Raw genomic sequence first — 55,418 nt, forward strand, 5'->3', positions numbered from 1 at the left:
TCTTCACGTAGTGCACCTGGAAGAAGCGGTCGTGGCGGTGCACCGGCATGTTGCGGCCGAAGAAGTCGGCCAGCCGGCCCAACTGCTCGTAGTGCACGTCGGCATCGGCGTAGCGCTGGTCGTAGACCTGGCCGATGTCGATATTGGGGATCGGGGAAGACGCCATGGTCCGCAGCCTCGAGCTCGACAGGGTCTGAACGAAAAGTACCCGAGCGAAGGTCAGGCAAGGCAAAAACAGTCGAAGAAGCGGAGTTTACATTCCGTAAATGAGCATTCTGAGACTGTTTTTAACGCAGCATCACCGAGCGCAGGCACTTTTCTAGGGTTTTATCTGCTTGAGCTCGTTCAGCAGGCCCAACAACTGCTGCAGCTTCTCCTCGCCGAACTGCGCCTGGATCCGCTGGTAGTTGCTCTCCATGCCGTCGCTCATGGACACGAAGCACTGCTGCCCCACCTCGGTCAGCCCGACATAGACGCGGCGCTGGTCCTGCGGCGACTTCCAGCGGCGGACGATGCCGTCGCGCTCCATGCGCACCAGCACCCCGGTCATGCTCGGCTTGAGGATGCAGGCCTGGTGGGCCAGCTGGTGGCTCTCCATCTCGCCGTTCTGCCGCAGGATGCGGATCACCCGCCACTGCTGTTCGGTCAACCCGTGCTGGTTGAGCAGCGGGCGGAAGAATCCCATGGCCGCCTCGCGTGCCTGCAAGAGGGTCAGGGTCAGGGAAGGTCTGGGCGCTGCCATGTGTGCTCCGGATGAACGCGATGGCGGATTTAAGCAACAACCGATGGCGCGACGCAAACCCTGCCAGCCGCCCCGCGCGCTTTGTCACACCCGGTCAAGCCCGTGGCAGGAATGGACAATCCGCCGGCCGCGCCGGGGTTTCTAATGGCTCAACGATCGAATCGTCCTTTGGTAGGGCTTGATCATCGTTAATATATTAATTATAAAGTTAGCATGTTAACGAAATGACTTCGGGTGCCGCTTCCCACCGTCAGCGCGCACCTTCTTTTATCCGGGGATGACCCCACTGCTTCAGGAGTGAACCCATGCGTCGCGCAACCAGCGAAGTCGCTACCGGCACCCTGTTCGGCGTCGCGCTGAACTACCAGGGCCTGCTCGAAAGCCGACTGGCCGAGTTCGACCAACCCCCTTACCAGAAGCCACCGGTCAAGCCGGTGCTGTTCATCAAGACCTCCAACACCCGCAATGGCGACGGCCAGCCGGTGCCCTACCCGCGTGACGTCGAGCGCCTGCAGCCGGGCCCTGCCCTCGGCGTGGTAATCGGCCGCAACGCCAGCCGCGTCAGCGCCGAGAACGCCATGGCGCATGTCGCCGGCTACCTGGTGGTGAACGAGTTCAGCCTGCCGGAAGACAGCTACTACCGCCCGGCGGTCAAGGCCAAGTGCCGCGACGGCTTCTGCCCCCTGTCCAGCGAAGTGGTGCCGGCCAGCGAGATCGCCGATCCGCACGCCCTGCCCCTGCGCCTCTTCGTCAACGGCGAACTGCGCCAGGAAAACACCACTGCCAACCTGGTGCGCAGCATTCCCCAGCTGATCGCCGAGATCAGCGAGTTCATGACCCTGCACGAAGGCGACGTGCTGATCACCGGCACCCCCGAGGGCCGCGTCGACGTGCGCCCCGGCGATGAAGTGGTGGTGGAGATCGAAGGCCTCGGCCGGCTCACCAGCACCCTGGTCGCGGAATAAGGAGACGTAGATGAAACACGCACGCATCCGCCATCAGGGCGACATCCACGCCGTCACGGTCGAGGCCGGCAACGCCGTGCGCCTGGCCGACGGCCGCCTGCTCGCGGAAGACGCCGTCGAGTGGCTGCCCCCGGCCACCGGCGCCATGTTCGCCCTGGGCCTGAACTACGCCGACCACGCCGCCGAGCTGGCCTTCAAGGCGCCCACCGAGCCGCTGGCCTTCATCAAGTCGCCGGGCACCTACACCGGCCACAACCAGGTCACCTGGCGCCCCGACAACGTCGCCTACATGCACTACGAGTGCGAGCTGGTGGCGGTGATCGGCAAGCCCGCGCGCAACGTCAAGCGCGAGGACGCCCTGCAGTACCTGGCCGGTTACACCGTTTGCAACGACTACGCCATCCGCGACTACCTGGAGAACTACTACCGGCCCAACCTGCGGGTGAAGAACCGCGACTGCACCACCCCGGTCGGCCCCTGGATCGTCGACGCCGCCGAGGTACCCGACCCGTCGCGCCTCAGGCTGCGCACCTGGATCAACGGTGAGCTGAAGCAGGAAGGCACCACCGCCGACATGATCTTCGACATCCCCTACCTGATCGAATACTTCTCCAGCTTCATGACCCTGCAGCCGGGCGACATGATCGCCACCGGCACGCCGGAAGGCCTGGCCGACGTGGTGCCGGGCGATGAAGTGGTGGTGGAAGTGGAAGGCGTCGGCCGCCTGGTCAACCGCATCGTCAGCGAAGCCGAGTTCTTCGCGTCCCGTAACAACGAGGTTTGAACATGATCAAGCACTGGATCGATGGCCGCGAGGTCGAAAGCAAAGACGTCTTCACCAACTACAACCCCGCCACAGGCGAAGCCATCGGTGAGGTCGCCAGCGGTGGCGCCGAAGAGATCGCCGCTGCAGTCGCCGCCGCCAAGGACGCCTTCCCCAAGTGGGCCAACACCCCGGCCAAGGAGCGCGCCAAGCTGATGCGCAAGCTGGGCGAGCTGATCGACCAGAACGTGCCGCAGCTGGCCGAACTGGAAACCCTGGACACCGGCCTGCCGATCCACCAGACGAAGAACGTGCTGATCCCCCGTGCCTCGCACAACTTCGACTTCTTCGCCGAGGTCTGCACCCGCATGGACGGCCACAGCTACCCGGTGGACGACCAGATGCTCAACTACACCCTCTACCAGCCGGTGGGCGTGTGCGGCCTGGTATCGCCGTGGAACGTGCCGTTCATGACCGCCACCTGGAAGACCGCGCCCTGCCTGGCCCTGGGCAACACCGCGGTGCTGAAGATGAGCGAGCTGTCGCCGCTGACCGCCAACGAGCTGGGCCGCCTGGCCCTGGAAGCCGGCATTCCCAAGGGCGTGCTCAACGTGGTGCAGGGCTACGGCGCCACCGCCGGCGACGCCCTGGTCCGCCACCCGGACGTGCGCGCCATCTCCTTCACCGGCGGCACCGCCACCGGCCGCAAGATCATGCAGACCGCCGGCCTGAAGAAGTACTCCATGGAACTGGGCGGCAAGAGCCCGGTGCTGATCTTCGATGACGCCGACCTCGACCGCGCCCTCGACGCCGCGCTGTTCACCATCTTCTCGCTCAATGGCGAGCGCTGCACCGCCGGCAGCCGCATCTTCATCCAGGAAACCGTCTACGACCGCTTCGTCGCCGAGTTCGCCGCCCGCGCCAAGCGCCTGATCGTCGGTGACCCGCAGGACCCGAAGACCCAGGTTGGCTCGATGATCACCCAGGCCCACTACGACAAGGTCACCGGCTACATCCGCATCGGCATGGAAGAAGGCGCCACCCTACTGGCCGGCGGCCTCGATCGCCCGGCGTGCCTGCCCGCGCACCTGGCCAAGGGGCAGTTCATCCAGCCCACGGTGTTCGCCGACGTCGACAACCGCATGCGCATCGCCCAGGAAGAGATCTTCGGCCCGGTGGTCTGCCTGATCCGCTTCAAGGACGAGGCCGAAGCGCTGCAGCTGGCCAACGACACCGAATACGGCCTGGCCTCCTACATCTGGACCCAGGACATCGGCAAGGCCCACCGCCTGGCCCGTGGCATCGAGGCCGGCATGGTCTTCATCAACAGCCAGAACGTGCGTGACCTGCGCCAGCCCTTCGGCGGCGTCAAGGGCTCGGGCACCGGCCGCGAAGGCGGCGAATACAGCTTCGAAGTGTTCGCCGAGATCAAGAACGTCTGCATTTCCATGGGCAGCCATCACATTCCTCGCTGGGGATTATGAGGCGCCGCGCCCCTTCTCGCCTTCGAGGAAGGGGCGCAGGATAACGATTACCGAGCGTGCACCGACAATCACAATGAACCCTGAAGGCCCGGCGGCGGGCCTTCCACTCGGAGAACGACCATGGGCAAACTCGCTCTGGCTGCCAAGATCACCCACGTTCCATCCATGTACATCAGCGAGCTCGAAGGCCCGCGCAAGGGCTTCCGCAAGGCGGCCATCGACGGCCATATCGAGATCGGCCGGCGCTGCCGCGAGCTGGGCGTGGACACCCTGGTGGTGTTCGACACCCACTGGCTGGTGAACGCCAACTACCACGTCAACTGCGGCAAGCACTTCCAGGGGCTGTACACCAGCAACGAGCTGCCGCACTTCATCGCCAACATGGAATACGGCTTCCCCGGCAACCCCGAGCTGGGCCACCTGCTGGCCGCGGAATGCAACCGCTACGGCGTGGAGACCATGGCCCACGATGCCACCACCCTGGCGCCCGAGTACGGCACCCTGGTGCCCATGCGCTACATGAACACCGACCAGCACTTCAAGGTGATCTCGGTCTCCGCCCTGTGCACCTCCCACTACCTCAACGACAGCGCCCGCCTCGGCTGGGCCATGCGCAAGGCGGTGGAAGAGCACTACGACGGCACCGTGGCCTTCCTCGCCAGCGGCTCGCTGTCCCACCGCTTCGCCCAGAACGGCCAGGCCCCGGAGTTCGCCACCAAGATCTGGAGCCCCTTCCTCGAAACCCTCGACCAGCGCGTGATCCAGATGTGGGAAGGCGCCGAGTGGGAGGAGTTCTGCGGCATGCTCCCCGAGTACGCGGCCAAGGGCCACGGCGAAGGCTTCATGCACGACACCGCGATGCTGCTCGGCGCCCTCGGCTGGTCGAAGTACGACGGCCACGCCGAAGTCATCACCCCCTACTTCGCCGCCTCCGGAACCGGCCAGCTCAACGCCGTGTTCCCGGTCACCCCGCAGGACGGCTCGACCATCCCGCAACCGCAAGCCTCCAACCCGGCCGGCGTCGCTTCCGCCAGCCGCCTGTAGCACCCGTGGCGGTGGGCCCCACGCCCGCCGCCACGCCCCTGAACGCCACGCCAGCCGGTGGCGGATGCGCAACCGCCATCCGCACCAGAGGAGGACCGCATGCCCCATTTCATCGCTGAATACACCGACAACATCGAACGCGAGGCCGACCTGCCTGGCCTGTTCGAGAAGGTCCACGCCTGCCTGGGCGACTCCGGCGTCTTCCCCCTCGGCGGCATCCGCAGCCGCGCGGTGCGCCTGGACACCTGGCGCATGGCCGACGGCAAGCATGACTACGCCTTCGTCCACATGAGCCTCAAGGTCGGTGCCGGGCGTGACCTGGAAACCCGCCGCCAGGTCGCCGATGCGCTGTTCGAGGTGATCAAGGCGCACTTCGCCGAACTCCAGGCCTCGCGCCTGCTGGCCCTGTCCTTCGAACTCACCGAGCTGCACCCGGAGCTCAACTACAAGCACAACAACGTCCACGCGTTCCTCAAGGGGCAGGCGGGCTGACCTCCGCCCCACCCCCGCCCCGTCATTGGCAACCCCAAGAAGTACAAGACCATGAGCCAAGCGAAATCCCTGCCCCTGTCCCACGCCAGCGCCAACGCCAACGCCAACGACCTGACCTTCCGTCGCATCGGCTGGCGCCTGATGCCCCTGCTGCTGACCTGCTACCTATTCGCCCACCTGGACCGCATCAACATCGGCTTCGCCAAGCTGCAGATGAGCGCCGACCTGCAGTTCAGCGACACCGTCTACGGCCTCGGCGCCGGCCTGTTCTTCATCGCCTACGCGCTGTTCGGCCTGCCCAGCAACATCGCCCTGGAGCGGGTCGGCCCACGCCGCTGGATCGCCTTCCTCATGGTCACCTGGGGGCTGATGTCCACCGGCATGCTGCTGGTGGAAAGCGCCACCGGCTTCTACACCCTGCGTTTCCTCCTGGGCGTGGCCGAGGCCGGCTTCTTCCCCGGCATCCTGGTCTACCTCAACCGCTGGTTCCCGGCCCAGCGCCGCGGCCAGATGATCGCCCTGTTCGCCATCGCCGTGCCCATGGCCGGCGTCATCGGCGGCCCGCTGTCGGGCAGCATCCTCGACGGCTTCCACGACTTCATGGGCCTTCGCGGCTGGCAATGGATGTTCCTCATCGAAGGCCTGCCGGTGGTGCTGCTCGGCCTGCTGGTGTGGCGCGCCCTGCCCGACGGCTTCGAGCAGGTCGCCTGGCTCGACGCACAGCAGAAGGACAGCCTGCGCCAGCAGATGGCCGGCGAAGAGCGCGGCAAGACCATCACCTCGTTCAGCGGCATCTTCCGCGACCGCAACGTCTGGCTGCTGGTGGCGATCTACTTCGCGGTGATGCTGGCGGTGAACACCATCGCCTTCTGGATGCCCGCGCTGATCCACGGCGCCGGCATCGCCCAGGACCGCAACGTCGGCCTGCTCAGCGCCATCCCCTACCTCGCCGGCTGCTTCTTCATGGTCGCCCTCGGGCGTTCCTCGGACCGCCTGCGCGAGCGCCGCTGGCACCTCTGCGTGCCCCTGCTCATGGCCGCCAGCGGCCTGGTGCTGGCGGGCCTGCTCCCCGACCGCGTGCTGCCGGTGATGGCCGGCCTGCTCATCGCCGGGATGGGCGCCAGCGCCGCCCTGCCGATGTTCTGGCAGCTGCCGCCGGCCTTCCTCTCGGTGCGGGTGCAGGCCGCCGGCATCGCCCTGGTCAGCTCCTTCGGCAGCATCGCCGCCTTCCTCGCGCCCTACCTGATCGGCTGGATGCGCGACACCACCCACAGCGCCAGCCTCGCCCTGTTCCTGCTGGCCTTCCTCATCGCCCTCGGCGGCCTGCTGGTGCTGCGCACCCCGGCCGCCCTGGTCAACCCACGCTAAGAGAGACTCACCATGCTCGACGCCAGCATCATCCAGCAATCCGCCGCCCGCCTCGACGCCGCCGAGCGCTCGCGCCAGCAGGTGCGCCAGTTCTCCCTGGACCACCCCGAGATCACCATCGAAGACGCCTACGCCATCCAGCGCGCCTGGGTGGAGCAGAAGATACGTGACGGCCGCAAGCTGGTGGGCCACAAGATCGGCCTCACCTCCCGCGCCATGCAGGTGTCCTCCAACATCACCGAGCCGGACTACGGCGCGCTGCTGGACGACATGTTCTTCGACGAAGGCAGCGACATCCCCTTCGAGCGCTTCATCGTCCCTCGCGTGGAAGTGGAACTGGCCTTCGTCCTCGGCAAGCCCCTGCGCGGACCGAACTGCACTCTGTTCGACGTGCTCGACGCCACCGAATGGGTGATCCCCGCCCTGGAAATCATCGACGCACGCATCCAGCAGGTGGACCCGGACACCAAGGCCACCCGCAAGGTCTTCGACACCATCTCCGACAACGCCGCCAACGCCGGCGTGGTCATGGGCGGCCGTGCCATCCGCCCCACCGAGCTGGACCTGCGGCGCATCCCGGCGATCCTCTACCGCAACGGCGTGATCGAGGAATCCGGCGTCTCCGCCGCCGTGCTCAACCACCCGGCCAAGGGCGTCGCCTGGCTGGCCAACAAGCTGGCCCCCTACGACATCACCCTGGAAGCCGGGCAAATCATCCTCGGCGGCTCCTTCACCCGCCCGGTGGCCGCCAACCCCGGCGACACCTTCCACGTCGACTACGACCAACTGGGCTCGATTGCCTGTCGGTTTGTTTGAAATCCAGCTGCAAGCGGCAAGCTACAAGCGGCAAGGCGTGCCCTCTTCTTGCGGCTTGCAGCTTGAGACTTGCCGCTCTCCGAAGGAGCACTTCCCATGTCTATTCCCATCAACACCTTCAAACAACGCCTCCTGGCCGGCGACGCACAGATCGGCCTGTGGCTCGGCCTGGCTGATCCTTATTGCGCGGAGCTGGCCGCCAATGCCGGCTTCGACTGGCTGCTGATCGACGGCGAGCACGCGCCCAACGACCTGCGCAGCCTGCTCGGCCAGCTGCAGGCGGTGGCGCCCTACCCGTCGCAGCCGATCATCCGCCCGCCCATCGGCGACCCGGTGCTGATCAAGCAGCTGCTGGACATCGGCGCGCAGACCCTGCTGGTGCCCATGGTGGATTCCGCCGCCCAGGCGGCAGAGTTGGTGCGCGCCATGCGCTACCCGCCGTCCGGCATCCGTGGCGTCGGCAGCGCCCTGGCCCGCGCCTCGCGCTGGAACAGCGTGCCCGGCTACCTGGACCAGGCCGACGAGCAGATGTGCCTGCTGGTGCAGATCGAGAATCTCGACGGCCTCGCCGCGCTCGATGCCATCGCCGCCACCGAGGGCGTCGACGGCGTGTTCATCGGCCCGGCTGACCTTTCCGCCGCCATGGGCCATCGCGGCAATCCCGGGCATCCCGAGGTGCAGGCCGCCATCGAGGACGCCATCGCCCGCATCCGTCGCGCCGGCAAGGCTGCCGGCATCCTCAGCGCCGACGAGACCCTGGCCCGCCGCTACCTGGAACTGGGCTGCGCCTTCGTCGCCGTCGGCGTCGACACCAGCCTGCTGATGAAGTCCCTGCAGGCCCTCGCCGGCCGCTTCAAGGGCACTCCCGCCCCGCAATCCAGCGCCGGCAGCGTCTACTGAGCCGAACACCCTCAACCTCTTACAGCCCGCCCCGGCCCTGTTCGCAGGCCCAGGAACGGGCATGGACCGTCCGAAACAAGGCAGACCGATGAAACTCAACGACCTCAACCTGCTGCGCGAACAGGCCTACGTGAACGGCCAATGGATCGAAGCCGACGACGAAGGCCGCTTCAGCGTGACCAACCCGGCCAACGGCGAGCTGATCGCCGAAGTCGCCTCCCTCGGCCGTGCCGAAACCGCCCGCGCCATCGACGCCGCCCAGGCCGCCCTGCCCGCCTGGCGCGCCCGCACCGCCAAGGAGCGCAGCAGCATCCTGCGCACATGGTACGAACTGATCATGGCCAACCAGGACGACCTGGCCCGCCTGCTCAGCTGGGAACAGGGCAAGCCCTTGGCCGAAAGCCGCGGCGAGATCGCCTACGGCGCCAGCTTCATCGAATGGTTCGCCGAGGAGGCCAAGCGCGTGTACGGCGACGTCATCCCCCACGACAAGCCCGGCCGCCGCCTGGTGGTGATCAAGCAGGCCATAGGCGTGGTCGCCGCCATCACCCCCTGGAACTTCCCCAACGCCATGATCACCCGCAAGGTCGGCCCGGCCCTCGCCGCCGGCTGCACCGTGGTGCTCAAACCCGCTTCGGAGACGCCCCTGTCCGCCCTGGCCCTGGCCGAACTGGGCGAGCGCGCCGGCCTTCCCGCCGGGGTGCTCAACATCGTCACCGGCACCCGCTCGCGGGAGATCGGCGGCGAGCTCACCGGCAACCCGAAGGTGCAGAAGCTCTCCTTCACCGGCTCCACCGGCATCGGCAAGCTGCTGATGGCGCAATGTGCCGAAACCATCAAGAAGGTCAGCCTGGAACTGGGCGGCAACGCCCCCTTCATCGTCTTCGACGACGCCGACCTCGACGCCGCCGTGCAGGGCGCCCTGGGTTCCAAGTTCCGCAACAGCGGGCAGACCTGCGTCTGCACCAACCGCCTGCTGGTGCAGAGCGGCGTGCACGACGAGTTCGCCCGGCGCCTGGTGGCGGCGGTCAATGCCCTCAAGATCGCCCCGGCGGACGAGGACGGCGCCCAGCAGGGCCCGCTGATCAACGCCAAGGCCGTGGAGAAGATCGAGGAACACATCGCCGACGCCCTCGCCAAGGGCGCCACCGTTCTCGCCGGCGGCAAGCGCCACGCCCTGGGCGGCAGCTTCTTCGAGCCCACGGTGCTGGGGGATGTGACCGCCGAGATGCTGGTGGCCCGCGACGAAACCTTCGGCCCCCTGGCGCCGATCTTCCGCTTCGACACCGAGGAACAGGCCATCGCCCTGGCCAACGACACCGAGTTCGGCCTCGCCTCCTACCTCTACACCCGCGACCTCGGCCGCGCCTGGCGCGTCAGCGAAGCCCTGGAATACGGCATGGTCGGCGTCAACGAAGGCCTCATCTCCACCGAAGTCGCCCCCTTCGGCGGCATCAAGCAATCCGGCCTCGGCCGCGAAGGCTCGAAGTACGGCATTGACGACTACATCGAACAGAAATACATGTGCCTCGGCATCGGCTGAAGCCCCCTGGTGGGCTGAAGCCCACCCTACGGGAATGCCCCACCCCACCCGGCAGCACCCCGTGGGAGCGAATTCATTCGCGAAGCTTTTCGCGGTTGAAACCGCTCCCACAGCCCCCCCAAACACCGCGCAATCCTGTAGGGGCGAATTCATTCGCCAAGCGGCGCGCAGCGCTACCGTAGCTTCGCGAGCAGAGCTCGCTCCTACGATCGTGCAATTGGGAAGGGGTACAGCAACGCCCAGCCCCGCTGCGTTGGGCTTCGTGCCTCAGCCCAACCTACACAGCTCATCGCCTCAAGGCTTGATGCCCTTCAGCTCCTGCAACAGCTCCAGCAGTTCCTGCAGCTTTTCCTCGCCCAGTTGTGCCTGGATGGATTGGTAGCCCCGCTCCATCTCCTGGCTCATGGACTGGAAGCAGGCCTCACCCTGTTCGGTGAGGGCCAGGAGGATGCGCCGCTGGTCTTCGGCGACCTTGCGCCGACGGACCATGCCGTCGCGCTCCAGGCGGGCGAGCACGCCGCTCATGCTGGGTTTGAGGATGCAGGCCAGGCGCGCCAGCTTGTGGCTTTCCATCTCGCCTTGCTGGCGGAGGATGCGGATGACCCGCCACTGCTGCTCGGTGAGCCCGTGGAGGTTGAGCTGGGGGCGGAAGAAACGCATGGCCGACTCACGGGCCTGCAACAGGGTGAGGGTCAGGGAAGCACGGGTATTGGGCATGGGTTGGGCAGTGTCGTAAATTAGTTCACAGTTTAACGAATTTCGCTTTCCGCGTCATGGCGAACGGCTCGTCTTGAGTTTCGCCCAGAAGGCGTCCAGGGCCGTTTTCTGCTCCTGGTTGAGCCGCTCGAGCACGTACAGGCGCCGGCGTTCGTCGCTTTTCAGCACCTGCATGGGGCGCTCCTTGGCCAGCTCCGCCAGCTCGGGGGTATCGGCGGCCAGGGGCGAGTAGAACTGGCTGGCGCGGGCATCGGCCAGGGCGTTGCGTGGCTCCAGCAGGTAGTCGATGAAGCGGTAGGCCAGGTCCGGATGCTTGGCATTGGCGGGGATCGCCAGGCTGTCGATGAAGACCATCGCCCCCTCGTCGGGAATCCGGTAGCTGAGCGCCGGGTTGCGCGCGGAGGCGGTCAGCGCATGGCCGACCCAGGCCATGGCCACGCACAGGCGGCCGTCGGCCAGGGCATCGATGTAGGTGTCGTTGTCCAGGTGCCGCGCCATGCGGGCGATGCCCAGCAAGGGCTGCAGATTGCGCTCGACCTGCCGCGCGCCATAGCTCGACAGGCTGCGGCCCCGGTAGTTGAACCAGAGCGAGGCCGTCTCTTCCGGCGCGTCCAGCAGGCCGATGCCGCAACCGGCCAGCCGCGCGGCCTGGCGCTCGTCGAACAGCAGCCCCCAGCTGTTGGGCAAGGGCCCGCCATAGCTGGCTTCGGCCAGCTTCGGGTTGACCACCAGCCCCACCGAGCCCCAGAGGTAGGGCACCGCATAGCGGTTGGCCGAATCGATGCCGGCGAGCATCGCCAGCAGGCCTACGTCGACGCTGGCGTAATGGCTGAGGCGCCCCGTGTCCAGGGGCGCCAGCTGGCCGTTGTGGATCAGCCGCGAGAGCTGGAAGTGCGACGGCACGACGATGTCGAAGGCCTGCTCGCGGCCCAGGGCGGCGTCCAGTTCCTCGGCGGCGGTCATGGTCTGGTATTCGACCCGGATGCCGGTCTGTTTCTGGAAGTCCGCCAGCACCTGCGGCTCGATGTAGTTCTTCCAGTTGAGGACCCGCAACACCTCGTCGGCCCGGGCTTCCAGGGCCAGCAACAGCATCGCCAGGCAGGCCAGCAGTCTCATCGCGCAACTCCTTGCAGGGAATGGGGCCGGCACCTGCCGGGTGCGCCATTAGGAGCGAGGCGACGCCCGCCCGTCATGTTCGAGGCTGCCAGCTTCTTGCTTGCCCGTGCCGGATTCGCCCAAGCGTGACCCCGTGCCCATTCGCCGCCCGGAAAAACCCGCGCCCGGGTCATTGCGGCCGGTCATTAACCTGTTCATGATCGAGCGATAAAAATACCTATAGGTCGCTCCCATGAACGCACTGCTGCGCACGCAGACCCACCTCGGCCTCACCCTCGCCATGCAGGCGCTGCAGGCCGCCCTGGATGCCGCCGCCGAGCATGGCGCCCGGGTCAGCATCCAGGTGGTGGACGCCGCCGGCCTGCCGATCCACAGCGCGCACATGGACGGCGCCCCCGACCCCAGTCGCGCCATCGCCCTGAACAAGGCCGTCACCGCCGCCGGCTTCGGCATCGCCACCCATGCCTGGCAAGAGCGCCTCGACGGCTGCTCCGCCGCCGTGCGCCAGGGCCTGCCCCTGCAACCGGGCATGGCCCTGTTCGGTGGCGGCGAGCCCTTCCACCACCAGGGCCAGGTGATCGGCGCCATCGGCATTTCCGGTGCCTCGGAACGGCTCGACGGGCTCTGCGCCCGCGCGGCCGTGGAGCGCGTCGCAGAGCTGCTGGCGCCAGGTTGACCCGGCGCCTGTCACCCCGGGTCAAGGTGACGGGCAGTGAGGGACAAGACCGCAAGGGGCCGCACGCCCCTTAATAGTCGCCAGCAGAACGCATTCCACCCACCGTTTCAGGCTGCAGTCATGATCAATATCGAGACACCCACCTACTACACGGCCACCAAGAAGTACGACCTCTCCTTCCCCTCCCTGGAGGCGGACCTGGACGCAGACGTCGTCGTGATCGGCGGAGGGTTCTCCGGGATCAACACCGCGCTGGAACTGGCGGAACAGGGCATCACCAATATCGTCGTGCTGGAGGCCCGCTACCTGGGCTTCGGCGGCACCGGCCGCAACGGCGGGCAGATCATGGCCGGCATCGGCCACGACCTGGAGAAGATCCGCAACGACGTGGGCGAGGACGGCCTGCGGCAGATCTTCGAAATCAGCGACCTGGGCGCCGACATCATCAAGGGCCGCATCGCCAAGTACGGCATCGACGCCGACTTCTGCCACGGCTACGGCTACATGGGCTTCAACGGCCGCCAGGAGAAGACCCTGCGCGCCTGGGAGAAGGAGTTCAAATCCCTCGGTTCGCCCCACGAGATCCGCTTCCTCGGCGGCTCCGAGGTGAAGCAGATCATCGGCTCCGACGCCTACAGCAGCGCCCTGCTGCACATGGGCGGCGGCCACGTGCACTCCCTCAACCTGCTGCTGGGCGAGGCCAAGGCCCTGGCCAGCCACGGGGTGAAGATCTTCGAATACAGCCCGGCGCTGGAAGTGACCTACGGCGAGCGCATCACCGTGCGCACCGGCAAGGGCTCGGTACGCGCCGGCAAGCTGCTCTGGGCCTGCGACAGCTTCCTCAACAAGCTGGAGCCGGAGCTGCACAAGACCACCATCAACACCTACGCCTTCCAGATGATGACCGAGCCGCTCCCGGACGAGCTGATCCAGCGCATCAGCCCCATTCGCGGGGCCTACAGCGACATCCGCCCGGTCATCGACTACTACCGCGTGACCAACGAGAACCGCCTGCTGTTCGGTGCGGCGACGCCCTTCGTCGAGCACATCCCCGGCGATCTCAAGGCCTGGAACCGCAACCTGATGCTGAAGATCTTCCCCTACCTCAAGGATGTGAAGATCGACCTCGCCTGGGGCGGCCCCATGGCCTGCAGCCCCAACCTGTTCCCGCAGGTCGGCACCCTGCCCGGCCGCCCCAACGCTTACTTCGTGCAGGGCTACTCCGGTTTCGGCGTCACCCCCAGCCACATCATCTGCAAGGTGCTGGCCGAAGGCATGAGCGAAGGCTCGTCGCGCTACGACCTGATCAGCTCGGTGCGGCGCATCAAGGTGGTCGGCAAGGACCATATTCGCCCGCTGCTGCTGACCGCCGGCAAGAGCTGGCACCAGGTTTCCGGCTACTGGAACGGCCGCCGTTGACTGTGATCGGCGCGTCGGCGGTACGGCGTTGAGATCGGCCTTGGAATGCTCTAGCTCGCTCGTGCCGGAAGCGATGCAACGTAACGAGCACACATTCGTCACTCCCGTTAACCCGGGAATCCACCCATCAAATATCCATCACTCGCAGGAGAACTGCCATGTCCCTCACTCCCATCAAGACCGGTATCACCCTCGCTGAACTGGATGCCTGGGGCACCGTCGCCGACCTGGGTTCGGAAATCCTCGAAGGCGAGGTCAAGGCCTTCGGCAAGATGACCGCCGGCGCCCCCACCGACCCGGTCAGCGCGGCCTATTTCGGCACCACCGGCGGCAAGTTCCGCATGGTCTACCCGTTCAACGAGCAGGCCACCGTGGTCACCGGCGAGGTGATCCTCACCGACGAATCCACCGGCCAGACCACACGCTTCAAGGCTGGTGACAGCTGGTACGTCGCCAAGGGCACCCCGGTGCTCTGGGAAGTCCCCGGCGAGAGCTTCGTCAAGCACTACTACGCGGTGGCCTGACCTCTCCAGGTGCCTGCCCCCCGGGGCAGGTTCGCGCCACTGGCAACCTCTGCGGCGATGGTCTGCACTGCCCTCACCGCCCACACGAGGGTTCCTCCATGACGCCATCCCCCGTCGAATTCGCCAGGCATTGCCTGAGCACCTTCACCCACTTCGTCCCCGCCTCCCTCGGTGCCTTCTACCTGATCGACGATCAGTTGCAGGCCCGCGACTTCCAGCTGCTGGGCATGCACCCGCAGATGCACGACGCCTACCTGCGCCACTACCGCCACCTAGACCCGCTGCAACCCGGCGCCTGCCTGGCCACCGGCCTGCCGGTGGTGCCCCTGCAAGCCGGCCAGGCCCGCCAGGACGAGGCGCAGAACCGCGAATACCAGGGGTTCCTGCGCGCCCATGAGGTGATAGACGTCGTTGAAGTCATCGCCCAGGCCGGCGAGCGCCCCGTGGCCGGGCTGTCCCTGTTGCGTTGCAGCGGCATGCCGGCGTTCTCGGAAGAGGAGCTGGCCAGCCTGGCTGCCCTGCAGGGGATGATGGAAGCCGGGGTGCAGGCCCTGGTGCCCGCCGCCGAGCCGAAGCTGCAGGGCCTCACCCCGCGTGAACGGGAGATCGCCCTGCTGCTGCGCGAAGGCATCGGCAACAAGCAGCTCGCCCGCCACCTGGGCGTCGGCCTGCCTACGGTGAAGACCCACCTGCTCAACCTGTTCCGCAAGGTCGGCGCCAGCAGCCGCACCGAACTGGTGGCGATGCTGTTCCTCTGACGGCGCCCCTCAGCGCCCCGACTGCTGCACCAGGGTGGCGGGCACGGCGCCCGCCGGGGGCTCGCCCAGCTCGGTGCCCAGCAGGTGATTGACGAAGAGGTGGAACAGCTCCGACTGGCTGGAGATGCCCAGCTTGCTGTAGAGGTGCTTGCGGTGGTTCTTCACCGTGCCCTCGGCGATCTCCAGATGCAGGGAGATGGACAGGCTGGAATGCCCCCGCAGGATCAGCCCGACTATGGCCTGCTCGCGCGCGGTCAGGCGATCGGTGGCGAAGCCGGAGAAGGCCGCCGCCAGGTGCTCGGCGATGCTGCGCTCGGGCCGTGCCCCCAGCGGCTGGGCGGCGACCTTGGCGTAATGGCGCTGGAGAAAGGCTTCCAGCGCCGGCTGGCAGAGCCGCAGCGCGGCCACGTCCTGCGCCGAGAACACCGGCGAGCCGTTGCAGCGCATCAGCGAATAGGCCGCATAGGTGCCGCCGGGCAAGGGCGAAAGAAACACGATCTCCTCCGCCAGGCTGCCCGACGCCAGGGAAATGCACGGGTGCACGTCCGGCGAATTGAAATACTCACCCTCGAAGAAGGCATCCGGCGCCAGCTCCGCCATGCGGTACAGGCCGGCAGGCCGACCATGGGCGCAGGCGGTGTAGACCGGGTCCAGCAGGTAGGTGCCGTTGACGTAGCGCTGCATCGCGCCGGGCTCGGGGATGCCGTGCAGGTTGTCATGCAGCAGCGCGGGGCTGCCACCGGCGGGGTAGACGAAGATGCAGCTCTGGTCGAAGGGCGCCAGGGCCTGCAACGCCGCGTCCAGGCGCTCGGCGAAGGCCGCCGTCTCCACGCTGGCGATCAGCTCGGGGCTGTGTGCGTGCCAGGCTTCCAGCACCTGCCAGCCCTGGGAATGGGAGAGTCCTGCTGCGTGCGCCATGCTTCACCTTCTTGTTGTCCGGCCGCCCCGCCCAGGTGCAGAAATGGGCCTTGGGGCGCGCGTTTCAGGGGTGTTTTCAAGAAAGCATTTTGCTTGCCACAACGCCCTCCACGCCAGCGCTTTTCAGCACCCCGGCAAACCCTGGCCGGGGCGCCTGTAGGGGCGAATTCATTCGCCCAGCGGTGCGCAGCACCGGCCCACCAACCGGAGCCACGCCGGGCGCCCCTGATAACCCCGCTCCTTGCACGCCCCCAATGAAATGCCCGAGACAGTCACCTGCATCGGGCTCGTCCGGCTGCGTTCCCTGCTACACGGACGAAAAGCCGTTATCGACGAACAGATGGGCGCCGCTGACGAAGGAGGCATCGTCGGAGGCGAGGAACAGCGCGGCCCGCGCCACCTCCTCCGGCTCGCACAGGCGGCCCTGCTGGGCGGCGATGTCCGCCTCGCTGGCGTTGACGCCCATGGCTTGCAGGTCATGCAGCTCACGCATGCCGTGGGCGGTGCGGATAAAGCCCGGCGCCACTGCGTTGCAACGGATACCGCGGTCGCGGAACTCGACGGCGATGGCCCGGGCGAACATCTGGCAGGCGCCCTTGGTGGCGTTGTAGACCACCTCCCCCGGCGTGGCGTACTGGGCGGAGATGGACGAGGTGCAGACGATGCTGCCCTTGCCCTTCGCCAGCATCTGCGGCAGCACGGCGCGGGTCATCAGGAACATGCTCTTGACGTTGACCGCCATCAGCCAGTCCCACTCCTCTTCCTGCACCTCCAGGAAGGGCTTCACGATCAGCGTGCCGGCGTGGTTGAACAGCACATCGGCCGGGCCCAGCGCGGCGAGGCTCGCCGCCACCGCCGCCTCCACCTGGTCGGCCTGGGACACATCGGCGCCCAGGCCGATGGCCCGTCCACCCTCGGCTTCGATCTGCGCGGCCAGGGCGCGGGCGGCCTCGGCGTTGCGGTCGATGATGGCGACCGCCGCACCCTCGCGGGCGAACAGCCGGCTGGCCGCCTCGCCGCAGCCGCCGGCGCCCCCGCTGATGATCGCGACCTTGCCGTGCAGGCGTGGTTGGTTGGAAAGCATGGCAACTCCTGGTTCAAGGGTTCTGTGTAGAGGTGGCGGGGCACGAACCGGCCCCGCCACGTGGCGTGCATGGGGTTATCCGTGGGCGGGCTTCAGCGCGGGTGCCCCTCGCGGCCGCCACTGACGGCGAAGGCCTCTTCCGGCGACAGCACCAGGCGGTGACGGCGGTAGAAGGCGAAATAGGCCATGCCGATCAGGTACCAGGCGGCGGCGCCCAGGGCAGCCCATTTGTAGAGCGGGTCGAGGAACTGGTAGATCAGCGTGATGGCCGAGATGCCGATCACCACCAGCGCGCCGAACACGCCGTAGGGGCTGCGATAGGGGCGCGGCAGGTCCGGGTGCAGGCGGCGCAGGCGGATGAAGGCGACGCTCTGCAGGATGTAGGAGATCATCCCGGCGAACACGATCATGCTGACCATGATCCCGCCCATCAGCGCGTTGTTCTCGCGGCCGAAGCTGAACCAGAACACCAGCAGGATGCTCAGCGCCAGCAGCGAGCCGGTCAGCAGCGCGACGTTGGGCGTCTTGTTCACCGGGTGGGTGACCGACAGCGCGGTGGGCAGGTAGCCGGCGCGGGACAGGGAGTAGATGTTGCGCCCGGCGGCGAAGCTGCCCGCCAGGAAGGACGCCGCCAGGCCCAGCACCGCCACGGCCGAGAGCACCTTGCTCGCGGTGTGCCCGAAGATCTCGCGGAAGCCGTCCAGCAGCGGCTCGCCCGAGCTGCTCATGGCGAAGGCGCCACCGCCGATGGAGGCACTGAAGAACAGCACGCCCAAAGCCAGCACGGTGAGGATCAGGATGCCGAACACCAGCGCGCGCGGTACATGGCGACTGGGGTCGTGGGACTCCTCGGCGGTCAGCGGCAGCTGCTCGATGGCGAGGAACATGTACACGCCGAAGGGCAGCGCCAACATGATCCCGGTGAGGCCGAAGGGCAGCCAGGGTCCGTTGCCGCCAGCCACTTCCACCGGCGCGTCGGCGTCACCCGCGGCCAGGTTCAAGGCCTTGGCGGCGAAGTCCACATGGGGGATGGCCGTGGCGAAGAAGAACACCAGCACGCCGATAGCCGCCAGGGTGATCACCACCACCACGCGCATCGACACGCCCAGCCCACGCACCGAAAGCAGCAGCATGCAGGCGTAGCCCACCAGCCACCACAAGGGCTGCCACTCCGGCGCGGTGCCGAAGATCGCCGAAAGGTAGGTGCCCATGAAGAACATGTTGCCGGCGGGCGCCAGGATGAACTCGATGTTCTCCGCCAGCCCGGTGCTGAAGCCGCCCCATGGCCCCAGGGTGGTACGGGCGAAGGAATAGGCGCCGCCGGTGTGGGGCAGCGCGGCAGACATCTCGCCGATGGACGAACACAGCAGCAGGTACATGAAGGCGATGATCACGGTGGCCGCCAGCATGCTGCCGAAGCCCTGGGCCAGGCCCAGGTTCCAGCCGGAATACTGCCCGGCGATCACCGCGCCCACACCCAGCACCAGCAGGGTGAAGAACCCCGCATGGCGCTGCAGCGTGCGCTGCTCGAAATAGCCGGCGGACACATCCTGGTAGCTCACGCCACCGCTGCCCGAGGCAGGCCGCCCCAGTGTGGTGCTCTCGTACATCTCGCCCCTCCCCTTGTTCGGTTTGTTTTGTTGGGTATGGGGCGATGGTCGGGGCAAATGAGGGGGATGGGTATGTCCCTAAAGGGATATGAGGGGAGCAGCTGCAAGCCGCAAGTTGCAAGCTTCAAGTAAGAGCGGCAAGCACAAGCTTCCAGCGGCGACCTCTTGCGGCTTGCAGCTTGAAGCTTGCCGCTGCTGCGACTTGTCGCTGCTCCACCTTCCGGTTGATACCCCCAACCGCCCCATCTGGCGACCATTGAGTCCTCATCAACAAGAACGAGGACCGCTCCATGACCACCCAATCCGACTGGATCACCGTAGGCGCCCTGGCCGAGGGTTTTGCCCCGGAGGCCTTCATCCTGCCCAACCTGGCTGATCTCGACGGCAAGCGCTTCGACCTGCAGTTCGACAACGGCTGGAGCATCGCCCACGTGTTCGCCGATGGGCACCTGGACTGGGCGCTGGCCGACGGGTCCTCCAGCGGTCGTTCGCCCTACCGCGCCACCTCGGTGCGCCCAGGCATCTACCTGGTGGACTTCATCAAGGAAGAACACGGCCAGCTGTGGTCGGTGACCCTGGTGCTGGACACCGCCGCCAGCGCCTTCAGCGCGGTGCTGGGCCGCCTGCCCGATGCTGCTGCCACCCGTGAGGGCCTGTACGGCCGCGCCCTGGCCGGCAAGAGCCTGACCGGCGTCGAGGTGCAGTTCTTCCACGGCACCCTTGACCGCCCCTTCCAGCCGGGTGCCTGCCCCCACGCGCCGACCACCGAGCTGGTGGGCCTGCGCAACCGCTACCGCTACAGCCCCACCGAGGTCTACGAGCACGTCTACCTCAACGAGAACTACTACAGCTGGCAGTGCCTGGCGGGCGTCGAGAAGGGCCTGTGCGACACCGACCGTTGCCACTACCTCAAGATCGCCGACGAGCTGTACCTGTTCGTCTGGCGCGAGAAGATCGTGCCCACCCTCGGCGTGGTGATGATCGACCTCAAGGCCCACCGCAGCGACGGCAAGATCTTCGGCTACGCCGACGGCGACTTCGGCGCCCTCTCCAACTTCCCCGTGTCCTCCCATTGCGACGTGCTCAACCGCACGGTGTATGGCAATGCATAAGCGCACGGTGGTGATCACCGGGGCCGGCACCGGCATCGGTGAAGCCTGCGCCCGGCGCCTGGGGCGCGAAGGCGCCAACCTGGTGCTGATCGGCCGCCGCGCCGAGCCCCTGCAACGGGTCGCCGCCGAGTGCGGCGGCCTGGTGCTGGTGGGCGATGCCGCCAGCAGCGCCGACTGGGCCGGCTTCGTCGCCGCCATCCACGCGCGCTTCGGCGGTATCGACGCCCTGCTCGCCTGTGCCGGAGGCCACGGCCTGGGCAGTGCCACAGACACCAGCGACGACGCCTGGCAGGCGGCCATGCGCGGCAACCTCGACACCGCCTTCCACAGCGCCCGCGCCTGCCTGCCGTCGCTGCTGGAGCGGCGCGGCAGCATCGTCCTGCTGGGCTCCATCGCCTCCCTGGCGGCGGGCCCGGAGGTGTGCGGCTACACCACCGCCAAGCATGCGCTGCTGGGCCTCACCCGTTCGCTGGCGCGGGACTACGGGCCCCAGGGCGTGCGGGTCAACTGCGTATGCCCCGGCTGGGTGCGCACGCCCATGGCCGACGAGGAAATGCAGCCGCTGATGCAGCACCACGGCGAGAGCCTCGACGCCGCCTACGCGCGGGTCACCGCCGAGGTACCCCTGCGCCGCCCGGCCCAGGCGGAGGAGATCGCCGCGCTGTGCCGCTTCCTGATCAGCGACGAGGCCTCCATCCTCACCGGCGCCACCCTGGTGGCCGACGGCGGCTCCAGCATCGTCGACGTGCCCACCCTCGCCTATGCGCGGCTTGGCGGTGCGTCATGAGCCCCGCCTTCGATTTCGCCGGCCGCAGCGTGCTGGTCACCGGCGGCGCTCAGGGCATTGGCCGGGCCATCGTCGAAGGCTTCGCCGCCTGCGGGGCGCGGGTGCTGATCGCCGACCTGCAGCAGGCCCCGGCCGAAACCTTGGCGCAGTCATTGCGCGACGCCGGCCGCGAGGTGCATGCGGCAGCCATCGACCTGGCGGACCGCGACGCCATCCTGCAGCTGCTCGGCGGCCTGCCTCGGCTCGATGTGCTGGTGCACAACGCCGGTTACTTCCCCTTGAGGCCGCTGCAGGAGATCGGCCCGGAGCTGCTCGAACGCACCCTGGCGGTAAACCTCGGCGCGCTGTTCTGGCTCACCCAGGGCGCCCTGCCGCTGTTCCGCCAGCAGGGGCGCGGCTGCGTGCTGGTCACCTCCTCGGTGACCGGGCCACGGGTGGCCTACCCGGGGCTCACCCACTACGCGGCGTCCAAGGCCGGGGTGAACGGTTTCATCCGCAATGCGGCACTGGAGCTGGCCGCCGAGGGCGTGCGCGTCAACGGGGTGGAACCGGGGATGATCCGCACCCCCGCCATGGGCAACCTGGGCGACGGGGAGCATGCCGCCGCCATCGCCCGGGGCGTGCCCCTGGGGCGCCTGGGGGAGCCTGGTGACATCGCCGCCGCCATGCTGTTCCTCGCCTCGGACCAGGCCTCCTACATCACCGGGCAGACCCTGGTGGTGGACGGCGGCGCAACGCTCCCGGAGACCCTCGCGGCCACCGGCGGCTGAATGCCGAAGGCCAGGGCCGGCGGGGGTCGCCGGCCTATCCTGCATCTGTAGGATGGTGACCCCCGCCACCCTTGGCGATACTCGTTCCAGGCCCTGCCTCGTCGTACAGACACCGGCCACCCACTGATGACTGAGAGCCGCTCGCCGGCTCCGACAAAAACAACAAAGTCGCAGACAGGTACCTCCCATGAGCCAGATCGACGAACACCTCATCACCTCCCGCCGTTTCGCCGCCTTCAACGCCTGCGTGCTGGAGCTGCAACGACTGGCCCAGGAACAACCCCTCGCCCGTTTCCATCGCCACGCCCTGCAACGCCTGCAGGCGCTGCTGGCCTTCGACAAGGCCTGGTGGGGGCACGCGGCGATGGTCGCCGACCTGCCGGAGGAGCACAGCTCCCAGGTGTTCGACCTGCCCGCCAGCTACGTGGAGGACTGGCAGTCGATCCGTGAGCAGGACATCACCATCGGCCTGGTGCAGTCGCAACCCGGGCGCTCGGTGATCGTCGACAGCCAGGCCGAAGACACCCCCGCCGGGCTGCGCTGGCTGGGGCGCAAGCACGGCTTCGGTGAATTCCTCTGCGTGATCCACATCGACCCGCAAACCCAGCTCAGCGTGCACCTGACGCTCTACCGCCGCCCGGGCGCGCCGCGCTTCGGCGAGGAGGAGCGCTTCCTCCTCGACCAGGTGATGCCGCACCTGGTGGCCGCCGAGGGCGCCAACCAGATCCGTGCCCTGGTGGCCCTGCGTGAAACCCTGGACGGGCCCAACACCCTGGCGCTGGCCGTGTGCGACCGCCAGCGCACCCTGCACTATGCCGAGCACGGCTTCGTCGAACGCCTGCTGCTGGAGTGGCCACGCTGGAGCGGCCCGCGCCTGCCAGAGGCGGTGGACGCCGCCGGCTACCGGGGCCAGCACCTGCAGCTGGACGCCACCGAAGTCGGCGACCTGCTCCTGCTCAGCGCCCGCCTGCGCCCCGCCCTGGCGCAACTGAGCGCCCGGGAAACCGACGTCGCCGAACGCTTCGGCGGCGGCAGCACCTACAAGGAAATCGCCCGCGACCTGGGCCTGGCGCCGAACACCGTGCGCCATCACATCCGCAGCATCTACGACAAGCTCGGCATCAACGGCAAGGCGGGCATCGCCCACCTGCTGCACCACACCTCGAACTAAACCCAGCTGCTCCCTCCACCTGCCCCGAAGACGGCGGGACGGGGAGCCTTTGCCTGCACCTACCCGCCAGAGGAACCCTGCACATGCACAGCCGCTACACGCTTCCGCTTGCCCTCGCCGCCGCCCTCGCCGCCACCAGCGTCCAGGCCGCCGACCTCAATGCCCGCGACTTCGTCTCGGCGCCGGTGGGCACCGTGCTCGGTGTCGGCTACCTGCCGCTGACCCGCGCCAACGACTACCACGGCGCGGGCCACAGCACCGGCAAGGCCGACCTCGCGGTCAACGCCTTCGCCTGGCGCCAGCTGATCTTCACCGACATCTGCGGCACCCTGTGCACCCCGCAGTTCATCGTCCCCTACGTGGACGTCGACATCCGCGCGCCGGGTGCCGCCAGCCGCAGCAGCGAACGCGGCCTGGGCGACCCTCAGGTGGGCGGCACGCTGTTCTTCATCAACGACCCGCAATCGCGCACCTATAGCGGCCTGCTGACCATGCTCACGGTGCCGGTGGGCGAATACCACGGGCGCAACCCGGACGCCTCCCCCGGTGCCAACCGCTGGGCCCTGCACCTCAACTACAACTACACCCAGGGCGTCGGCGAGAACTGGATCCTGGAGGCCAACCTCGAAGCCCAGGTCTATGGCAAGAACGATGACTACTTCGGCCAGGACCTGGAGCAGAAGCCGCTCTACCGCCTGCAGGCCTTCGCCTCCTACGACTTCACCCCCAGCACCTATGGCGCCCTGCGCCTGATCCACGCCGACGGCGGCGAACTGGAATTCAACGGCCGCACCCTCGACGACACCCACCAGCGCTACACCCAGCTCGGCTTCGAAGTGGGCCACTGGCTGGACCGGCGCAACCAGGTACTGCTGGGCTTGACGCGCAACGTCGCCACCGAGAACGCCTTCGAGCAGAACAACCTGCTGCTGCGCTTCGTCCATGTCTTCTGAGGGCTATGCCATGACCACCGCCGTTTCCGCGGGGCTGCCCCGCACCCGCTTGCTGGCCATCGTGCTGTTCGCCGCCATCGTCCCCTGCGTGCTGATGGCCGCGCCGGCCATCGCCACCCAGTACGCCCTCCAGCTCGGCCTCGGCCCGGCGCAGATCGGCCAGCTGTTCTCCGCCGAGCTGGCCGCCATGAGCCTGGCCACCCTGCCCGCCTACCTCTGGCAGCCACGCCTGGACTGGCGGCTAGTGGCGCGCGGCGCGGCCCTGCTATTCATCGTCGCCAACCTCGCCTCGGCCTGGGCGAGCGCCTTCCACCCGCTGATGGCCCTGCGCGTGGTCAGCGCCCTGGCCGGCGGCACGCTGATGGTGCTGTGCATCGCCAGTGCAGCGCAGAGCCAGGACCGCGACCGCGTGTACGGACTCTGGGTCATGGGCCAGTTGGTGCTCGGTGCCATCGGCCTGTGTCTGCTGCCGCCGCTGTTCGAGCGATTCGGCCTGCAGGCGCTGTACCTAGGCCTGGCCCTGCTGATGCTGCTGTGCCTGCCGTTGGCGGGCAGCTTCCAGGGCGTCACCCCGGCCACCCGCACGCTTGAGCGGGCATCCGGTGGCATCGGCTGGCGTGCGTTGCTGGCACTGTTCGCCGTACTGGCCTTCTACGTCGGCCTCAGCGGCGTGTGGACCTTCATCGGCAGCATCGCCGGCGCCGCGGCCATCGACCCGGCCAGCAGCGGGCGCATCCTCGCCGTCGCCACCCTGCTGGGCATCGCCGGTTCGGCCTGCGCCGCGCTGATCGGCAAGCGCTGGCCGCGCGGGGCGATGCTGCTGCTCGGCTACGCCCTGATGACCGGCGCGGTGCTGCTCCTGCTCGACCAACCGGGCGTTGCGCGCTTCGCCACGGCAGCCCTGGTGTTCAAGTACACCTGGACCTTCGCCCTGCCCTTCATCCTCGCCTGCCTGGCCGACCTGGACCGCGACGGCAGGTTGATGAACACCACCAACCTGCTGATCGGCGGTGGCCTCGCCCTCGGCCCCGCCATCGCCGGCCCGCTGCTGGAAAGCAGCGTCGGCATGCGCGGCGTCCTGCTGCTCAGTGCCACCTGCCTGCTGCTGTCCTTCGCCGCACTCAGCCTCGCCCGCCTGCAAAGCGGCGCGCCGACCCCTTCCCTCGACAACACCGGAGCCAATCCATGAGCCGCCGTACCGCCTTCTTCTCCGATGAACTCTGCTTCTGGCACAGCGCCGGCATGCACGCCCTGACCCTGCCCGTGGGCGGCTGGGTGCAACCGCCGGCCGCCACCGGCTTCGCCGAATCCCCCGAAACCAAGCGCCGGCTGAAAAGCCTGCTGGATGTCTCCGGCCTGTCCCGCCAGTTGCTACAACGCAGTGCGGAGCCGGCCACGGACGAAGACCTGCTGCGGGTCCACCCGGCCCACTACCTGCAACGCTTCAAGGCCCTGAGCGACGCCGGTGGCGGCGAGCTGGGCAGCGAGGCCCCCATCGGCCCGGGCAGCTACGAGATCGCCAAGCTCTCCGCCGGCCTGGCCATCGCAGCGGTCGATTGCGTCATGCGTGGTGAGGCGAACAACGCCTACTCGCTGTCGCGCCCGCCGGGCCACCACTGCCTCGCCGACCAGGCCATGGGCTTCTGCTTCCTCGCCAACATCGCCATCGCCATCGAGGCGGCCCGGGCCCGCCACGGCCTGCGACGGGTGGCGGTGATCGACTGGGACGTGCACCACGGCAACGGCACCCAGTCGATCTACGAGGAAGACGGCGAGGTGCTGACCGTTTCCCTGCACCAGGAGAACTGCTACCCGCCGGGCTACAGCGGCCTGGAGGATCGTGGGCGCGGCGCCGGCCTGGGCAGCAACATCAACATCCCCCTGCCGGCTGGCAGCGGCCACGACGCCTACCTGCAGGCCATGCGCCGCATCGTATTGCCGGCGCTGGAGCGCTTCCGCCCGGAGCTGATCGTGGTCGCCTGCGGCTACGACGCCAACGCCGTGGACCCGCTGGCGCGCATGCTGCTGCACAGCGACTCATTCCGCGGGATGACGGCGCTGCTGCGTGAAGCGGCGGAGGGGTTGTGCGGCGGGCGCCTGGTGCTTGTGCACGAAGGTGGCTACGCGGAAGCCTACGTGCCCTTCTGCGGGCTCGCGGTGATGGAGGAGCTGTCGGGGATGCGTACCGCCGTGGAAGACCCGATGCTGGCCTTCATCCAGCTGCAGCAGCCCGGCGAGGCCTTCGCCGGTTTCCTGCATGACCAGGTGGAGCACCTGGCCACGCAGCTGGGCTAGAAAGGTGAGTGGAGCTGCCGTCAGAAACCGGCGGCGGCTTCCATCAACGCGCCGGCCCGGAAGTCCTTGGGCGAGCGCTCGAAGTGCTTCTTGAACGACCGGCTGAAATGCGCCGAATCGGTAAAGCCCCACTTGTAGGCGATCGAGGTGATGGACTCGCCCCTGAGTATGGGGTTGGCCAGGTCGTCCGCACTGCGCTGCAGGCGCGAGCGCTGGATATAGCGGCAGACGCTGTCGCCCTGCTCCTCGAAAAGCCGGTACAGGTGGCGGACCGAGATATCCAGGCGGTTGGCCAGGGCCAGCGGCGTGAGGTTGGGCTGGGACAGCGACTCGTCGATGATCTTCTGCACATAGCTGCGCAGGTTGGCGCCTTGCAGGGAATCGCAGCTGCCGGCCTCCACGCGGTCCTGGCCCAGCGCCGGCTCCAGCAGGGAGATGAAGGCGTTCTCCAGGGCCTCGATCTCGTCATCGTCCGAACCCGCCTGCTCGCGGCACAGCTGGTCCATCAGCAGGTGCAACATCTTGCCGCTGGCACGGGTCGAGGAAATCTTGCCGAACTTGGCCTGCTTGGACTTGAACGCGCGCTCCACCGCCTCGCGCGGCAGGTGCAGAGAGGCGTGGTCGATCAGGCCGAAGGGGGTGATCTCGCAGGCGCCCACCGAATCCATCAGCAGCAGCTCGCCCGGCGCCAGGTCGATGCTCACGCCGCCCTGCGCCACCCGGGAAAAGCCGCTGCGCTGGCTGATCAGGAAGCAATGGCGGTCGTCATCGCGATCGGCCTTGAGGGAGGAGCGGGAAATAAGCCCGGCATTGGTGCGCAGGTGCGCCATGGTGAGGCCGGAATGGCATTGCGCGGAGATCTCGCCGATGAACAGCGAACGGCTGGTAGCCAGTTGGGTTTCGAACCTGCCGCAGATGTTCTGCAGCGACTTTTGCCAGTCTTCCAGACCGCCACGGGCTTCTTGAGCACGCATACGAACCTCCGGAGTTATCTTGTTTTTGTTGCGAGATTGTTAACATGTTATCTATGCGAGCGCAACAAGGACTCGATGCCGTCTGAAGATGCAGTTTCGGTGCCAGCGGGACAGTACGACGCCCGCTCCTCGCCAATGGGCAACATGCCCGGCTCAAGCGCGGGGGGTGGCCATGTGCACCATCTCTGCCCCGGGCGTGAAGATGTGCATGACCCTGGGCGCCCTCAACCAGGAAACAAAGCATCACCGCCCTTCGGAATCACCTGACACGCGACTCGGCCAGCCGATTTACCAACATCACTAAAATACTTATATTACTTATCGAAAAGTGACAGAGGTATGAATGAGATTCGCTGGACACGGAAGGCCATCAAGCAACTCAGACGAACCGCCAGCATCGACCAGAAAAGAATCTACGACGCCGTCCAGGCGCTGGCTTCCATGCCGGATGTACAAAATGTCAAAGCCCTCGTCCACCATCAGTTCGGCTACCGGCTTCGAGTCGGCAGTTACCGAGTCATTTTCGATTGGGACGGCGCCATCCAGATCGTGAGTATTGAAGAGGTGAAGAAGCGTGATGAGCACACCTACTAACGTGCAGATCATCAATGACGCGAACGGCAAACCCGCCTTCGTCGTCATCCCCTATGCCGACTACATCGCCCAGCAAGGCCAGGACGGCCTGGTCCCCAACGAAGTCGTCGGCCATATGGTCAAGGATGGCCTCACCCCCATCGCAGCCTGGCGCCGACACCTGGGGCTTTCCCAGGCGGAAGTGGCCGCGCGCATCGGTATCAGCCAGCCGGCCTATGCCCAGCAGGAACAGGCCGCCAAACCACGCAAGGCGACCCGCGAGAAGGTCGCCGGCGCCCTCGGCATCGCGCCGCAGCTGCTGGACCTCTGAAACGAAAAGCCCCGGCACTCTGGCCGGGGCTTCTCTGGTGATCTCGTCCTACCTCAGCGGGCCAGTACCGCCAGCACGATGACCAGCAATACGATGCCGCCGGCGATCACCAGGGCCTGGGTGCCCGAGCGTTCCTTGCGGGCGCCCCGGGTCTTCTTCGGGTGGGGGGTGCCCATGCCCGGCTTGAAGCCGGCGGCCCGGGGCCCTTTCAGTTTGTGCGATGCCATGACTCACTCCTTGTTGAATGCCGACATGCCAAGAACCTAACACCCGCCCGCTACCCACTCCAAGCCCCCGTTTGCCGCCGTCGCGCCAGCCTGCATAATCCCGCCTCATGCCCCCAGCCAGGGAACCGCCCCGGATGCCCACCAAAGCCCCGATCACCCGTGCCTACTGCGTCCAGCTGGACGAGGTGCTGTCCATCGCCGAAGCGCGCCGGGCGTTCTTCTCCCTGCCCGAGCCGCGCAGCCGTTTCGACTTCCTCTGCTCCAGCGAGGCCTGCCGCGCGCTGGGCACCAAGGTCACTGCGGCGAACTACGACAAGCAGCCGAACGAGACCTACAAGGCCGCGCACTTCCGCGAGAACCCGCACTCCAGTCACGCGTCCGACTGCGAATGGATGGCCGACGAGGAGGACGAGGACGCCGACGGCAAGCTGCCCGGCGAGAGCGAGGCCGAAGCCCGGCAGCGCCACGCCCGGCGCAAGCTGCATGACTACATCGATGTGTTCGAGCCCCCGGTCGAACGGGCCAGGCCCAACGCCGACAAGCCCGACACGCCAACCGCCCCCGCGCGCAAGCCTGCCGGCACCCCCGAGGAAGCCCCGGCCCCGCGCAACGAGAAGAAATCGGTCAACCAGCGCACCAGCAGCCTGGAGCGCCTGGTGGAGTGCTACCGGCAAGCGCGGCTGGAGCTTGGCGACGACGAGTTCAAGGCCATGCGCCTGCGCGTGGTGGGCGAAGGCGAGATGCCCCTGGGCGCGTACTTCAAGGCGATCAAGTACGCCAAGCTGGGCAACGCCAACCGGGTGCTGCAGGGTGGCGCGCTGCTGGTGGACCGCTACGGCAGCGGCTTCAAGCTGAAGTTCTACGACCGCATCGATAACAAGCCGGTTTTCCTCTACATCTCCAAGGAGCAGATGGACGCCTACCGCTTCAAGGGCTACCTGGATGGCTTGCTGAGGGAAGAGGTCGACTACTTCCGGGTCTTCGCCATGGGTGAGCTGGCGCTGTCCCCCAGTGGCAAGAGCCTGGACCTCAAGGTCGCCGACCTGCGCCAGCTGGTGCTGATCCCGGGAATCAAGAAGGCCCCCGCGACGGAGGCCTGAAGCCGCTCAAAAGCCCGCCAGCACCCGGGCCAGTGCCGGCAGCGCGCCCAGCAGGTGGGCCTGCTGCGCGTCGTCGAGGCGGATGTAGCGACGGAACGCCGGCATGCGGTTGACCACCTCGCTGGCGCCCATGTGTTCCAGCAGCACCCGCCAGTGGCCGTCCTCGCGCTCGATGTGCAGGCGCTTGAAGTCCAGGGGCATCAGCGCGGCCCGCAAGGCCGGGTCACTCTCCAGCGCGGCGATCACGCCAGCCAGCTCGGCCGCCTCCCCGGCGCGCCGGGTGCATGCCAGGCCCTGGCGGCGGATGGCGCCGGTGTGGCGCAGCTCCAGCTTCGCCACACCCTGCCCGCAGGACGGCACCTGCAGGCTGAACTCGGTGAGCACCAAGTGCATCAGCAGTTCCGACTGGGTGCGCTCGCGGGCCTCAACCTGCAGGCCGTCGTCCAGGGTAAAGCGCCCCTGGCCTGGTTCCAGCGCCTCGAAACCGAGGCCGCCGAGGTTGCGCCGCACCAGGGCCAGGGTCGCCCCCGGCCGGTAGCCGGAGGGTGCGCGGGTGTTGCCGAAGAACTCACGCAGTGCGGGAAGCATGGCCGTAACTCTCGCTGGGGTGGATGCCCGGCTCATTGGCGAATTCCTTTTCCAGTACCTCTTCCACCGGCACCGGACGGAACGGGTTGACCTTCTGCACCACCACCGTCCAGAACAGCGCGTAGGCGGCGGTCAGGCCGAGCATCACGGCGAAGGGGCCGTAGATGTCCTTGGGGTTCATGCCCGGCGGGGTGATGAACCACATGCCCAGCAGGATGCCGGCGCTGGAGATGATCTGCGGCAGCGGGAAGAACGGCGACTTGTAGGCACGCGGCAGGTCCGGGCGGCGGATGCGCAGGATCACCACCGAGATCGTCACCAGCAGGTAGGCGGTGCTCCAGGCGCAGACGGCGGCCAGCACCAGGTGGAAGATGTTGTCGGTGTTGCCACCCAGCCAGGCGGCGTGCAGGCAGGGGATCAGCACCGCCACGGCGATGCACAGCAGCGGCGTCTTGTAGCGCGGGTGCAAGTAGGCGAAGACCTTCGGCAGCGCGCCGTCCACTGCCATGCCGTACATGATGCGCGGCACGCCGGCCATCAGGGTGTTGATGGTGGCGGCGCCGGCGAAGAGGAAGCCGATGCCGAGCCAGATCGGGCCGATATCGCCCATCACCTGCTGGGCGAACTGCGGGATGGCCATGGGCGTATCCAGCAGGTGCACACCGGTGGCCTCGTCGAGCAGCACGTTCTCCACCTGGCGCTTCATCGCCGCGCCGTAGATGAACATGCAGGACGCCACGCCGAACAGCCCGAGCGCCATGGCGCGGGGCATGGTCCGCGCGGAGTTGCGCAGGTCCGGCGCCAGGGGTGTGACGAACTCGCAACCGACGAACATGAACATCGCCATGCCCACCAGGGACAGGATGGTCACCATGTCGGTGCCCACCATCGAGGTGCCGAACCAGCCGTCCAGTTGCACGGCGGGCGCGGCGATCAGGCCGGCCACGCCGAACACCATCAGCGTCGTCCACATGCCGAAGGTGAGGATCACCTCGGCCTTGCCGAACACGCTGACGCCGAAGCCGTTGAGGATGCCGAAGACGATGACGAAGCCCACCCCCAGCAGCCAGGAACCGCCGGCCGACTCGGCCAGGGTGTTGAGGTGCTCGAAGTTAACCAGGGCCATGACCCCGGCCAGGATCGTTTCCGCCGTGCCGGCGAACACATGCACGATCAGGTAGGCGGCGATGGTGCCGGTGATGGCGAAGAAGCGCCCCATGCCACAGGCGATGTAGTCGTAGACCGAGCCCGTGGTGGGCAGGATCGACGCCGCCTCGGCGAAGGTGGTGGACTGCGCCAGCATCATCACCATGGCGATCAGCATGGCCACGGCGAAGGCGCTGCCGCCGATGCCGAAGCCCATGGTGGCGGTAAGGATCACCGGGCTGGCCATGATCAGGCCGATGGTGCTGGCCAGCGCGGTGGGGAACCCCACCGAGCCTCGATTCAGGTGTGCGGTGAGCTTGGCGTTGATCGACATCGTCAGGGCCCTCGAATGCATTGTTCTTGTTTATCGTTATCCGGCCGGGTTGGCCGGTGCGGTCGTAGCCGCAGGTTCCCCACCACTGTGCGCCCGCCCTCCCCAGGCGTCTTGCCCCTGCCTGCCGCTGCTCTTGTTGCAGCCTGACATCCCCGCGCGCCGCTGCCTCCAGCCCTGGCCACCCCGGGCAAGCCGGCTGGCAGCCTCGAACAAGACTCGCCCCCACCACGCCCTCGTTAATAGCCGTCGCCGCGCCGGGCGCCTCCGCGCTCCCCCGGCGGCATGCCAACTCACGGGGCCCTGCCCCGGACGTACAACACAGAAGAATACGAGGGAGAGAACCATGAGGAAAACGCTCCGCTTGCAGCCGCTGGCCAGCGCCGTCGCCCTGGGCACCGCGCTGCTGGCCGCCACCCCGACCGCCGGCGCCTACGAGCTCTACGCCGATGACGACAGCCACCTGAACGCCGACTTCCTTGCCGTCTATGGCTGGATGAACAGCCGCAAGAACTACGACGGCACCACCGGCGGCTCCACCTGGACCGAAGGCTTCGTCAAGTACGGACTCAGCGGCGACCAGGGCCTGGCCGGCAACGGCACCGCCTATGGCGCGCTGAACTGGGTCAGCTCCGCCACCTGGCGCGATGGCGACCCGGGCGGCAACACCCTGGGCAACGAGCGCACCACCAAGATCGAGGAGGCCTACCTGGGCTGGCGCTCCGCCAACCTGTTCCCGGCCCTGGGCGACGACGGCGTCGATGTGTCCTTCGGCCGCCAGGTGCTGAAGATCGGCACCGGTTTCCTCATCAACGACGACGGCCCCAACCTCGGCAACGGCCCGGCGGACGGCCACCTCAACCGTGGCGGCGCCTACTACAACGCCGCCCGCCACGCCTTCGACCGCACCGCCGTGCTGCGCCTGGGCGGCAAGGATGGCCTGCACGGCAGCGCCTTCTGGCTGAAGTCCGACAACCGCGCCCAGGCCGAGACCGAGCTGGCCGCCGGCACCCTGGAATACACCGCCGCCCCCGGCACCCTGGGGCTGACCTGGATCCACGGCCTCGACGTCACCGATGAATGGGCCAGCGACTTCCAGCAGCAGCGCGACGGCATGGACATCTACAGCCTGCGCGGCGAAGGCGACGCCGGCATCGAGAACGCCAGCTTCGGCTTCGAATACGCGGTGCAGGACAAGGACGCCGGCAACGAGCGCGCCTGGTACCTGGAAAGCGGCTACACCTTCGCCGACATCGCCTGGGCGCCCAAGCTGACTTACCGCTACAGCCGCTACTCCCAAGGCTGGGACAGCCTCTTCAACGGCTTCGCCAGCGGCTACGGCACCTGGTTCCAGGGCGAGGTGGCCTCCAACTACGCCGGCCCCTTCAACAGCAACACCGGCATCCACCATGTCGGCCTCAAGGCCAAGCCGCTGGAGAACCTGACCCTCGGCGTCCTCTACTTCGACTTCAACACCCTGCAGCGCCGCGACGCCCTCAACCTCGACGCCCGCGAGCTGGACATCTACCTGGAATGGGCGGTGACCGAGCACCTGCTGGTCAGCCCGCTGGTGGGCCTCTACCAGCCCGACCGCGACGCCAGCAACGGCGGCAACCAGGTGGGCGGCGACGGCACCAACGTCTACAGCCAGGTGACCATGGCCGTGGCCTTCTGATCCATCCGCTTTGAAGGGCCGGACCCGGCACGGATCGCCAGGCCGCCCTTCCTTTTCCACCCCCGCACCCCACGCTCTCGCACGCCCGTAGGATGGCGTAGAGCGAAGCGAAACCCATCGACTCCTGGTCCCGTCACACACCGTGATTATCGGCCGCCCCGGCAGCATGGGTTTCGCACAGCTCTACCCATCCTACGAACTGACCCATCCGCTTTGAAGGGCCGGACCCGGCACGGATCGCCAGGCCGCCCTTCCTTTTCCACCCCCGCACCCCACGCTCTCGCACGCCCGTAGGATGGCGTAGAGCGAAGCGAAACCCATCGACTCCTGGTCCCGTCACACACCGTGATTATCGGCCGCCCCGGCAGCATGGGTTTCGCACAGCTCTACCCATCCTACCCAAGCCTTCCCGTCAAATCGCAGGCAAAAAAAACCGCCGATGACCAGAGCGGCGGTAAAGCGTGGAGCACGGAGCAATCAATAACCGACGCCCAGCAAGGGCGACGGGATGACTATCCGCCCTTCCCCTGCGTACGGCTTGTCCGCTGCTGCCAGATCGTTGCGCCTGCGTGACAGGCCGCCTCACTGCACGCTGGATCATGTTCGCGTGGCAGGCAGAGTCAAGCCCTGGCCAAGGTCCAACCCTAAGCTGGGGCACGCCCTACGCGGGCGAACCCTCCCGCTGCCCGAACCAGGAGCCGATCGTGTCCAATGCCCTGATCAACACCCTTCCCAGCGTCGACGCCTTCGTCGACCGCACCCACGCCTCGTTCATCGACGGCCAACAACACCAGCCCGCACAAGGCACCCAGCGCGAGGTGCACAACCCCGCCAGCGGCGCGGCGCTCTCGCGCATCCTGCAGGCCGATGCGCCGCAGGTGGATGCCGTGGTCGCCTCCGCCCACCGCACCTTCCGTTCGGGCGTCTGGAGCAGCCTGGCCCCCGCCGAGCGCGAGCGCGTACTGCTGCGCTTCGCCGACCTGGTGGAAGCCCACGGCGAGGAACTGGCGCAGCTGGAAACCCTCAACCAGGGCAAGTCCATCCACCTCGCCCGCGCGGTGGAGGTCGGCGCCTCGGTCAACTACATGCGCTACATGGCCGGCTGGGCCACCAAGATCGAAGGGCAGACGCTGGACGTGTCCATCCCCGTGCCGGCCCAGGCGCGCTTCAACGCCTACACCCGCCGCGAGCCGGCCGGGGTGATCGCCGGCATCGTGCCGTGGAACTTCCCGATGATGATCGCCCTGTGGAAGGTGATGCCGGCCCTGGCCTGCGGCTGCACCATCATCATCAAGCCGGCGGACGAAACCCCGCTCACCGCCCTGCGCCTGGCCGAGCTGGCGATCCAGGCCGGCATCCCGGCGGGCGCCTTCAACGTGCTGGTCGGCGGTGCCGATGCCGGCGCCGCACTGGTGGCCCACCCGCTGGTGAACAAGGTGTCCTTCACCGGCTCCACCGCCGTGGGCAAGCAGGTGGGCCGGGCGGCGCTGGACAACATGACCCGCTTCACCCTGGAGCTGGGCGGCAAGAACCCCATGCTGGTGCTCGCCGATGCCGATATCGAGCAGGCCGTGGCCGGTGCCATCGGCGGTGGCCTGCTCAACCAGGGCCAGGTCTGCGCCGCCGCCTCGCGCCTCTACGTGCACGCCAGCCGCTACCAGGACTTCGTCGAAGCCCTGACCAGCCAGGTGGCACAACTGAAGGTCGGCGCCGGCATGGACCCGGACGCCCAGGTCAACGCCCTGGTCTCCCGCCGCCAGCAGGCCAGCGTGCTGCGCTACCTGGCCATCGCCCGCGAGGAAGGCGCGCAGTTCTGCACCGGTGGCGGCCAGCCCGACCTGCCCGGCTACTTCGTGCAGCCCACGGTACTGGGCAAGGTCACCCAGGGGATGACCTCGGTGCGCGAGGAAATCTTCGGCCCGGTGCTCTCGGTGCTGCCCTTCAACGATGTCGACCAGGCCGTGGACATGCTCAACGACAGCCGCTACGGGCTCACCGCGAGTATCTGGAGCAACGATCTGGGCCGGGTGATGGACCTGATCCCGCGCATCGAGGCCGGCACCGTCTGGGTCAACAACCACGTCCCGGTGGACCCCAACCTGCCCTTCGGCGGCTACAAGCAGTCCGGCATGGGCCGGGAGTTCGGCAAGGCCGCCATCGAAGGCTTCACCGAGCTGAAGTCGGTGTGCATCACCTACTGATGCATCGCGCCATCGCCCGGCCCGCCGTGGCTCGGGCGATGCACCTCGCCTACCCCCGCAGCAACCAGAACAGCGCGAACACCCAGCGCTGCCAACCAGCGTCGGCCGACTTCAGCACCCCCGTGGCAACGCCGTAACGCCAGGCCCAGTGCAGCGCGCGCTTGAGGTCGCGCAACGGGCTTTGCCGGTTGCGGTAGACGTCGATCGCCAGCAGCCCCATGGCATCGACGTTCCCCGCCTCGGCCGCGCGCACCAGGTGCAGCTCCGCCGCCTCCCAGTCGATGGGGTCGGTGCGCAGCGCCAGCTCGCCGCAGAAACCGTGCATGAACGCCAGCACCCGCGGGTCGCCCTCCTCGGCGAAGCATTCCAGGTAGACCTCGGCGTGGTTCAGCGCCTCCAGCCACAAGCGCTCCGCCGTTTCGGCATCCTCCTCGGCGTCGGCCTGCGCGGCCAGCAACTCCACCAGCGCCTGAGTCGCCGGGCCATGGCCATCCGACGCGGCGGAGCGCCACGACACCCGCGCCGCCTCCGGGTCCGTCGGGCAGCCCAACCCATCGCGGCGGCAAATGCCCAGCAGGTGCAGCCCCTCGGTATGCACCGCCTGGTTGCGCCCGCTCAGGAGCAGCAGCCGCTCCAGCGCGGCGAAAGCCTGTGCACCGTCCACCGGCCCGGCGTCGGCATCCAGCCATAGGCGCGCCTGCAGCAACAACAGCGCATAGACCTCGTCCAGCTGATGATCCAGCGCCTGCGCCCGCTCCACCCAGCCACGCGCCTGCAGCAGCTCGTCCGTGCTGCCGGCCCTCTCGAAAGCCAGCTGCGCCAGCTGCAACCAGGCCGCCGCCGTGGGCTCGGCGGCCCCCTCCAGGCCACAGGCGCGCCGCGCCCACTCCATGGCCTGGGCCGGGTCATCGGCCAGACGGGACAACGCCAGTGCCGCAGCGGGGTCGCCCGCCTGGTAACGGCGCGCCCATTCCCCAGGGGAAACGGGCGGCGGCGCCGGCTCGTCCAGTTCCAGCTCGTGTTCCGGCTCGTGTTCAGGGCCGGGGTCGAGCGCAATGTCGTGCTCATCGGGCCCGCTCGGCAGTGGCTCGGCTTCGGCAGGCGCCTCCAGCTCGGCAAAGGGCACCTGCAACCCGGCGAAATCCTCGAGATGGGCCAGTGCCCGGAACCAGGGGTGGTCCAGCGTATCCAGGCCAAAGGCCCGCACCCACTCGTCGAGGTTCTCGTAATCCAGCACCAGGGTGACGTCATGCAGGTCGACCGTGCCCCCCTGCAACGCCTGCAGGCGCGTGTCGGCGTTCCACTTCCAGAAGCCGATGCGCGAAGCGGTGTTGGCATCGAAGGGGCCGGAAACTGCATCCAGGTCGCCCTGCAGCCACAACGTCTGCAAAGGCCCATCGCTGGCTTCAGCGGCACGCTGCAGGAAGGCCGCCACCGCGTCCAGGCAGAGCCCGATGGCGGGCACGCGATGGTGCTGGGGATGACGGCGGATATAGGCGTCGAACTGCGCCCAGTTGTCCTGCGCCGTTTCCAGCGACAGACGCAGACCATTGCCGGGCGTCTGCACCTCCACCTGCGCCGGCGTGATCGCCGGCACCACCTCGGCACCCGCCAGCAGCAGGCACCAGAGCGGCGACACGTACGCATCCGTCGCCAGGCAACGGGGCTCGATGCCCTCGCCACCCAGGTAGAGCCAGGCGGCGGAAGGCCGTTCCGATTCCATGTGCATCACACGTTCCCGGTACAGCGGGCCCGGCCGATCCATGGCCCGCACAAAGGGGCCAATCATGGCGTGAAGCACGGGTGCTCACCAGCCGTGGCACAGAAGAAATCGCCACGATGCGAAAGCGTCGAGCGTTCGCCTGCAGACGGCGATTCATTTTTCCCGCCACCTGCAATATCCTCCACGCCGTGGCTATGGGCGTCCTTCCTTCTACCTCTGAAACTAGGGTGCCCGCTTCCCACCCGCCCACCTCACGGTGGGCTTTTCATTTCAGGAGCAGATGTGAACGGAATCTTCCTGCGCCGCTGCCGCAAGTTCGCGGTCAGCCCCGGTGAAGGCGGCGCCAGCCTGGCCCAGGTGGCCATGGTGCAAAAGGAAACCGAGCAGCTCGGTTTCGTGCTCTCCGAGGCCCTCGTCGAGCGCCTGCTGACCCTCTCGCCGGAGCAGCTCGCCCGGGAGCTGCGCGACCTGCGCCGCCACCTGGCCCCGATGACCGGCGCACACCGTGAACACCGCCCGCTGTTCCCCGATTTCCCGGCCGGCAGCCTGGCCCTGGACGAGGCGCAGCTGTACCAGCGCGCCGTCCTCCACTACCTGACCCTGCAACGCCTGCGCATGCAGGACCCGAGCCTGCCGGCGCCCCTGCTGCACCACCGCCAGCCGCTGGAGATCGACCTCGGCACCCAGGAAGAATTCGAGCGCCTCTGCACCCGCCTGGCCGCCTCGCGCACCTCGCTATCGGCGGACGACAAGGCCGACCTGCAGTGGTTCGTGCGCCAGTACCGCGACAAGGTGCTGGACCTGCTGCCGGAAGAAATCCCCTTCAAGGAAAACCTCGCGCTGATCGCCGCCTGGCTGCTGCGCTTCGTCCCCGGCGAGCGCGCCGAGCGCTTCGTCTACCAACGCATCGGCACCGCCACCGATGTGTTGCGCCTGGCCGTGGCGCTCTGCGATGGCGATGTCTCCCTGGCCGAGCCCTGCCGCTTCAAGGGCTTCAAGCGTCGCGAACGACGCCGGCTGCTGGCGCTGCTGGAAGCCTGCGGCGGCCCCACCGAAGACATGCGCCGCTGGCCCGAACGCTGGAAGCGCCTCGGCGAAGGCCTGCACCCCGGCGACTACCGCAGCCAATGCCCGCGCACCTGGCAGGCCTTCCAGGTGCTGCGCGAGGGCCTGCCGTTCAGCGGCTTCAATGGCCAGGTGGAGCGGGACCTGGAAACCGGCCGGGTCGAGGCCGCCAGCCAGCGCCTGGCCACCCGCCCCGGTGAGATGGCCCGGCGCCTGGACCACCTGCTGCGCACCAGCCCGCAGCCGGATGCGGTGCTCAAGCAGTTCGCCGAGGTCGCCCAGCAGGTCGCCACACCGGTGCTGCTGCAGGCCCTGGCGCAGTTCGAGCATCGCGGGCACGCGCCCCTGCGCACCTTCTTCCCCAAGGGCGATGCCGCCCGTGCCTGGACGCTCCCGGATCGGCGCGCGCCCATCGCCCCCGAGCACCTGGCCGACGCCATCGCCCTGATCCGCGCCACCCTGGTGGCCCGCTTCGCCAGCCGCCCGCCGCTGGGCCGTTGCTACCTGGCGCCGGAGCTGGCCGACCGGGTGGTGCCCCTGGCCCAGCGTTCGGCCTCGCGCTCGCTGCGCACCCTGGTACGCGGCAGCCGTATGCCGCTGCCCGAGTCGCGCTACATCCGCCTGTTCCTCTGGTGGACCAACGGCCACAGCCGCACCGACATCGACCTGTCGACCGCCTTCTTCGATGGCGACTTCGTCTACCGCGACCTGGTGGCCTACTACAACCTGCGCGGCTACGGCGGCCACCACAGCGGCGACATCGTCGACGCCCCGCAAGGCGCTGCCGAGTTCATCGACCTCGACCTGCAGCTGCTGCGCGACAAGGGCCTGCGCTTCGTGGTGCCCTGCGTCAACAGCTACACCAACCAGCCCTATTGCGACCTGCCGGAATGCTTCGCCGGCTGGATGGCCCGCAGCGACGTGGACTCCGGCGAAGCCTTCGAGGCGCGCACCGTGGAAGACCGCCTCGACCTCTCCGCCAACCAGCAGACCTGCCTGCCCTTCATCATCGACCTGGAGCAGCGCTGCATCCTCTGGACGGATATCGGCCTGGGCGGCTACCCGCGCTGGAACAATGTCGCCAACAACCTCAGCGGCATCTCGCTGATGCTGCGCGCCATGACCAGCCTCGCCGCCCCGGACCTGCACACCCTGTTCGCGCTGCATGCCGAGGCGCGCGGCAGCCGGGTGGACACGCCCGAGCAGGCCGATACGCTGTTCGGCCTGCGCGAGGGCATCACCCCGTTCGACACCGACCGCATCCGCGCCGAGTTCCTCTGAGCCCGGCGCGGGGCCGCGTCAACGCAACGATTCGAACTGCCCCGTGCCCTCGTTCCAGGCGAAGGCCACGCCCGCGCAGCGGTAGCGCTTGCCCACCCGCAACTGGGTGGCGCCCTGCTCCACCGCCAGCTGCACGGTTTCCACATCCTCGCTGCGGCAACCCGGCAGGCTCAGGGTCTGCACGCGCTTGCCGGTCTTCTTCGCATACACCTCGATGGCCGATGCCGGGCCACCGTCCTTGGCCAGCGGCACCTGGAAGTAGAAGCGTTCGGTGGAGGCCGCCTGCAACACCGCCGTGGTCGCCCCCGGCCAGGCTTCGTCGGAGCGCAGCATGGCCACGTGCTTCATGTGGATGGGCAGGCGCTTGCCGGTGCGGTAGTCGGTCCAGGTGCCATTGAGGGTGGCATCGCGCTTGTAGTAGCCCGAGAAGAACACAAGGATGCGCGCAGACGGCAGCCCGCCGGCGTCCAGTTCGTCCATGCCGATGCCGTTGTTGGGCTCGTTGTTGCTGAACACCGGCTTGAGGCGGATCGGCGTGCGGTAGCGGTCATAGAAATACACGCCGCGGATGACGCGGTTCTGCTGGAACGTCACCAGGGTGACCGCCTGCTTGCCGAGGGTACCCTGGTAGACATCCACGGCACCGGCCAGGCCGGGCCCACACAGGACCACGAGCAGCGCCAGGCGCAACCAGGAACGGAACAGGCGGCTCATTGGGCAGCCTCCCCGGCCGCTTCAGCCACCACCCGTTGCCCCGCGTCCAGGCGGTAAAAGCCCGCCTGGAAGGTGCCGGGCCGGAAGCGTTCGCCGCCTTCGGGGCGGTATTCGAAGCGCCCGCGCTGGTGGGCGTCGGGGTACAGCGAGCCGCTGCCGGCCATCTCGGTGAGGCCCGCGTGCAGTGCGTAGCGGCCGGATGCCGAGTCGTACAGGTAGTACTGCACCGTGCCGCTGGTCAGGGCCTTGTCGCTCTCGCGGATGCGCTTGGGCACGAAGGAGAAGTCGACGAAATCGTCATCGTCCAAGTAGGCCAGTTGCAGCGTGTCGGTGCCGAAGAAGTAGGCATCCAGGCCCTCGATCACCTGCCGCGTCGCGCCGCTCGCCTTGTCGGTGACGGTGATGCGGTCGAAGACCGGCACCTCTTCGTTGGCCGCCTTGCGTGCATGCACGCGGAAGCTCATGCCCTGGCTGGTGCCCTGCTGCAACAGGTCGGCCTCGTAGACCGCCCTGGAGCCTTCGCGGAACACCTGCTTGCGCTCCAATTGCAGCACGCGCTCCTCGCGGGTACGCAGGTCGATCCAGCGCCCTTGCAGCACCGGCTGTTCGAGGGCGAAGGGCTGCAGCTCGATCGCCACCGGCGGCAATGGCGTGCCGTCGCGCAGGTTGATCAGCAGCGGTTCGCTGGCGTCATAGGGGGTCTTTTCCAGGGTCAGGTGATCGGCCGCCGCCGAGGTTTCGACGAACCCGGCCATGCCGTCCCAGGCGCTGTCGAACTGGAGGATGACCTCCAGCTGCATATCCCCCGCCGTGCCCCGGTACACCGTGCTGGGCAGCGTATGGGCGCTCGCCGTGGTGGCGAGGAACAGGGCCGCCCAAGGGGGCAGTTGCTTCCATGCTGAAAGGGCCACGCAGTGCTCCTTGCGAAAAAAAGGAGCGCAGCCTAACAAAAAGCCCCCTCGGCGCGTCAGTGCGCGAGGGGGCGGGTGTGACGCCGCGCCATCAGCTCGCGCGGTTTTCCTCGATGGGCTGCGGCGCCTCGCCACGGGTCTTGTACAGCGACAGCAGCACGCCGCCGACCAGCAGGCCCAGGGTCACGCTGAGGGAGATCACCGCCGGGATCTTGCCGATGATGCCCACCAGGAAGATCTTCGTGCCGATGAACACCAGCACCAGGGCCAGGGCGTACTTCAGGTAGGCGAAGCGATGGATCAGCGCCGCCAGGGCGAAGTACAGGGCACGCAGGCCGAGGATGGCGAAGATGTTCGAGGTGTAGACGATGAAGGGATCCTGGGTGATGGCGAAGATCGCCGGCACGCTGTCGATGGCGAACACCAGGTCGGCGCACTCGATCATCACCAGGGCCAGGAACAGCGGCGTGGCCCAGAGCACGGTCTTGCCGGTGGCATCCGCCTGGCGCACGAAGAAACGCTGCCCGTGCAGGCTATCGGTCACGCGCATGCGCCGGCGCAGGAACTTCACCAGCGCGTTGTTCTCCAGGTCCGGGTGGTCATCCACCTTGGAGAACAGCATCTTCACGCCGGTGATGGCCAGGAACACGCCGAACACGTAGAGGATCCAGCTGAACTCGTGGATCAGCGCCGCGCCCAGGCCGATCATCACGGCACGCAGCACGATCACCCCCATGATTCCCCAGAACAGCACCTTGTGCTGGTACTCCCGGGGAATGGCCAGGAAGCTGAAGATCATCGCCATGAGGAACACGTTGTCCATCGACAGCGATTTTTCGATGAGGAAGCCGGTGAGGTAATCCATGCTGGCGTCGCCGCCCTTCTGGAAGAACACCCAGAGGCCGAACAGCAGGCCGGCGGTGATGTAGCCGGCGGAGAGCAGCAGGCTTTCCTTGACGCCGATCTCGCGGTTATCGCGATGCAGCACGCCCAGGTCGAAGGCCAGCAGGGAGAACACCACGGCGAAGAAGACCAGCCACAGCCAGGTGGCGGTGCCGAGGAAGTCGGAAAACAGGAACGTATCTAGGGCGGTCATTGGAGCCCCTCCTTACAGTCGAAGTTGTACAGACTGTGATTCCGACATCGCGGTATTAACCGCCAGAGGGGCCCGGCTTCACGGCGGATAAATTACAGAATCCCGGGGCAGGCGCTCAACGAGCGGGCTTTTGCAAAGTGTTTCCTGCGCCTCACCGCAGCAGCCCCGGCGCCTGCTCGCACAGGTGCGCCCACAGGCGGCTGGCCACCGGGCCGTGGGGGCGGTCCTGGCGCCGGGCCGCCACCAGCTCCTCGGTGCGCCCGGGCAGGTAGCGCCCGACGATGGACAGCAACGCGCCGCTGCGCAGCTCCTCCTCGATCAGAAAACGCGGCAGGTGCCCCCAGCCGAGGCCCTGGAGAATCACCTCCTTCTTCATCGCCTGGTCCGCCACCGTGCACTGGGGCGCGCCCTCCACCACGAAGTGGTCGCTGGGCGGCGAATGCCGCGCGCTGTCACGCATCACGCACTGGGTGAAGCCACGCAACCGTTCCGGGCGTATCGCCCGTGGCAAGGGCGACGGCAACAGGCCGGGCGCCACCACCGGGACGAAGGGCACCTTGCCCAGGTCGATCCACTCGATACGCGGATCGGCCTTGTCGACCCGATGCAGGATCAGGTCCGCCTCGTCGTCCAGCAGCCGCTCCAGCGGGCCGGAAACCGTCTCGAAATGCAGGCTCAGCCGGGTCGCCGGGCAACCGGCGAAGAAGCGCGCCAGCAACCCCAGCAGCGGCGGACGCGGGCACAGGTCGCCGATCACCACGTGCAGCTCGCTCTCCTCGCCCATGGCCAGCTGCTCGGCGTGGTTGCGCAGGCCATCCAGCTCGCGCAACAGCGCCTGGGCCCGGCCATGGAACGAGCGCCCGGCGTCGGTGAGCACCACACGGTAGCCACCGCGGTCGAACAGGCTCAGGCCCAGTTGGCGCTCCAGCCGGGCCACGGCGGCGAACACGGCGGGATGGGAGCGATGCAGCGCGCCAGCCGCCGCCTGGAAGCCGCCGGCACGCACCACGGCGTCGAAGCACTGCAGGTCGTGCAGGGTGAAGTCGTTCATGTCCGTTTTACTGACAGAGAGTTTTCGATCTTTGTAATTTTTTATCGGAATCGCCGCAACTAGGATCGCTCCATGGCTTCCGCCATCCCGGGCCCGATGCCCGGCCACCCAACGGAGCGACACAGATGACCACCCTCGCCCACCTCACCACCCGCGACGGCGCGCGCATCGCCTACCGCCTCGACGGCGCCGCCGAACTGCCCCTGCTGGTGCTCTCCAACTCCATCGGCACCACGCTGCACATGTGGGACGACGACATCGCGGCGCTGTCCCGCCACTTCCGCGTGCTGCGCTTCGACACCCGGGGCCACGGCGAATCCTCGGTGCCCGAGGGCGACTACGCGCTGGAACGCATGGGCCGCGACGTGCTGGAACTGCTCGACGCCCTGGACGTACAACGCGCGCATTTCCTCGGCCTCTCCCTCGGCGGCTTCATCGGCCAGTGGCTGGGCATCCACGCGCCGCAGCGCATCGGCCGGCTGATCCTCGCCAACACTTCGCCCTGGCTCGGCCCGAAGGAACAATGGGACGAACGCATCGCCTCGGTGCTGCACGCCGAGGACCTGACCGAGACGGCCGAAACCTTCCTGCACAACTGGTTCCCCGCGCACCTGCTCGATGCCCATGCGCCGGTGGTGGAACGCTTCCGCGCCATGCTCCTGGCCACCGCGCCCCAAGGCCTGGCCGGCGCCTTCGCCGCCGTGCGCGACGCCGACCTGCGCCCGGACCTCCCCCGCATCCAGGCCCCGACCCTGGTGATCGCCGGCCGTTACGACACCGTCACCGCCGCCAGCCATGGCGAGCAGATCGCCGCCGCCATCCCCGGTGCACATCTGCTGGTCCTGCCCGCCGTGCACCTGTCGAACATCGAATACCCGGAAGCCTTCGCACGGGCGGTGATTGGCTTCCTGGAGGGTTGAAGCGGCGGCAGCACGACTAACGATCGGCATGACAACCGCAACATGGCCTCACGGGCGCAACGCCCCGCGTTTGACAGCCCCCCGACGCTGGCTAACCTCAAACGCCTCCGCCGTTGCCCCCTTCAGCCAGCAGGTATCCATGTCCCGCATTCGAAAGGACCCTCGAACGCGCAACGAACGACCCACCCCATGAACAAGGACGTGTCATGTCTATCGAGCGCACAAAAGTCAGCCAATCCTCCGCCCTCAAAATCACCGAAAACGATGCCCAAGGCGTCTGCCTCGAAGCCTGTCGCCGCTGGGTCAAGGCTGCGCTGGAGGGCACGCTGGTGCCGAGTGAAACCATCTACGACATCATCGGCAGGGACACCATCAAGGAGCTGCTGAAGACCCACCAGACGCGCAACAACAAAAGCGAAAAAAGCATGGAAGACTTCGGCCTGACGGTCACCAAACGGGAGGGCGGCGGCCCCTTCAAGAAATTCACGGGGCTGCGCACCCGGCAGGATGTGATCGACCATGTGCTCACCGTCCCCGGTGCGTACATCTATGTGGTGGACTCGACGGACGGCGGGCACGCGTTCGCCTTCAGCAGCATCAAGAAGGACCAGCTCCTGTTCATGGATCCCAACCTGGGCGAATGGCTGATCGTCGATGAATCACAGCCGTCGATCCGCTCCTGGTGGCATGACTTCTGGGCCGTCTACAAGAGCGAGTACCACAAGGGCGGGCGCGAGTTGTGGCAATACAAGGTCATGACGCTCTGACCCCATGAAATGCGCTTGCGGCGTGCGCGCCGGCCGCCCTCCCCGTGCTAGGGTCTGCACGAAAAGTCGTCGAGCGACGGTCAGGCGAGGCAAAAACGGGTGAGGAAGCGGAGTTTACGAGCTGTAAATGAGCATTCCGAACCCGTTTTTAACGAAGCATCACCGAGCGCAGGCACTTTTCGTACAGAGCCTAGATTTCGCTACCATTCCAGCGATTCCCAGAGAGGCGGCGATGACCACGGATATCCATCAGGGCGGTTGCCTGTGCGGCCAGGTGCGCTTCGAGGTGCAGGGCCCGCTCGAAAACCCGCACACCTGCTCGTGTGAGTTCTGCCAGCGGCACAGCGGTGCGCTGACGGTGGCCTGGGTGGAAGTGCCGCGCGAACGGCTGCGCTGGACCGGCCCCGCCGGTGCCCCGGCGACCTACCGCTCCTCCGACTATTCCAGCCGGGCCTTCTGCGCCCACTGCGGCAGCTCCCTGGGCGCCATCGACGACGAGCCGACCATCGCCCTGCTGGTGGGCTGCCTCGACCACAAGGATTCCCCCGCGCTGATGCCCACCTATGAATCCTTCGAGGATGGGCGCCCCGCCTGGTGGCACGCGGGTGCGCGGCATGGCTGAAGCCAGTGCCGCGACCCCGGGGAGCCTCGCCTCGCTGATCTGGTTCTGGTACGGCGAGGAGGAATACCGCCGGCTGATCCTCCTCGGTGAACTGGGCCCGGCGCTGCAGTTCCTCGCTGGAGACGCCGATTGGCAGCTGGCGAACATCGGCTGCTGCGCCGACTGCGATCTCTGGTCCTCCTACCTCGATCACCTCGTGGCCTTCGTCGAAGGCTTCCCGCCACGGCTCCAGCCCCGGGCACATGGGCAGCTGCAGGCACTGCTGGCCGCCTGCATGACCCTGAGCCACGGCGCCTACGTCAACCTGGAAGGCAACAACTTCGAACACCCGGAATGGGCGCCGCTGCGCACCGCGGCGCAGGAGGCCCTGGCGCTGCTGGGTTGGCAGGAAATCGAGGCCGACATGCCGGCGCTGGTGGAGGACTGCCGCGCGGCCCTGGAGAAATGGCGGTCCTAGCGCCTCTCAAGCCTCTCCATTCGGCCCACGGGATACCGAGCACAGGCGCACCGAGTCAGCCAGCACGTCGATGGCGCGCGGCCTGGGGAAGCTGGCGCGCCAGGCGATGGCCACCTGGCGGAACGGCACCGGCGCGCTGAAGGGGCGGATGGCCACGGAGCCCGGCGAGTAGTGGTGGCCGCTCACCGCCGAGTGGGGCAGCACCGAGACACCGAGCCCGGAGGCGACCATGTGGCGGATGGTTTCCAGGGAGCTGGATTCCACGCGGGCACGCTGGGTGGCCGGGCACACCTCCAGCACCCGCTCGCGGAAGCAGTGGCCCTCCCCCAGGATCAGCAGTTCGGCATCCTCCAGCGCCTCGGCCGAGAGACGCTGCTCGGCCGCCAGCGGGTGGTCGGCGGGTAGCAGCACGCAGAGGGCCTCGTCGTAGAGCACCTTGGTCAGCACGTCGGGTTCGGAGAACGGCAAGGCGATGATGATGGCGTCCAGCTCGCCTTCCCGCAGCCGCTCGCGCAGCACGTGGGTGAAGTTCTCCTCGATGTACAGCGGCATCTGAGGGGCCACGGTGTGCAACTGGGGGATCAGGTGTGGGAGCAGGTAGGGCCCGATGGTGTAGATGGCGCCGACCCGCAGCGGCGAGGACAGCTGGTTGCGCCCGGCATGGGCCATTTCCAGCACGGCGTTGGCCTCGGCCAGCACCTTCTGCGCCTGCTCGATGATGCTTTCGCCGATGGGGGTGAGGTAGACGGCGCCCTTGCTGCGTTCAAAGAGCAGCACGCCGAGGTAGTCCTCCAGGCGCTTCATGCCCACGGAAAGGGTCGGTTGGCTGACGTGGCAACGCTCGGCGGCGCGGCCGAAATGCTGTTCCTGCGCCAGGGCAACGGCGTAGCGCAATTCGGTAAGGGTCATGGGTGGTCCTGCGTGCGAGCCGCTTGCGCGGCCTCCTGGTGAAATCGGGGTGGGGCTTGTACCCGAGAACTCTAAGCAGGGGGCGCGCGTAGGACTTTTAATATTTCCTAATCGCCAGGCTGACCAAATCCTATTATCCGCCCCCTCCCGCGCTCCCTATGGTTCAGGCCGCAACACCCGAACCAGAGACATCAGGAGACGCAAATGTCCAGATTCCAACGCACCGCCCCCGGCCTGCTGGCGGCGGCATGCCTGTTCAATCTTTCCATGGCCGTGGGTGCACCGCTGACCCGCGACAACGGCGCCCCCGTAGGCGACAACCAGAACTCTCAGACAGCCGGGCCGAATGGTTCCGTGCTACTGCAGGACGTGCAGTTGATCCAGAAACTGCAGCGCTTCGACCGCGAACGCATCCCCGAACGGGTGGTGCATGCCCGGGGCACCGGCGCCCACGGCGAGTTCGTCGCCTCGGCGGACATCGCCGACCTGACCATCGCCAAGGTCTTCCGCAACGGCGAGCGCACCCCGGTGTTCGTGCGCTTCTCCTCGGTGGTGCACGGCAACCACTCCCCGGAAACCCTGCGTGACCCGCGCGGCTTCGCCACCAAGTTCTACACCGCCGACGGCAACTGGGACCTGGTGGGCAACAACTTCCCCACCTTCTTCATCCGCGACGCCATCAAGTTCCCGGACATGGTCCACGCCTTCAAGCCGGACCCGCGCACCAACCTGGACGACGACTCGCGCCGCTTCGACTTCTTCTCCCATGTGCCGGAGTCCATCCGCACCCTCACCCTGCTCTACTCCAACGAAGGCACCCCGGCCGGCTACCGCTTCATGGACGGCAACGGCGTGCACGCCTACAAGCTGGTCAACGCCAAGGGCGAGACGCACTACGTGAAGTTCCACTGGAAGACCCTGCAGGGCATCCGCAACCTCGACCCGAAGGAAGTCGAGGCCGTCCAGGGCAAGGACTACAGCCACATGACCACCGACCTGGTGAACGCCATCGCCAAGGGTGACTACCCGAAATGGGACCTGTACATCCAGGTGCTCGAGCCCAAGGACCTGGCGCGCTTCGAGTTCGACCCGCTGGACGCCACCAAGGTCTGGCCCGACGTGCCCGAGCGCAAGATCGGCCAGATGGTGCTGAACCGTAACGTCGACAACTTCTTCCAGGAAACCGAACAGGTCGCCCTCGCGCCCTCCAACCTGGTGCCGGGCATCGAGCCCTCAGAAGACCGCCTGCTGCAGGGCCGCGTGTTCGCCTACGCCGACACCCAGCTCTACCGCGTGGGCACCAACGGCCTGTCGCTGCCGGTGAACAAGCCCCGTGGTGCGGTGAACAACGGCAACCAGGACGGCAGCATGAACGTCGGCCACACCAGCAGCGGCGTGAACTACGAGCCGAGCCGACTGCAGCCCCGCGAAGCCACCGCCAGCGCCCGCTACGTCGAGACGCCCCTGCAGGGCAGCACTCAGCAGCGCGGCATCCAGCGCGAGCAGAACTTCAAGCAGGCCGGTGACCTGTACCGCTCCTACGGCAAGAAGGACCAGCAGGACCTGGTCAACAGCTTCGGCCAGTCCCTCGCCGGTACCGACAGCGAGAGCAAGCACCTGATGCTCGCCTACCTGTACAAGGCCGACAGCGACTACGGCACCCGTGTCGCCAAGGTGGCCGGTGGCGACCTGGCCAAGGTGAAGGCCCTGGCCGCCAAGCTCACCGACTGACCTGCCAACCGCCAAGCGCCGGCCCGCACACGCGGGCCGGCTTCCGGAGGCCCGAGATGAAACACGCACTCCTCGCCCTGCTGCTCTGGGCCGGCCTGGCCCAGGCCGAGCCGTCACCCGACCCGGCCGCCATCCAGGCCGAACTGGCCCAACGCTATTTCGACGCCGCGCGCGAAGGCCGCCTGGACGTCCTCCAGGCCTTCATCAACGCCGGCTACGACCTCGACACCCAGGACGCCCAGGGCTACAGCGCCCTGATCCTCACCGCCTACCACGGCCACGCCGAGGCGGTGGACGCCCTGCTCGCCGCCGGCGCCGATCCCTGCCTGCAGGACGGCCGCGGCAACACCGCCCTGATGGGCGCCATCTTCAAAGCCGAGCTGGGCATCGCCCGCCACCTGATGAACGCCGCCTGCCCCACCGACCAGCGCAACGCCGCCGGGCAGACCGCCGCCATGTACGCCGCGCTGTTCCAGCGCACCCAGCTGCTGGATCAGCTGCGCGAGCAGGGCGCCGACATGGGATTGAAGGACGCCCTCGGCAACGATGCCGACAGCCTCGCGCGGGGGGAGATCCGTACCCGTTGAGGGGGTTGGTGATCACAGAGGCGGCAGCGCTGCGTGCCGCTGGGCGAATGAATTCGCCCCTACAGAGTCCCCCTCAGCCGCCACCCGAGGGTGAGCACGGATGGGCACGGGTGAGCACGGGTGGGCGTAGGGTGGGCTTCAGCCCACCAATTCCCGATGTACCTGACTGCACCCCCTCACCCCCTCACCCCTCCCCACACACGCCTTTCCGGCATATCGACAAGCACGAAAAGTTCGGTTGCGCGGGGCTCTGTAGCGGCGCCCTTACAGGGCTTCCGGGCGCTCCGACAACCGGTCGCTCCGCACGGCCTGCGGGCGATGGGCGGCGCTATGCAGGGCCTGGCGCAGTCGCATACTCACCGGGCCATGCGCACGTGGTACGCATGACACGACCCTAAAAAAGGAACCTTCCAGGGGTGTCGTACCGGCGTCATGCAATGGCTCGCGTGGTTCGGAGTACGGGCAGGGTGCGCCCCTTGTTGAATAGGAGTGTTCAACGATGTCCAGCCTCGACAAAACCCCACCCATGCCTGATGTATTGCCGCCCGAGCAGGAAGACGCCCGAACGGCCAGTGCCCTCCCCCCCATCGCCGAACTGCCCAGGCAAGTGCCCGGCCCGATCATCGTGCCGCCGCTGCGCAGCATCCGCCCCGGTTGCTGGCTGCTCAACTACAAGCCCACTGGTGCGCCACTGGTGTCCTATGACGGCACCCTGCGCGTGGAATCCCACAGCGCCGGCCGCACCGCCAGCGGCGACCTCTACCAGCGCCCGACCATCTTCCTGCCGCTGCCCATCGCCTCGCCGATTCCGCTGCTCGGCAGCCGCCCGGAAACCAGCCTGAAGCCCATCCTCCTGGCCGGGCCCAACCCCGCCTCGGGCATCCCGATCCTGTCGCGCTCGCGCTACCGCTACTACATCCGCGTCACCTCGCTGCCGGAGAACTTCTACCTGGGCAACAGCTTCAACCTCGGCTTCGAGCTGTGGCGCTTCACCGCCCCCAACAGCTGGGCGCTGGACTCCAAGCTGACCACGCAGATGGTGCGCATGGCAGGGCCGGCGGGCTATCCCTCGCCCTCCGACTACGCCGAGGGTGATGTGAAGAACGCCGCCAACGCGGTGATCGGGCGCATGACCATGGGCTGGCTGTCGAGCTACTACCGCCGCTGCACCGTGGAGATCGACACCGTCTCCGGCTCCGAGCAGCCGACCAACAGCGGCCTCGGGCATACCTGGCAAACGGTGATGGACGCCGTGGGCTGGCAGGTGGCGGTGAACCTCAGCGACACCAACGTCGCCGAGGCCAGCGGCAACTCCTGGTCCGACGCCGAGATGCACGCGGCGATGCTGGCGCGGCGGGCGGTGGTCAACCTCGACACCGAGTGGCGCTACCACGTGCTGGCGGTGAAGAACATCGACTCCACCCCGCGCGGGATCATGTACGACAACGGCGGCACCGACTCCAACAACGTGCCCCGCGAGGGCATCGGCATCGCTTCCCACTGGACCATCGCAGCCGGCTGGGGAACGGTCAGTGGCAAGCGCTTCGGCACCGCGGCGGCACCCTACTTCCGCACCGCCGTGCACGAGATCGGCCACGCCATGGGCCTGTACCACAACTCGGCGGACTTCGGCTTCATGTGCACCAGCGACGTGATCGCCGCCGCCGGCACCCCGGCCACGCCCTTCCCCAGCAACATCCAGTGGTCCTTCCACCCGGACAACCTCAAGCAACTGCGCCATTACCCCGACCCCTTCGTGCGCCCCGGTTCGGTGGCCTTCGGCAGCGCCTCCACGGCGATGCCGAGCATCACCCCGACGGACCTCGAAGCCGAGGTGCTGGGCCTGGACCTGGACGTCACCCCGCTGCTCGGCGAAGTGCCCCTGGGCGCGCCGGTGCGAGTCGGCATCGCCCTGGTCAACCGGGGCGACCAGCCGGTGCGGGTACCGGCCAACCTGAGCCTGAAGAGCGACTTCGTCAGCGGCAGCGTCACCGACCCCGCCGGCACCCCGCGCAGCTACCGCACCCTGGTGCACTGCGTCGAGGACCAGCCCTACGCCCTGCTGCAGCCGGGTGAGCGCATCAGCGAATCCATGACCCTGATGCGCGGCGCCGAAGGCGCGCTGTTCGGCGTCCCCGGCGTGCACGAGGTGAAGGTGGAAGTGCACTGGGAGATCGACGGCATGGTCGCCCATGCCGCCGGCAGCGCCACGGTGATGGTCACCGCGGCGGTCGAGGCACGCCACGCCGAAGCCGCCCATCGGGTGCTCTCGACGCCCGACGCGCACCTGGTGCTGGCCATCGGCGGCGACCACCTCACCGAGGGCCTGGACGCCATCCAGGCGGCGCTGGATTCGCCGGTGCTCAAGCCGCACTTCGCCGCCATCGCGGCCAAGCGGCTGGCCAAGCGTTTCCACAAACGCAAGGCCGATCCGAAGAACGCCAGCGCATTGCTTGACTACGATACGGTGATGAGCGACGCCGAACGCAGCAAGCTGACCACCCTCATCAGCGATGCCGGTGGTGTGCTCAAGGACCTCGGCAAGGCGCCGAAGGCCCGAGCCAGGCCCACCAACCTGGCGGCCGGCGCCAAGTAGGGGCGACAGGACCGGTGCGAGGTGCCACCCAGGCACCCCGCACCGGCAACCACCGGAGCACGCGATGAGCAACCTGGAAAACCAACTGCTGGGGCAATGGCGCAAGAGCCAGTCCCCACCCTGCGCCGCCAAGTACGCCAGCAGCCTGCGCTTCGACGCCAACGGCCTGTACAGCGGCACCCCCGACGCCCCCGGCGGCTTCACCTGGTGGGACAGCGGCACCTGGCAGATCGAAAGCCCCGGCCGCGTCACCCTCTCCACCGCCAACGACGCGCTGGTGAGCTACGGCTACAGCCTCGACGCCGACGGCCTCACCTTCACCGACCCCAGCGGCTGCCGCTTCAGCTACCGACGCGAGCATTGAGCGGCGCACCCGTAGGTCGAGTGAAACCCGACATCCCGGCATCACTTTACCCGCGGGTTTCACCCGCCCTACACCCGGACACCCCCCCGCGTGCCCGATAACCCGCCAAAGGGCCGGCGAGCAGCGGCGGCAAAGCCTGCTATGACTTGCACAACACAAGAACAAGAAGGAAGGCCGACCTTGAACGACCATCACGACGTGCTGATCATCGGCGCCGGGCTCTCGGGCATCGGCATGGGCTGCCACCTGGTGCGCGAGGCGCCGCAGATGGACTTCGCCATCATCGAGCGGCGCCAGGCGGTGGGCGGCACCTGGGACCTGTTCCGCTACCCCGGCATCCGCTCGGACGCCGACATGTTCAGCTTCGGCTTCGCCTTCCGCCCCTGGGACCAGCTCAAGACCCTGGCCGACGGCGACACCATCCGCCAGTACATCGAAGACACCGCCCGCGAATATGGCGTCGACAGCAGGATCCGCTTCGGCCAGGCCTGCACCGAGGCCTCCTGGTCCAGCCACGAGCGCCTGTGGACGGTCAAGACCCGTGACGAGGCCAGCGGCGCGCAGCGGGTGTTCACCGGGCGCTTCCTGGTCTCCTGCGTCGGCTACTACGACTACGACCAGGGCTACCAGCCCGACTTCCCCGGCATGCAGCGCTTCCAGGGCCGCCTGATCCACCCGCAGCACTGGCCGGACGACCTCGACTACAGCGGCAAGCGCGTGGTGGTCATCGGCAGCGGCGCCACCGCCGTGACCCTGGTGCCGGCCATGGCCGAACGCGCCGGCCACGTCACCATGCTGCAACGCTCGCCCAGCTACATCATCAGCGTGCCCGGCAAGGACGTGGTCTCCGCCGCCCTGCGCCGCGTGCTGCCCGAGCGCTGGGTCTACGCCATGGCGCGCACGCGCAACATCTGGCTGCAGCGGGTCATCTACAAGGCCGCGCGGCGCTGGCCGGAGAAGGTCCGCGCCTGGCTGCTGGGCAGCGTGAAGAGGCAGCTTGGCGGCAAGGTCGACATGCGCCACTTCACCCCCAGCTACATGCCCTGGGACGAGCGCCTCTGCGCGGTGCCCGATGGCGACCTGTTCGCCGCCCTGCGCCAGGGCCGTGCCTCGGTGGTCACCGACCGCATCGCCACGTTCACCGAGCAAGGCATCGCCCTGGAATCCGGCGCCGAGCTGCCGGCGGACATCATCATCAGCGCCACCGGCCTGCAACTGCGGGCCCTGGGCGGCATCGACCTGGTGGTGGACGGCCAGCGCAAGAGCCTGTCCGACCGCCTCACCTACAAGGGCGTGCTGGCTCAGGGCATCCCCAACATGGGTTCGATCTTCGGCTACACCAACGCGCCCTGGACGCTCAAGGCCGACATCGCCTCCAGCTACCTGTGCCGCCTGTTCAACCACATGGGCAAGCACGAGCTGGAGGTGTGCACACCCCGCGCGCCGGAGGGCGAGATGGAGCCGGGCAGCGTCATGGGCGCCCTGCAGTCGGGCTACGTGCAGCGCGGCGGGGACCTGCTGCCGCGCCAGGGCCGCCACCTGCCCTGGCGGGTGCTCAACCACTACGAGCGCGACCGCGAGATGCTGCTGCGCCAGCCCGTCGCCGACCCGGCCCTGGAGTTCGAGCCCGCCCGCGACCCGGTCGGCGCGCCCCTGGCCGCCAACGCTGGCTAGGCCGGCAACGGCCAATCGGCGAAAATGCGAACCGGTCAGCCACTCCGCCCCCCGCAGCGGCGGCTAGAATGTCGGCCTTTCCCCCACACGGAACCGTCGACATGGAGCGTTACCGCCGCCTCGCCTCCTGGGCTCCCCGCCTTGCCCTGCTCGCCTGCGCCTGCCTCGCTGGCCAGGCCCAGGCCCGCGATCCGCAACCCTGCCCCGCACCGCTGATCGACGCGCTGGCCAAGCAACTGGGCCAGCACGACTGGGCGATGCCCGACACCTACAACGAAGGCCCATTGGTGGCCGCCGCCTGCAAACCCTGGCCGGACGACAAGGCCAAGGCGGTGGTCGCCCTCGCCTACGTCCGCCCGGGCGATGAAGGCATCTCCGCCGGCGAACGCAGCCTGGCCCTGCTGGTGGCCAAGGTGGACGGCAAGAGCGGCGCATTCCTGGAGCGCTACGACTCGACCCTGGACGAAGACGCCGTCACCGAGGTGAGCGCCGGCAGCCTGTGGCTGGACACCGCCCGCTACCACCTGGCGCCGGGCGTGCGCGCCTTTGGCCTGGTGTTCGACAGCACCGCCCGCGGCGCCAGCTGCCCCGACGGCGGCTCGGACGAAGAGCTGACCCTGTTCGCCCCGGACGGCAAGGCCCTGCGCCCGGTGCTCAGGGCCTACCTCAGCGAATGGACCACCATCAAGGGCACCGTCTGCGTCAACGACCCGGACTTCATGACCGAAAGCGCCAAGGTCACCCTCGACATCGCCAAGACCCGCAGCAATGGCTTCGCCGACCTGATCCTCGTCGCCAAGGTCAGCGGTGACTCGGCCGAGGGCGAGAAGGATTTGCGCACCGAGCGCAAGACCCTCAAGTACGACGGCAAGCAGTACCCCCACGAAACCTTCCCGCGCTTCTGGGAACAGCCGGCCAACACCGCGCAGTAACCGGCCCCATCACCCGGGCTGGCGTCCGGGTGATGGTTCTTGGCAGTTCTGCCTGTGGCGTCAAGGACGGGCTTTTCGCTAAGTTCGGCCGGCCCGCGCGCTATCCAGGCCGCGCCACCACCCGCCGAGGAACGCCGTCATGTCAGTAGCCGAAGCCCTCAAGCAACGCATCTCCGTCCGCGCCTTCACCGCCGAGCCCGTCGATGCCGCCACCCTGCGCGAGTTGCTGGACACCGCGCGCTGGTCGCCCTCCGGCGGCAACCTGCAACCCTGGAAGGTCATCGCCGTGAGCGGCACCGCCAAGGCCGCAGTGGAACGCGTCGCCCTGGAAACCCTGATGAAGAACCCCGTGGGCGAAGCCGGCGACCACCCCATCTACCCGGAAGGGCTGACCGAGCCCTACCGCACCCGCCGCTACGCCATCGGCGAGGCGCTCTACGCCAAGCTCGGCATCCCCCGTGAAGACAAGGCCGCGCGCCTGCGCGCCATGTCGCGCAACTTCCAGTTCTTCGGCGCGCCGGTGGGGCTGTTCTTCGTCATCGACCGCTCCATGGGCCACGGCCAGTGGGCGCACCTGGGCATGTTCATGCAGTCCCTGGCGCTGGTGGCCGAGGAACGCGGCCTCGCTACCTGCATGCAGGAAGCCTGGGGCATGGTGCGCCAGAGCCTGCACGCGCACTTCGAGCTGCCCGAGCACGAGCTGCTCTACTGCGGCATGGCGCTGGGCCACGCCGACCGCTCCGCACCGATCAACCAGCTGCGCTCCGAGCGCGCCCCGGTGGACGAGTTCGCGGTGCTCAAGGGCTTCGACTGAGCCCCGCCCGCAACGGGCGAACCGCCGTGCC

General features: G+C 67.8%; 54 protein-coding genes (1 of these 54 cut by a window edge). 37 read left to right on the plus strand and 17 right to left on the minus strand.

The annotated features are described in order from the left end of the window. Positions 1 to 166, minus strand: partial view of a 4-hydroxyphenylacetate catabolism regulatory protein HpaA gene (gene hpaA / locus OEJ36_RS09680; protein ID WP_263401341.1) — the beginning only. It extends 728 nt beyond the left edge of the window; 166 of the gene's 894 nt are visible here — the first part of the coding sequence; it begins with the start codon at positions 164 to 166; its stop codon lies beyond the left edge, outside the window. A gap of 153 nt (positions 167 to 319) precedes the next feature. Then, positions 320 to 742 (minus strand): homoprotocatechuate degradation operon regulator HpaR, encoded by a 423-nt coding sequence (gene hpaR, locus OEJ36_RS09685; protein ID WP_021221078.1) that lies wholly within the window; start codon positions 740 to 742, stop codon positions 320 to 322. A 305-nt stretch (positions 743 to 1,047) separates the two neighbouring features. On the opposite strand from hpaR (OEJ36_RS09685), the gene OEJ36_RS09690 reads away from it, so the two are divergent. The 9 genes from OEJ36_RS09690 (at position 1,048) to OEJ36_RS09730 (ending at position 10,117) form a co-directional block, all read left to right on the plus strand. Beyond that, positions 1,048 to 1,707, plus strand: a complete 660-nt coding sequence (locus tag OEJ36_RS09690) for a fumarylacetoacetate hydrolase family protein (RefSeq protein ID WP_263401342.1) — start codon at positions 1,048 to 1,050, stop codon at positions 1,705 to 1,707. Between the two features lie 10 nt (positions 1,708 to 1,717). Next, positions 1,718 to 2,491 (plus strand): fumarylacetoacetate hydrolase family protein, encoded by a 774-nt coding sequence (locus tag OEJ36_RS09695; protein WP_263401343.1) that lies wholly within the window; start codon positions 1,718 to 1,720, stop codon positions 2,489 to 2,491. 2 nt (positions 2,492 to 2,493) lie between these two features. Then, positions 2,494 to 3,954 (plus strand): 5-carboxymethyl-2-hydroxymuconate semialdehyde dehydrogenase, encoded by a 1,461-nt coding sequence (gene hpaE / locus OEJ36_RS09700; protein ID WP_263401344.1) that lies wholly within the window; start codon positions 2,494 to 2,496, stop codon positions 3,952 to 3,954. 120 nt (positions 3,955 to 4,074) lie between these two features. Further along, a complete protein-coding gene (gene hpaD, locus OEJ36_RS09705) occupies positions 4,075 to 4,998 on the plus strand; it encodes a 3,4-dihydroxyphenylacetate 2,3-dioxygenase (RefSeq protein WP_021221082.1) in 924 nt (307 codons plus the stop codon). 99 nt (positions 4,999 to 5,097) lie between these two features. Continuing rightward, positions 5,098 to 5,490: a 5-carboxymethyl-2-hydroxymuconate Delta-isomerase gene (locus tag OEJ36_RS09710; protein WP_184489934.1), complete on the plus strand. Its 393-nt coding sequence runs from the start codon at positions 5,098 to 5,100 to the stop codon at positions 5,488 to 5,490. 51 nt (positions 5,491 to 5,541) lie between these two features. Then, positions 5,542 to 6,858, plus strand: a complete 1,317-nt coding sequence (locus OEJ36_RS09715; RefSeq protein WP_263401345.1) for an MFS transporter — start codon at positions 5,542 to 5,544, stop codon at positions 6,856 to 6,858. Between the two features lie 12 nt (positions 6,859 to 6,870). Next, positions 6,871 to 7,674 carry a 2-oxo-hept-4-ene-1,7-dioate hydratase gene (gene hpaH, locus OEJ36_RS09720; protein ID WP_184489932.1) on the plus strand — a complete coding sequence of 268 codons (804 nt, stop codon included), beginning with the start codon at positions 6,871 to 6,873 and terminating at the stop codon, positions 7,672 to 7,674. A 96-nt stretch (positions 7,675 to 7,770) separates the two neighbouring features. After that, entirely contained in the window at positions 7,771 to 8,574 is an 804-nt protein-coding gene (gene hpaI, locus OEJ36_RS09725) for a 4-hydroxy-2-oxoheptanedioate aldolase (protein WP_263401346.1), read from the plus strand. A gap of 88 nt (positions 8,575 to 8,662) precedes the next feature. Beyond that, positions 8,663 to 10,117, plus strand: a complete 1,455-nt coding sequence (locus OEJ36_RS09730; protein ID WP_263401347.1) for an NAD-dependent succinate-semialdehyde dehydrogenase — start codon at positions 8,663 to 8,665, stop codon at positions 10,115 to 10,117. A 294-nt stretch (positions 10,118 to 10,411) separates the two neighbouring features. Here the strand turns inward: OEJ36_RS09730 and hpaR (OEJ36_RS09735) are convergent, their stop codons facing one another. Continuing rightward, a complete protein-coding gene (gene hpaR / locus OEJ36_RS09735; protein WP_111264608.1) occupies positions 10,412 to 10,834 on the minus strand; it encodes a homoprotocatechuate degradation operon regulator HpaR in 423 nt (140 codons plus the stop codon). 54 nt (positions 10,835 to 10,888) lie between these two features. Further along, positions 10,889 to 11,950 carry an extracellular solute-binding protein gene (locus tag OEJ36_RS09740; RefSeq protein ID WP_263401348.1) on the minus strand — a complete coding sequence of 354 codons (1,062 nt, stop codon included), beginning with the start codon at positions 11,948 to 11,950 and terminating at the stop codon, positions 10,889 to 10,891. A gap of 232 nt (positions 11,951 to 12,182) precedes the next feature. Here OEJ36_RS09740 and OEJ36_RS09745 point away from each other — a divergent pair, with 232 nt between their 5' ends. The 4 genes from OEJ36_RS09745 to OEJ36_RS09760 all read left to right on the plus strand — a co-directional run bounded on the left by OEJ36_RS09745 (position 12,183) and on the right by OEJ36_RS09760 (position 15,327). Further along, on the plus strand, positions 12,183 to 12,626 hold the full coding sequence (locus OEJ36_RS09745; protein ID WP_263401349.1) for a GlcG/HbpS family heme-binding protein: 444 nt from the start codon (positions 12,183 to 12,185) through the stop codon (positions 12,624 to 12,626). A 120-nt stretch (positions 12,627 to 12,746) separates the two neighbouring features. Further along, positions 12,747 to 14,045, plus strand: coding sequence for an NAD(P)/FAD-dependent oxidoreductase (locus OEJ36_RS09750; protein WP_263401350.1), 1,299 nt, complete (start codon positions 12,747 to 12,749; stop codon positions 14,043 to 14,045). Positions 14,046 to 14,203: 158 nt separating this feature from the next. Continuing rightward, entirely contained in the window at positions 14,204 to 14,569 is a 366-nt protein-coding gene (locus OEJ36_RS09755) for a cupin domain-containing protein (RefSeq protein ID WP_111264605.1), read from the plus strand. A gap of 98 nt (positions 14,570 to 14,667) precedes the next feature. Continuing rightward, complete coding sequence (locus OEJ36_RS09760) at positions 14,668 to 15,327, plus strand: helix-turn-helix transcriptional regulator (protein ID WP_184489924.1); 660 nt, start codon at positions 14,668 to 14,670, stop codon at positions 15,325 to 15,327. 9 nt (positions 15,328 to 15,336) lie between these two features. Here OEJ36_RS09760 and OEJ36_RS09765 read toward each other — a convergent pair whose 3' ends face one another. The 3 genes from OEJ36_RS09765 to OEJ36_RS09775 form a co-directional block, all read right to left on the minus strand. Beyond that, the gene (locus OEJ36_RS09765) at positions 15,337 to 16,245 is read right to left on the minus strand and encodes a helix-turn-helix transcriptional regulator (protein ID WP_263401351.1); all 909 of its coding nucleotides are present in this window, start codon (positions 16,243 to 16,245) and stop codon (positions 15,337 to 15,339) included. Between the two features lie 307 nt (positions 16,246 to 16,552). Beyond that, the gene (locus OEJ36_RS09770; RefSeq protein WP_057387602.1) at positions 16,553 to 17,329 is read right to left on the minus strand and encodes an SDR family NAD(P)-dependent oxidoreductase; all 777 of its coding nucleotides are present in this window, start codon (positions 17,327 to 17,329) and stop codon (positions 16,553 to 16,555) included. Between the two features lie 92 nt (positions 17,330 to 17,421). Beyond that, positions 17,422 to 18,939 (minus strand): amino acid permease, encoded by a 1,518-nt coding sequence (locus tag OEJ36_RS09775; RefSeq protein WP_263401352.1) that lies wholly within the window; start codon positions 18,937 to 18,939, stop codon positions 17,422 to 17,424. A gap of 290 nt (positions 18,940 to 19,229) precedes the next feature. On the opposite strand from OEJ36_RS09775, the gene OEJ36_RS09780 reads away from it, so the two are divergent. The 7 genes from OEJ36_RS09780 (at position 19,230) to OEJ36_RS09810 (ending at position 26,027) form a co-directional block, all read left to right on the plus strand. Continuing rightward, positions 19,230 to 20,051, plus strand: a complete 822-nt coding sequence (locus tag OEJ36_RS09780; protein WP_263401353.1) for a molybdenum cofactor biosynthesis F family protein — start codon at positions 19,230 to 19,232, stop codon at positions 20,049 to 20,051. Next, the gene (locus tag OEJ36_RS09785) at positions 20,044 to 20,838 is read left to right on the plus strand and encodes an SDR family NAD(P)-dependent oxidoreductase (protein ID WP_263401354.1); all 795 of its coding nucleotides are present in this window, start codon (positions 20,044 to 20,046) and stop codon (positions 20,836 to 20,838) included. The genes OEJ36_RS09780 and OEJ36_RS09785 overlap by 8 nt, the downstream gene beginning before the upstream one ends. Then, positions 20,835 to 21,608, plus strand: coding sequence for an SDR family oxidoreductase (locus OEJ36_RS09790; protein ID WP_263401355.1), 774 nt, complete (start codon positions 20,835 to 20,837; stop codon positions 21,606 to 21,608). Before OEJ36_RS09785 ends, OEJ36_RS09790 begins: the two co-directional genes overlap by 4 nt. Positions 21,609 to 21,795: 187 nt before the next feature. Further along, entirely contained in the window at positions 21,796 to 22,779 is a 984-nt protein-coding gene (locus tag OEJ36_RS09795; protein WP_263401356.1) for a response regulator transcription factor, read from the plus strand. Positions 22,780 to 22,862: 83 nt separating this feature from the next. After that, positions 22,863 to 23,732, plus strand: coding sequence for a transporter (locus OEJ36_RS09800; RefSeq protein ID WP_263401357.1), 870 nt, complete (start codon positions 22,863 to 22,865; stop codon positions 23,730 to 23,732). Next, positions 23,722 to 24,921, plus strand: coding sequence for an MFS transporter (locus OEJ36_RS09805; RefSeq protein WP_411860986.1), 1,200 nt, complete (start codon positions 23,722 to 23,724; stop codon positions 24,919 to 24,921). The genes OEJ36_RS09800 and OEJ36_RS09805 overlap by 11 nt, the downstream gene beginning before the upstream one ends. Then, positions 24,918 to 26,027: a class II histone deacetylase gene (locus OEJ36_RS09810; RefSeq protein WP_263401359.1), complete on the plus strand. Its 1,110-nt coding sequence runs from the start codon at positions 24,918 to 24,920 to the stop codon at positions 26,025 to 26,027. Before OEJ36_RS09805 ends, OEJ36_RS09810 begins: the two co-directional genes overlap by 4 nt. Positions 26,028 to 26,047: 20 nt before the next feature. On the opposite strand, the gene feaR is transcribed toward OEJ36_RS09810, so the two are convergent. Then, positions 26,048 to 27,001 carry a transcriptional regulator FeaR gene (feaR, locus tag OEJ36_RS09815; RefSeq protein WP_263401360.1) on the minus strand — a complete coding sequence of 318 codons (954 nt, stop codon included), beginning with the start codon at positions 26,999 to 27,001 and terminating at the stop codon, positions 26,048 to 26,050. Between the two features lie 339 nt (positions 27,002 to 27,340). On the opposite strand from feaR, the gene OEJ36_RS09820 reads away from it, so the two are divergent. Both OEJ36_RS09820 and OEJ36_RS09825 read left to right on the plus strand, forming a co-directional pair. Next, positions 27,341 to 27,595, plus strand: a complete 255-nt coding sequence (locus OEJ36_RS09820; RefSeq protein WP_263401361.1) for a type II toxin-antitoxin system RelE family toxin — start codon at positions 27,341 to 27,343, stop codon at positions 27,593 to 27,595. Next, a complete protein-coding gene (locus OEJ36_RS09825) occupies positions 27,579 to 27,905 on the plus strand; it encodes a helix-turn-helix domain-containing protein (RefSeq protein ID WP_184489912.1) in 327 nt (108 codons plus the stop codon). Before OEJ36_RS09820 ends, OEJ36_RS09825 begins: the two co-directional genes overlap by 17 nt. Positions 27,906 to 27,958: 53 nt before the next feature. Here OEJ36_RS09825 and OEJ36_RS09830 read toward each other — a convergent pair whose 3' ends face one another. Further along, the gene (locus tag OEJ36_RS09830; RefSeq protein WP_263401362.1) at positions 27,959 to 28,132 is read right to left on the minus strand and encodes a hypothetical protein; all 174 of its coding nucleotides are present in this window, start codon (positions 28,130 to 28,132) and stop codon (positions 27,959 to 27,961) included. A gap of 134 nt (positions 28,133 to 28,266) precedes the next feature. Between OEJ36_RS09830 and OEJ36_RS09835 the strand changes: the two genes are divergently transcribed. Then, on the plus strand, positions 28,267 to 29,232 hold the full coding sequence (locus tag OEJ36_RS09835) for an ATPase (RefSeq protein WP_263401363.1): 966 nt from the start codon (positions 28,267 to 28,269) through the stop codon (positions 29,230 to 29,232). Positions 29,233 to 29,238: 6 nt separating this feature from the next. Here OEJ36_RS09835 and OEJ36_RS09840 read toward each other — a convergent pair whose 3' ends face one another. Both OEJ36_RS09840 and OEJ36_RS09845 read right to left on the minus strand, forming a co-directional pair. Further along, positions 29,239 to 29,820 (minus strand): DUF3156 family protein, encoded by a 582-nt coding sequence (locus tag OEJ36_RS09840; RefSeq protein WP_263401364.1) that lies wholly within the window; start codon positions 29,818 to 29,820, stop codon positions 29,239 to 29,241. Further along, positions 29,801 to 31,300: an APC family permease gene (locus tag OEJ36_RS09845; protein ID WP_263401365.1), complete on the minus strand. Its 1,500-nt coding sequence runs from the start codon at positions 31,298 to 31,300 to the stop codon at positions 29,801 to 29,803. Before OEJ36_RS09845 ends, OEJ36_RS09840 begins: the two co-directional genes overlap by 20 nt. Before the next feature lie 343 nt (positions 31,301 to 31,643). Here OEJ36_RS09845 and OEJ36_RS09850 point away from each other — a divergent pair, with 343 nt between their 5' ends. Beyond that, complete coding sequence (locus OEJ36_RS09850) at positions 31,644 to 32,972, plus strand: alginate export family protein (protein WP_263401366.1); 1,329 nt, start codon at positions 31,644 to 31,646, stop codon at positions 32,970 to 32,972. Positions 32,973 to 33,676: 704 nt separating this feature from the next. Then, positions 33,677 to 35,173: an aldehyde dehydrogenase family protein gene (locus OEJ36_RS09855; protein WP_263401367.1), complete on the plus strand. Its 1,497-nt coding sequence runs from the start codon at positions 33,677 to 33,679 to the stop codon at positions 35,171 to 35,173. Positions 35,174 to 35,222: 49 nt separating this feature from the next. Here OEJ36_RS09855 and OEJ36_RS09860 read toward each other — a convergent pair whose 3' ends face one another. Beyond that, entirely contained in the window at positions 35,223 to 36,902 is a 1,680-nt protein-coding gene (locus OEJ36_RS09860; protein ID WP_263401368.1) for a hypothetical protein, read from the minus strand. 276 nt (positions 36,903 to 37,178) lie between these two features. On the opposite strand from OEJ36_RS09860, the gene OEJ36_RS09865 reads away from it, so the two are divergent. Further along, positions 37,179 to 39,242 (plus strand): TerD family protein, encoded by a 2,064-nt coding sequence (locus OEJ36_RS09865; RefSeq protein ID WP_263401369.1) that lies wholly within the window; start codon positions 37,179 to 37,181, stop codon positions 39,240 to 39,242. Between the two features lie 18 nt (positions 39,243 to 39,260). Here the strand turns inward: OEJ36_RS09865 and OEJ36_RS09870 are convergent, their stop codons facing one another. From OEJ36_RS09870 to OEJ36_RS09885, 4 genes are all read right to left on the minus strand, one after another. Continuing rightward, on the minus strand, positions 39,261 to 39,956 hold the full coding sequence (locus OEJ36_RS09870; protein WP_263401370.1) for a hypothetical protein: 696 nt from the start codon (positions 39,954 to 39,956) through the stop codon (positions 39,261 to 39,263). Further along, complete coding sequence (locus OEJ36_RS09875) at positions 39,953 to 40,867, minus strand: hypothetical protein (RefSeq protein ID WP_263401371.1); 915 nt, start codon at positions 40,865 to 40,867, stop codon at positions 39,953 to 39,955. The genes OEJ36_RS09870 and OEJ36_RS09875 overlap by 4 nt, the downstream gene beginning before the upstream one ends. 91 nt (positions 40,868 to 40,958) lie before the next feature. Further along, complete coding sequence (locus tag OEJ36_RS09880; protein ID WP_263401372.1) at positions 40,959 to 41,963, minus strand: TerC family protein; 1,005 nt, start codon at positions 41,961 to 41,963, stop codon at positions 40,959 to 40,961. 151 nt (positions 41,964 to 42,114) lie between these two features. Next, positions 42,115 to 43,014 (minus strand): LysR family transcriptional regulator, encoded by a 900-nt coding sequence (locus OEJ36_RS09885; RefSeq protein WP_263401373.1) that lies wholly within the window; start codon positions 43,012 to 43,014, stop codon positions 42,115 to 42,117. A gap of 125 nt (positions 43,015 to 43,139) precedes the next feature. Here OEJ36_RS09885 and pcaD point away from each other — a divergent pair, with 125 nt between their 5' ends. From pcaD to OEJ36_RS09905, 4 genes are all read left to right on the plus strand, one after another. Further along, positions 43,140 to 43,934 (plus strand): 3-oxoadipate enol-lactonase, encoded by a 795-nt coding sequence (gene pcaD / locus OEJ36_RS09890; RefSeq protein ID WP_263401374.1) that lies wholly within the window; start codon positions 43,140 to 43,142, stop codon positions 43,932 to 43,934. Between the two features lie 206 nt (positions 43,935 to 44,140). Next, entirely contained in the window at positions 44,141 to 44,701 is a 561-nt protein-coding gene (locus tag OEJ36_RS09895) for a YopT-type cysteine protease domain-containing protein (protein ID WP_263401375.1), read from the plus strand. A 232-nt stretch (positions 44,702 to 44,933) separates the two neighbouring features. Continuing rightward, positions 44,934 to 45,323: a GFA family protein gene (locus tag OEJ36_RS09900; protein ID WP_263401376.1), complete on the plus strand. Its 390-nt coding sequence runs from the start codon at positions 44,934 to 44,936 to the stop codon at positions 45,321 to 45,323. After that, entirely contained in the window at positions 45,316 to 45,780 is a 465-nt protein-coding gene (locus tag OEJ36_RS09905) for a hypothetical protein (RefSeq protein ID WP_263401377.1), read from the plus strand. The genes OEJ36_RS09900 and OEJ36_RS09905 overlap by 8 nt, the downstream gene beginning before the upstream one ends. Positions 45,781 to 45,786: 6 nt before the next feature. Here the strand turns inward: OEJ36_RS09905 and OEJ36_RS09910 are convergent, their stop codons facing one another. Next, on the minus strand, positions 45,787 to 46,689 hold the full coding sequence (locus OEJ36_RS09910) for a hydrogen peroxide-inducible genes activator (RefSeq protein ID WP_263401378.1): 903 nt from the start codon (positions 46,687 to 46,689) through the stop codon (positions 45,787 to 45,789). Positions 46,690 to 46,956: 267 nt separating this feature from the next. Here OEJ36_RS09910 and katB point away from each other — a divergent pair, with 267 nt between their 5' ends. The 7 genes from katB (at position 46,957) to OEJ36_RS09945 (ending at position 55,387) form a co-directional block, all read left to right on the plus strand. Further along, a complete protein-coding gene (gene katB, locus OEJ36_RS09915; protein WP_411860989.1) occupies positions 46,957 to 48,420 on the plus strand; it encodes a catalase KatB in 1,464 nt (487 codons plus the stop codon). 56 nt (positions 48,421 to 48,476) lie between these two features. Then, entirely contained in the window at positions 48,477 to 49,007 is a 531-nt protein-coding gene (locus tag OEJ36_RS09920; protein ID WP_263401380.1) for an ankyrin repeat domain-containing protein, read from the plus strand. Between the two features lie 499 nt (positions 49,008 to 49,506). Next, complete coding sequence (locus OEJ36_RS09925) at positions 49,507 to 51,603, plus strand: hypothetical protein (protein ID WP_263401381.1); 2,097 nt, start codon at positions 49,507 to 49,509, stop codon at positions 51,601 to 51,603. 64 nt (positions 51,604 to 51,667) lie between these two features. Further along, positions 51,668 to 51,967: a hypothetical protein gene (locus OEJ36_RS09930; RefSeq protein ID WP_263401382.1), complete on the plus strand. Its 300-nt coding sequence runs from the start codon at positions 51,668 to 51,670 to the stop codon at positions 51,965 to 51,967. 180 nt (positions 51,968 to 52,147) lie between these two features. Continuing rightward, positions 52,148 to 53,641, plus strand: a complete 1,494-nt coding sequence (locus OEJ36_RS09935; RefSeq protein WP_263401383.1) for a flavin-containing monooxygenase — start codon at positions 52,148 to 52,150, stop codon at positions 53,639 to 53,641. Positions 53,642 to 53,742: 101 nt separating this feature from the next. Next, on the plus strand, positions 53,743 to 54,573 hold the full coding sequence (locus tag OEJ36_RS09940; RefSeq protein ID WP_263401384.1) for a hypothetical protein: 831 nt from the start codon (positions 53,743 to 53,745) through the stop codon (positions 54,571 to 54,573). A gap of 139 nt (positions 54,574 to 54,712) precedes the next feature. Further along, the gene (locus OEJ36_RS09945) at positions 54,713 to 55,387 is read left to right on the plus strand and encodes a nitroreductase family protein (RefSeq protein ID WP_263401385.1); all 675 of its coding nucleotides are present in this window, start codon (positions 54,713 to 54,715) and stop codon (positions 55,385 to 55,387) included. Positions 55,388 to 55,418 lie beyond the last annotated feature (31 nt).

It is taken from the genome of Pseudomonas sp. PDM13 (assembly GCF_025685765.1).
GTDB classification, from domain to species: domain Bacteria; phylum Pseudomonadota; class Gammaproteobacteria; order Pseudomonadales; family Pseudomonadaceae; genus Metapseudomonas; species Metapseudomonas solani.

Excerpts from the sequence above, each read along its gene's own strand:
- hpaR (WP_021221078.1), bottom strand. The coding sequence starts at position 742 with ATGGCAGCGCCCAGACCTTCCCTGACCCTGACCCTCTTGCAGGCACGC.
- OEJ36_RS09690 (WP_263401342.1), top strand. The coding sequence starts at position 1,048 with ATGCGTCGCGCAACCAGCGAAGTCGCTACCGGCACCCTGTTCGGCGTC.
- OEJ36_RS09695 (WP_263401343.1), top strand. The coding sequence starts at position 1,718 with ATGAAACACGCACGCATCCGCCATCAGGGCGACATCCACGCCGTCACG.
- hpaE (WP_263401344.1), top strand. The coding sequence starts at position 2,494 with ATGATCAAGCACTGGATCGATGGCCGCGAGGTCGAAAGCAAAGACGTC.
- hpaD (WP_021221082.1), top strand. The coding sequence starts at position 4,075 with ATGGGCAAACTCGCTCTGGCTGCCAAGATCACCCACGTTCCATCCATG.
- OEJ36_RS09710 (WP_184489934.1), top strand. The coding sequence starts at position 5,098 with ATGCCCCATTTCATCGCTGAATACACCGACAACATCGAACGCGAGGCC.
- OEJ36_RS09715 (WP_263401345.1), top strand. The coding sequence starts at position 5,542 with ATGAGCCAAGCGAAATCCCTGCCCCTGTCCCACGCCAGCGCCAACGCC.
- hpaH (WP_184489932.1), top strand. The coding sequence starts at position 6,871 with ATGCTCGACGCCAGCATCATCCAGCAATCCGCCGCCCGCCTCGACGCC.
- hpaI (WP_263401346.1), top strand. The coding sequence starts at position 7,771 with ATGTCTATTCCCATCAACACCTTCAAACAACGCCTCCTGGCCGGCGAC.
- OEJ36_RS09730 (WP_263401347.1), top strand. The coding sequence starts at position 8,663 with ATGAAACTCAACGACCTCAACCTGCTGCGCGAACAGGCCTACGTGAAC.
- hpaR (WP_111264608.1), bottom strand. The coding sequence starts at position 10,834 with ATGCCCAATACCCGTGCTTCCCTGACCCTCACCCTGTTGCAGGCCCGT.
- OEJ36_RS09740 (WP_263401348.1), bottom strand. The coding sequence starts at position 11,950 with ATGAGACTGCTGGCCTGCCTGGCGATGCTGTTGCTGGCCCTGGAAGCC.
- OEJ36_RS09745 (WP_263401349.1), top strand. The coding sequence starts at position 12,183 with ATGAACGCACTGCTGCGCACGCAGACCCACCTCGGCCTCACCCTCGCC.
- OEJ36_RS09750 (WP_263401350.1), top strand. The coding sequence starts at position 12,747 with ATGATCAATATCGAGACACCCACCTACTACACGGCCACCAAGAAGTAC.
- OEJ36_RS09755 (WP_111264605.1), top strand. The coding sequence starts at position 14,204 with ATGTCCCTCACTCCCATCAAGACCGGTATCACCCTCGCTGAACTGGAT.
- OEJ36_RS09760 (WP_184489924.1), top strand. The coding sequence starts at position 14,668 with ATGACGCCATCCCCCGTCGAATTCGCCAGGCATTGCCTGAGCACCTTC.
- OEJ36_RS09765 (WP_263401351.1), bottom strand. The coding sequence starts at position 16,245 with ATGGCGCACGCAGCAGGACTCTCCCATTCCCAGGGCTGGCAGGTGCTG.
- OEJ36_RS09770 (WP_057387602.1), bottom strand. The coding sequence starts at position 17,329 with ATGCTTTCCAACCAACCACGCCTGCACGGCAAGGTCGCGATCATCAGC.
- OEJ36_RS09775 (WP_263401352.1), bottom strand. The coding sequence starts at position 18,939 with ATGTACGAGAGCACCACACTGGGGCGGCCTGCCTCGGGCAGCGGTGGC.
- OEJ36_RS09780 (WP_263401353.1), top strand. The coding sequence starts at position 19,230 with ATGACCACCCAATCCGACTGGATCACCGTAGGCGCCCTGGCCGAGGGT.
- OEJ36_RS09785 (WP_263401354.1), top strand. The coding sequence starts at position 20,044 with ATGCATAAGCGCACGGTGGTGATCACCGGGGCCGGCACCGGCATCGGT.
- OEJ36_RS09790 (WP_263401355.1), top strand. The coding sequence starts at position 20,835 with ATGAGCCCCGCCTTCGATTTCGCCGGCCGCAGCGTGCTGGTCACCGGC.
- OEJ36_RS09795 (WP_263401356.1), top strand. The coding sequence starts at position 21,796 with ATGAGCCAGATCGACGAACACCTCATCACCTCCCGCCGTTTCGCCGCC.
- OEJ36_RS09800 (WP_263401357.1), top strand. The coding sequence starts at position 22,863 with ATGCACAGCCGCTACACGCTTCCGCTTGCCCTCGCCGCCGCCCTCGCC.
- OEJ36_RS09805 (WP_411860986.1), top strand. The coding sequence starts at position 23,722 with ATGTCTTCTGAGGGCTATGCCATGACCACCGCCGTTTCCGCGGGGCTG.
- OEJ36_RS09810 (WP_263401359.1), top strand. The coding sequence starts at position 24,918 with ATGAGCCGCCGTACCGCCTTCTTCTCCGATGAACTCTGCTTCTGGCAC.
- feaR (WP_263401360.1), bottom strand. The coding sequence starts at position 27,001 with ATGCGTGCTCAAGAAGCCCGTGGCGGTCTGGAAGACTGGCAAAAGTCG.
- OEJ36_RS09820 (WP_263401361.1), top strand. The coding sequence starts at position 27,341 with ATGAATGAGATTCGCTGGACACGGAAGGCCATCAAGCAACTCAGACGA.
- OEJ36_RS09825 (WP_184489912.1), top strand. The coding sequence starts at position 27,579 with ATGAGCACACCTACTAACGTGCAGATCATCAATGACGCGAACGGCAAA.
- OEJ36_RS09830 (WP_263401362.1), bottom strand. The coding sequence starts at position 28,132 with ATGGCATCGCACAAACTGAAAGGGCCCCGGGCCGCCGGCTTCAAGCCG.
- OEJ36_RS09835 (WP_263401363.1), top strand. The coding sequence starts at position 28,267 with ATGCCCACCAAAGCCCCGATCACCCGTGCCTACTGCGTCCAGCTGGAC.
- OEJ36_RS09840 (WP_263401364.1), bottom strand. The coding sequence starts at position 29,820 with ATGCTTCCCGCACTGCGTGAGTTCTTCGGCAACACCCGCGCACCCTCC.
- OEJ36_RS09845 (WP_263401365.1), bottom strand. The coding sequence starts at position 31,300 with ATGTCGATCAACGCCAAGCTCACCGCACACCTGAATCGAGGCTCGGTG.
- OEJ36_RS09850 (WP_263401366.1), top strand. The coding sequence starts at position 31,644 with ATGAGGAAAACGCTCCGCTTGCAGCCGCTGGCCAGCGCCGTCGCCCTG.
- OEJ36_RS09860 (WP_263401368.1), bottom strand. The coding sequence starts at position 36,902 with ATGCACATGGAATCGGAACGGCCTTCCGCCGCCTGGCTCTACCTGGGT.
- OEJ36_RS09870 (WP_263401370.1), bottom strand. The coding sequence starts at position 39,956 with ATGAGCCGCCTGTTCCGTTCCTGGTTGCGCCTGGCGCTGCTCGTGGTC.
- OEJ36_RS09880 (WP_263401372.1), bottom strand. The coding sequence starts at position 41,963 with ATGACCGCCCTAGATACGTTCCTGTTTTCCGACTTCCTCGGCACCGCC.
- OEJ36_RS09885 (WP_263401373.1), bottom strand. The coding sequence starts at position 43,014 with ATGAACGACTTCACCCTGCACGACCTGCAGTGCTTCGACGCCGTGGTG.
- pcaD (WP_263401374.1), top strand. The coding sequence starts at position 43,140 with ATGACCACCCTCGCCCACCTCACCACCCGCGACGGCGCGCGCATCGCC.
- OEJ36_RS09895 (WP_263401375.1), top strand. The coding sequence starts at position 44,141 with ATGTCTATCGAGCGCACAAAAGTCAGCCAATCCTCCGCCCTCAAAATC.
- OEJ36_RS09900 (WP_263401376.1), top strand. The coding sequence starts at position 44,934 with ATGACCACGGATATCCATCAGGGCGGTTGCCTGTGCGGCCAGGTGCGC.
- OEJ36_RS09905 (WP_263401377.1), top strand. The coding sequence starts at position 45,316 with ATGGCTGAAGCCAGTGCCGCGACCCCGGGGAGCCTCGCCTCGCTGATC.
- OEJ36_RS09910 (WP_263401378.1), bottom strand. The coding sequence starts at position 46,689 with ATGACCCTTACCGAATTGCGCTACGCCGTTGCCCTGGCGCAGGAACAG.
- katB (WP_411860989.1), top strand. The coding sequence starts at position 46,957 with ATGGCCGTGGGTGCACCGCTGACCCGCGACAACGGCGCCCCCGTAGGC.
- OEJ36_RS09920 (WP_263401380.1), top strand. The coding sequence starts at position 48,477 with ATGAAACACGCACTCCTCGCCCTGCTGCTCTGGGCCGGCCTGGCCCAG.
- OEJ36_RS09925 (WP_263401381.1), top strand. The coding sequence starts at position 49,507 with ATGTCCAGCCTCGACAAAACCCCACCCATGCCTGATGTATTGCCGCCC.
- OEJ36_RS09930 (WP_263401382.1), top strand. The coding sequence starts at position 51,668 with ATGAGCAACCTGGAAAACCAACTGCTGGGGCAATGGCGCAAGAGCCAG.
- OEJ36_RS09940 (WP_263401384.1), top strand. The coding sequence starts at position 53,743 with ATGGAGCGTTACCGCCGCCTCGCCTCCTGGGCTCCCCGCCTTGCCCTG.
- OEJ36_RS09945 (WP_263401385.1), top strand. The coding sequence starts at position 54,713 with ATGTCAGTAGCCGAAGCCCTCAAGCAACGCATCTCCGTCCGCGCCTTC.